This is a genomic window from Devosia sp. Leaf420 (genome assembly GCF_001425445.1).
GTDB lineage: Bacteria > Pseudomonadota > Alphaproteobacteria > Rhizobiales > Devosiaceae > Devosia.
The window spans coordinates 118,650-176,320 of sequence record NZ_LMQU01000010.1 but is presented as its reverse complement, the minus strand read 5'-3'; the positions used below and the strand labels follow the sequence as shown (position 1 = coordinate 176,320).

The 57,671-nt window shown below is 61.2% G+C and carries 49 protein-coding genes and 1 pseudogene (2 of these 50 cut by a window edge); 32 read left to right on the top strand and 18 right to left on the bottom strand.

What is annotated here, in order from left to right; genetic code table 11:
• Together ASG47_RS08225 and ASG47_RS08220 are read left to right on the top strand one after the other, a co-directional pair.
• Positions 1-1,392, top strand: a pseudogene (locus ASG47_RS08225) (cation:proton antiporter) (its annotated part extends 474 nt beyond the left edge of the window); the annotation flags it as partial.
• Positions 1,393-2,054: 662 nt separating this feature from the next.
• A complete protein-coding gene (locus ASG47_RS08220; protein ID WP_061908261.1) occupies positions 2,055-2,495 on the top strand; it encodes an RrF2 family transcriptional regulator in 441 nt (146 codons plus the stop codon).
• Between the two features lie 153 nt (positions 2,496-2,648).
• Here the strand turns inward: ASG47_RS08220 and purU are convergent, their stop codons facing one another.
• The 5 genes from purU to ASG47_RS08195 form a co-directional block, all read right to left on the bottom strand.
• The gene (gene purU, locus ASG47_RS08215) at positions 2,649-3,503 is read right to left on the bottom strand and encodes a formyltetrahydrofolate deformylase (protein ID WP_061908260.1); all 855 of its coding nucleotides are present in this window, start codon (positions 3,501-3,503) and stop codon (positions 2,649-2,651) included.
• A gap of 389 nt (positions 3,504-3,892) precedes the next feature.
• Entirely contained in the window at positions 3,893-4,705 is an 813-nt protein-coding gene (locus ASG47_RS08210; RefSeq protein WP_061908259.1) for an ABC transporter permease subunit, read from the bottom strand.
• A 1-nt stretch (position 4,706) separates the two neighbouring features.
• A complete protein-coding gene (locus ASG47_RS08205; RefSeq protein WP_061908258.1) occupies positions 4,707-5,660 on the bottom strand; it encodes an ABC transporter permease subunit in 954 nt (317 codons plus the stop codon).
• Positions 5,661-5,835: 175 nt separating this feature from the next.
• On the bottom strand, positions 5,836-6,990 hold the full coding sequence (locus ASG47_RS08200; protein ID WP_061908257.1) for an ABC transporter ATP-binding protein: 1,155 nt from the start codon (positions 6,988-6,990) through the stop codon (positions 5,836-5,838).
• A gap of 58 nt (positions 6,991-7,048) precedes the next feature.
• The gene (locus tag ASG47_RS08195; RefSeq protein ID WP_200940902.1) at positions 7,049-8,155 is read right to left on the bottom strand and encodes a polyamine ABC transporter substrate-binding protein; all 1,107 of its coding nucleotides are present in this window, start codon (positions 8,153-8,155) and stop codon (positions 7,049-7,051) included.
• 412 nt (positions 8,156-8,567) lie between these two features.
• Between ASG47_RS08195 and ASG47_RS08190 the strand changes: the two genes are divergently transcribed.
• The 4 genes from ASG47_RS08190 to ASG47_RS08175 all read left to right on the top strand — a co-directional run bounded on the left by ASG47_RS08190 (position 8,568) and on the right by ASG47_RS08175 (position 12,057).
• Entirely contained in the window at positions 8,568-9,515 is a 948-nt protein-coding gene (locus ASG47_RS08190; RefSeq protein WP_061908255.1) for a pseudouridine-5'-phosphate glycosidase, read from the top strand.
• A complete protein-coding gene (locus ASG47_RS08185) occupies positions 9,512-10,396 on the top strand; it encodes a carbohydrate kinase family protein (RefSeq protein WP_061908254.1) in 885 nt (294 codons plus the stop codon). Before ASG47_RS08190 ends, ASG47_RS08185 begins: the two co-directional genes overlap by 4 nt.
• 66 nt (positions 10,397-10,462) lie before the next feature.
• Positions 10,463-10,954, top strand: a complete 492-nt coding sequence (locus tag ASG47_RS08180; RefSeq protein ID WP_061908253.1) for a hypothetical protein — start codon at positions 10,463-10,465, stop codon at positions 10,952-10,954.
• Positions 10,955-11,088: 134 nt separating this feature from the next.
• Positions 11,089-12,057 (top strand): zinc-binding dehydrogenase, encoded by a 969-nt coding sequence (locus ASG47_RS08175; RefSeq protein WP_061908252.1) that lies wholly within the window; start codon positions 11,089-11,091, stop codon positions 12,055-12,057.
• Positions 12,058-12,100: 43 nt separating this feature from the next.
• Here the strand turns inward: ASG47_RS08175 and ASG47_RS08170 are convergent, their stop codons facing one another.
• The 3 genes from ASG47_RS08170 to ASG47_RS08160 all read right to left on the bottom strand — a co-directional run bounded on the left by ASG47_RS08170 (position 12,101) and on the right by ASG47_RS08160 (position 15,258).
• A complete protein-coding gene (locus ASG47_RS08170; RefSeq protein ID WP_061908251.1) occupies positions 12,101-13,012 on the bottom strand; it encodes a hypothetical protein in 912 nt (303 codons plus the stop codon).
• A 21-nt stretch (positions 13,013-13,033) separates the two neighbouring features.
• Positions 13,034-13,867, bottom strand: a complete 834-nt coding sequence (locus tag ASG47_RS08165) for a hypothetical protein (protein ID WP_061908250.1) — start codon at positions 13,865-13,867, stop codon at positions 13,034-13,036.
• Positions 13,868-13,941: 74 nt separating this feature from the next.
• Positions 13,942-15,258 carry an NAD(P)H-dependent oxidoreductase gene (locus ASG47_RS08160; protein WP_061908837.1) on the bottom strand — a complete coding sequence of 439 codons (1,317 nt, stop codon included), beginning with the start codon at positions 15,256-15,258 and terminating at the stop codon, positions 13,942-13,944.
• Between the two features lie 151 nt (positions 15,259-15,409).
• Here ASG47_RS08160 and ASG47_RS08155 point away from each other — a divergent pair, with 151 nt between their 5' ends.
• The 4 genes from ASG47_RS08155 to ASG47_RS08140 all read left to right on the top strand — a co-directional run bounded on the left by ASG47_RS08155 (position 15,410) and on the right by ASG47_RS08140 (position 18,995).
• Entirely contained in the window at positions 15,410-15,700 is a 291-nt protein-coding gene (locus ASG47_RS08155) for an STAS domain-containing protein (protein WP_061908249.1), read from the top strand.
• A complete protein-coding gene (locus ASG47_RS08150; protein ID WP_061908248.1) occupies positions 15,697-16,062 on the top strand; it encodes a response regulator in 366 nt (121 codons plus the stop codon). The genes ASG47_RS08155 and ASG47_RS08150 overlap by 4 nt, the downstream gene beginning before the upstream one ends.
• Before the next feature lie 31 nt (positions 16,063-16,093).
• On the top strand, positions 16,094-18,397 hold the full coding sequence (locus ASG47_RS08145) for a chemotaxis protein CheA (RefSeq protein ID WP_061908247.1): 2,304 nt from the start codon (positions 16,094-16,096) through the stop codon (positions 18,395-18,397).
• 109 nt (positions 18,398-18,506) lie between these two features.
• A complete protein-coding gene (locus ASG47_RS08140) occupies positions 18,507-18,995 on the top strand; it encodes a chemotaxis protein CheW (RefSeq protein ID WP_061908246.1) in 489 nt (162 codons plus the stop codon).
• A 342-nt stretch (positions 18,996-19,337) separates the two neighbouring features.
• On the opposite strand, the gene ASG47_RS08135 is transcribed toward ASG47_RS08140, so the two are convergent.
• The 3 genes from ASG47_RS08135 to ASG47_RS08125 all read right to left on the bottom strand — a co-directional run bounded on the left by ASG47_RS08135 (position 19,338) and on the right by ASG47_RS08125 (position 21,049).
• The gene (locus ASG47_RS08135) at positions 19,338-19,733 is read right to left on the bottom strand and encodes a hypothetical protein (RefSeq protein ID WP_061908245.1); all 396 of its coding nucleotides are present in this window, start codon (positions 19,731-19,733) and stop codon (positions 19,338-19,340) included.
• A complete protein-coding gene (locus ASG47_RS08130; protein WP_061908244.1) occupies positions 19,730-20,440 on the bottom strand; it encodes a DUF433 domain-containing protein in 711 nt (236 codons plus the stop codon). The genes ASG47_RS08135 and ASG47_RS08130 overlap by 4 nt, the downstream gene beginning before the upstream one ends.
• Positions 20,441-20,695: 255 nt before the next feature.
• Positions 20,696-21,049: a hypothetical protein gene (locus ASG47_RS08125; protein ID WP_061908243.1), complete on the bottom strand. Its 354-nt coding sequence runs from the start codon at positions 21,047-21,049 to the stop codon at positions 20,696-20,698.
• 163 nt (positions 21,050-21,212) lie between these two features.
• Between ASG47_RS08125 and ASG47_RS08120 the strand changes: the two genes are divergently transcribed.
• From ASG47_RS08120 to ASG47_RS08050, 15 genes are all read left to right on the top strand, one after another.
• Positions 21,213-21,803, top strand: a complete 591-nt coding sequence (locus ASG47_RS08120) for a chemotaxis protein CheD (RefSeq protein ID WP_061908242.1) — start codon at positions 21,213-21,215, stop codon at positions 21,801-21,803.
• Positions 21,804-22,032: 229 nt separating this feature from the next.
• Positions 22,033-22,875: a CheR family methyltransferase gene (locus tag ASG47_RS08115; protein WP_061908241.1), complete on the top strand. Its 843-nt coding sequence runs from the start codon at positions 22,033-22,035 to the stop codon at positions 22,873-22,875.
• A complete protein-coding gene (locus ASG47_RS08110; RefSeq protein ID WP_061908240.1) occupies positions 22,872-23,918 on the top strand; it encodes a protein-glutamate methylesterase/protein-glutamine glutaminase in 1,047 nt (348 codons plus the stop codon). The genes ASG47_RS08115 and ASG47_RS08110 overlap by 4 nt, the downstream gene beginning before the upstream one ends.
• A 106-nt stretch (positions 23,919-24,024) precedes the next feature.
• Complete coding sequence (locus ASG47_RS08105) at positions 24,025-24,414, top strand: response regulator (protein WP_061908239.1); 390 nt, start codon at positions 24,025-24,027, stop codon at positions 24,412-24,414.
• A 224-nt stretch (positions 24,415-24,638) separates the two neighbouring features.
• Positions 24,639-27,146: a methyl-accepting chemotaxis protein gene (locus ASG47_RS21065; protein WP_244487061.1), complete on the top strand. Its 2,508-nt coding sequence runs from the start codon at positions 24,639-24,641 to the stop codon at positions 27,144-27,146.
• 146 nt (positions 27,147-27,292) lie between these two features.
• Positions 27,293-29,338, top strand: coding sequence for a methyl-accepting chemotaxis protein (locus tag ASG47_RS08095; protein WP_061908237.1), 2,046 nt, complete (start codon positions 27,293-27,295; stop codon positions 29,336-29,338).
• A 502-nt stretch (positions 29,339-29,840) separates the two neighbouring features.
• A complete protein-coding gene (locus ASG47_RS08090; protein ID WP_082511639.1) occupies positions 29,841-31,541 on the top strand; it encodes a methyl-accepting chemotaxis protein in 1,701 nt (566 codons plus the stop codon).
• A gap of 127 nt (positions 31,542-31,668) precedes the next feature.
• The gene (locus ASG47_RS08085) at positions 31,669-33,264 is read left to right on the top strand and encodes a globin-coupled sensor protein (RefSeq protein WP_061908235.1); all 1,596 of its coding nucleotides are present in this window, start codon (positions 31,669-31,671) and stop codon (positions 33,262-33,264) included.
• 57 nt (positions 33,265-33,321) lie between these two features.
• Positions 33,322-33,705: a methylglyoxal synthase gene (locus tag ASG47_RS08080; protein WP_061908234.1), complete on the top strand. Its 384-nt coding sequence runs from the start codon at positions 33,322-33,324 to the stop codon at positions 33,703-33,705.
• A gap of 156 nt (positions 33,706-33,861) precedes the next feature.
• A complete protein-coding gene (locus ASG47_RS08075) occupies positions 33,862-34,644 on the top strand; it encodes an ABC transporter ATP-binding protein (protein WP_061908835.1) in 783 nt (260 codons plus the stop codon).
• On the top strand, positions 34,644-35,348 hold the full coding sequence (locus ASG47_RS08070; protein WP_061908233.1) for an ABC transporter ATP-binding protein: 705 nt from the start codon (positions 34,644-34,646) through the stop codon (positions 35,346-35,348). Before ASG47_RS08075 ends, ASG47_RS08070 begins: the two co-directional genes overlap by 1 nt.
• 3 nt (positions 35,349-35,351) lie before the next feature.
• On the top strand, positions 35,352-36,356 hold the full coding sequence (locus tag ASG47_RS08065; protein ID WP_061908232.1) for a branched-chain amino acid ABC transporter permease: 1,005 nt from the start codon (positions 35,352-35,354) through the stop codon (positions 36,354-36,356).
• Entirely contained in the window at positions 36,353-37,642 is a 1,290-nt protein-coding gene (locus ASG47_RS08060) for a branched-chain amino acid ABC transporter permease (RefSeq protein ID WP_061908231.1), read from the top strand. The genes ASG47_RS08065 and ASG47_RS08060 overlap by 4 nt, the downstream gene beginning before the upstream one ends.
• A 68-nt stretch (positions 37,643-37,710) precedes the next feature.
• The gene (locus ASG47_RS08055) at positions 37,711-38,241 is read left to right on the top strand and encodes an MbcA/ParS/Xre antitoxin family protein (RefSeq protein ID WP_061908230.1); all 531 of its coding nucleotides are present in this window, start codon (positions 37,711-37,713) and stop codon (positions 38,239-38,241) included.
• A 2-nt stretch (positions 38,242-38,243) separates the two neighbouring features.
• Positions 38,244-38,900: an RES family NAD+ phosphorylase gene (locus tag ASG47_RS08050; protein WP_061908229.1), complete on the top strand. Its 657-nt coding sequence runs from the start codon at positions 38,244-38,246 to the stop codon at positions 38,898-38,900.
• Positions 38,901-39,138: 238 nt separating this feature from the next.
• On the opposite strand, the gene ASG47_RS08045 is transcribed toward ASG47_RS08050, so the two are convergent.
• Positions 39,139-40,335 carry an ABC transporter substrate-binding protein gene (locus ASG47_RS08045; RefSeq protein ID WP_061908228.1) on the bottom strand — a complete coding sequence of 399 codons (1,197 nt, stop codon included), beginning with the start codon at positions 40,333-40,335 and terminating at the stop codon, positions 39,139-39,141.
• Between the two features lie 222 nt (positions 40,336-40,557).
• Here ASG47_RS08045 and ASG47_RS08040 point away from each other — a divergent pair, with 222 nt between their 5' ends.
• Positions 40,558-41,604 (top strand): glycine betaine ABC transporter substrate-binding protein, encoded by a 1,047-nt coding sequence (locus ASG47_RS08040; protein WP_061908227.1) that lies wholly within the window; start codon positions 40,558-40,560, stop codon positions 41,602-41,604.
• A gap of 177 nt (positions 41,605-41,781) precedes the next feature.
• Positions 41,782-43,317, top strand: a complete 1,536-nt coding sequence (locus tag ASG47_RS08035; RefSeq protein ID WP_061908226.1) for a putative bifunctional diguanylate cyclase/phosphodiesterase — start codon at positions 41,782-41,784, stop codon at positions 43,315-43,317.
• Between the two features lie 30 nt (positions 43,318-43,347).
• Here ASG47_RS08035 and proX read toward each other — a convergent pair whose 3' ends face one another.
• The 3 genes from proX to ASG47_RS08020 all read right to left on the bottom strand — a co-directional run bounded on the left by proX (position 43,348) and on the right by ASG47_RS08020 (position 46,706).
• Positions 43,348-44,364 carry a glycine betaine/L-proline ABC transporter substrate-binding protein ProX gene (gene proX / locus ASG47_RS08030; protein ID WP_061908225.1) on the bottom strand — a complete coding sequence of 339 codons (1,017 nt, stop codon included), beginning with the start codon at positions 44,362-44,364 and terminating at the stop codon, positions 43,348-43,350.
• A gap of 87 nt (positions 44,365-44,451) precedes the next feature.
• Positions 44,452-45,378, bottom strand: coding sequence for an ABC transporter permease (locus ASG47_RS08025; protein WP_061908224.1), 927 nt, complete (start codon positions 45,376-45,378; stop codon positions 44,452-44,454).
• A gap of 74 nt (positions 45,379-45,452) precedes the next feature.
• Positions 45,453-46,706, bottom strand: a complete 1,254-nt coding sequence (locus ASG47_RS08020; RefSeq protein WP_061908223.1) for a quaternary amine ABC transporter ATP-binding protein — start codon at positions 46,704-46,706, stop codon at positions 45,453-45,455.
• 376 nt (positions 46,707-47,082) lie between these two features.
• Here ASG47_RS08020 and ASG47_RS20925 point away from each other — a divergent pair, with 376 nt between their 5' ends.
• The 4 genes from ASG47_RS20925 to ASG47_RS08000 all read left to right on the top strand — a co-directional run bounded on the left by ASG47_RS20925 (position 47,083) and on the right by ASG47_RS08000 (position 55,158).
• Positions 47,083-47,499: a TIGR01244 family sulfur transferase gene (locus ASG47_RS20925; RefSeq protein WP_061908222.1), complete on the top strand. Its 417-nt coding sequence runs from the start codon at positions 47,083-47,085 to the stop codon at positions 47,497-47,499.
• A 109-nt stretch (positions 47,500-47,608) separates the two neighbouring features.
• A complete protein-coding gene (gene pyc, locus ASG47_RS08010) occupies positions 47,609-51,049 on the top strand; it encodes a pyruvate carboxylase (RefSeq protein WP_061908221.1) in 3,441 nt (1,146 codons plus the stop codon).
• A 360-nt stretch (positions 51,050-51,409) separates the two neighbouring features.
• Positions 51,410-53,263, top strand: a complete 1,854-nt coding sequence (locus tag ASG47_RS08005) for an ABC transporter ATP-binding protein (protein ID WP_061908220.1) — start codon at positions 51,410-51,412, stop codon at positions 53,261-53,263.
• Complete coding sequence (locus tag ASG47_RS08000; protein WP_061908219.1) at positions 53,260-55,158, top strand: ABC transporter ATP-binding protein; 1,899 nt, start codon at positions 53,260-53,262, stop codon at positions 55,156-55,158. Before ASG47_RS08005 ends, ASG47_RS08000 begins: the two co-directional genes overlap by 4 nt.
• A 40-nt stretch (positions 55,159-55,198) precedes the next feature.
• Here ASG47_RS08000 and ASG47_RS07995 read toward each other — a convergent pair whose 3' ends face one another.
• A complete protein-coding gene (locus ASG47_RS07995) occupies positions 55,199-55,489 on the bottom strand; it encodes a YkvA family protein (protein ID WP_200940879.1) in 291 nt (96 codons plus the stop codon).
• Between the two features lie 179 nt (positions 55,490-55,668).
• Here ASG47_RS07995 and ispG point away from each other — a divergent pair, with 179 nt between their 5' ends.
• Positions 55,669-56,910 (top strand): flavodoxin-dependent (E)-4-hydroxy-3-methylbut-2-enyl-diphosphate synthase, encoded by a 1,242-nt coding sequence (ispG, locus tag ASG47_RS07990; RefSeq protein ID WP_061908217.1) that lies wholly within the window; start codon positions 55,669-55,671, stop codon positions 56,908-56,910.
• A gap of 86 nt (positions 56,911-56,996) precedes the next feature.
• Here the strand turns inward: ispG and ASG47_RS07985 are convergent, their stop codons facing one another.
• Positions 56,997-57,425, bottom strand: a complete 429-nt coding sequence (locus ASG47_RS07985) for a PACE efflux transporter (RefSeq protein ID WP_061908216.1) — start codon at positions 57,423-57,425, stop codon at positions 56,997-56,999.
• A 105-nt stretch (positions 57,426-57,530) separates the two neighbouring features.
• Positions 57,531-57,671, bottom strand: partial view of a class I SAM-dependent methyltransferase gene (locus ASG47_RS07980; RefSeq protein WP_162243233.1) — the 3' portion only. The gene runs 510 nt beyond the window's last position; 141 of the gene's 651 nt are visible here — the last part of the coding sequence; its start codon lies off the right edge, out of view — the gene reads right to left on this strand; it ends in the stop codon at positions 57,531-57,533.

The window sequence follows — 57,671 nt, the reverse complement described above, 5'->3', positions numbered from 1 at the left end:
CTTGCCATGGTGCTGGCGCTCGTTCTGGTGCCGGCGATTGCGAGCCTCAATGGGGTCGATACCGGGGTGCATGACCCCTTCGTGTCCTTCGTCGAGCGTATCGTCAACGCGCCGGTGGGCATCTGGGGCGTGCTGATTATCACGCTCGTCAAGGTTGCGGCCTTTGTCGGCTTCATGCTGATCGTCGGGCGGCGGCTTATTCCCTGGGCGCTGCACCTGACGGCGCATACCGGGAGCCGCGAACTGTTCCGACTCGCGGTCCTCGCGATCGCGCTCGGCGTGGCCTTGGGGTCGGCGGTGCTGTTTGGCGTGTCGCTGGCGCTCGGCGCGTTCTTTGCAGGCATGATCCTTTCGGAGAGCGAACTCAGCCATCGGGCGGCCAACGAAACGCTGCCGCTGCGCGATGCCTTTGCGGTGCTGTTTTTTGTCTCGGTAGGCATGCTTTTTGATCCCACCATCATCATCACCAATCCGATGCCGGTGCTGGCGACGGTGTTCATCATCGTCATCGGCAAGTCGATCGCCGCGTTCGGGATCGTGCTGCTGTTCCGCCGGCCGGTGGGCACGGCGCTGACGATTTCGGCCAGCCTGGCGCAGATCGGCGAATTTTCCTTCATTCTCGCCAGCATGGGCGTGAGCCTTGCCATCCTGCCGCAAGAGGGGCAGGACCTGATCCTGGCCGGGGCGCTGATTTCCATCGTGCTCAACCCGATCGTTTTCTTCCTTCTGGAGCGGATGCGGCCAAAACTTGAGACGCGCTATGGGCGGCCAGTGGCCGCGGCTGCAGCGGCGGGCGATGGGCGGGTGGAGCCGGGTGAATTTGCGACGGTGTCGCAGGGGCCGGCGACGAGCGATATTCCGCGTGAGGCGGGGATCGAGCGCGGGGCGCTGGGCGCGGACGATGATCTGACCGAGCCGCTGACGCTGAGCGGGCACGCCGTGCTCGTCGGCTATGGGCAGGTGGGGCGGATCGTTGCGGATGGCCTCAAGGCTTCGGGTCGCGATGTCGTGGTCATCGAGGATTCCGATCATGACGTGGCGGCGGCACGGGCAGCGGGGCTCGAGGTGATTTATGGCAATGCTGCGAGCCAGAGTGTCTTGAAACTCGCCAATCTTGGCGGGGCCAAAAACCTTCTTGTCGCGATCTCAAATGCATTCGAGGCGGGGTCGGTGGTCGAGAGCGGGCGAAAGCTCAATCCCGAAATTTCGATCGTGGCGCGGGCCTATTCGGAGGAAGAAGAGACGTTCCTTCGGGGGCTGGGGGCGAGTGTCGTCATTCGCGGCGAGCGCGAAATCGGCAAGGGGATTTTGGTGCTGTTGCAGGCCGGGGACGATAAGCCGGCGCCAGTGGCGCCCGAACCGGAAGAGCCGAAATTGCCGCCGACGGAGAATATTGTGGCGCAGGCGGCGGGCATGGCGCTGGCTGTGTCGCCGATTGCCGAAGTGGTCGAGATCGTGCGGCCGGAGGCGACGGAAGTTGAAGTGCTCTATGCGCCGACGGTGATCGAATTGCCGCCGCCGGCTGTGAAGGAGCCGGAAGCCCCGGTGGTGCCACCGGCGGAGGTCGTCGAGATCGAGGCGGAGACGGACGAGCCGGCCGAGGTTGCCGGTAGGGACGAAACGCCATCGATTGGCGAGCCGCCGGCGGCCATCGATGAAGTGGTGGTTGTGGCGCCGGAGAGTGCTGAACCTGTTGAGCCTGCGGCGCCTGCGGTTGAAGAGGCGGTGGTTTCGGAGCCAGTGGTGGAGGTAGAGACGCCGACTTTGGTGGCGTCGGACCTGCCGGTGGTGGGGCCGGTCGAGCCTGTGATCGCCGTTACGCCGGCAGCGCCTGTTGAACCGGTCTTGGCCGAGGAGCCGGCAGCGGACGTGGTTGCCGAGCCGGCCTTCGAAGAGGCGCCTAAACCGTCGCAAACTGTTGCAGAGAATGGCGAAAACGGTGACAGTGGGGATGAAAAGCCCGCTGCGACGGATGACGAGCCCGATGCGGACGCGGCCAATACCGAGACGCCGGGCATTCCGGTGGTCAAGCCGGAGCCGAGGGATTAGGCGCGATGATATCGCAAAAGGCCAAATATGCGTTGCGGGCTTTGGTGGCCCTGGCCCGCGCCGGTCGGGGAGAGAGCCGGATGATCGGCGAAATTTCCCGCGACCAAGCGATCCCGAAGAAATTTCTCGAGCAGATCCTGCTCGAGCTCAAGCGGGCGGGTTTCGTGACTAGCCGGCGGGGGCGCATGGGCGGCTATGAACTGGTGCGGGCGCCCGAAGAGATCATGTATGGCGAAGTGCTGCGCCTGATCGACGGGCCGATTGCGCCGCTGCCGTGCCTGTCCAAAATCGCCTATCGGAAGTGTGAGGACTGCAAGGACGAGGCGGCTTGCGAGATCCGCCATGTGTTCGAGCGCGTGACGCTGGCGACGCGGGCGGTACTGGACCGGACGAGCTTGGCGGATTCGCTGAATCTGGAGGATTTGCCGGTGGATGAGGTAGCATAGGGCTGGCCTCAAGGTTTGTGATTGCCATCACCCCCTCCCATCCTCCCCCATCAAGGGGGAGGTGCCGATCGAGTGTATGGCACGATCTCACCTAAACCACTGACCCTTTACCTTCCCCTTGATGGGGGAGGCTGGGAGGGGGTGTCTGCGGGATTACCCGAACACCACCGTCTTCTTGCCATTGAGCATCACCCGGCTTTCGAGGTGCAGTTTGACCGCGCGGGCGAGGACGCGGCTTTCGATGTCGCGGCCGGCGGCGACGAGGTCGTCGGGGCTCATGGCGTGGGTGACGCGGGCGGTTTCCTGTTCGATGATCGGACCCTCGTCGAGATCGGGCGTGACGTAGTGCGCGGTGGCGCCGATGATCTTGACGCCGCGCTCATGGGCCTGGTGATAGGGCTTTGCGCCTTTAAAACTCGGCAGGAACGAGTGGTGGATATTGATCACCTGGCCATAAAGGCGGGTGGAGAGATTATCCGAGAGCACCTGCATGTAGCGGGCTAGAACGACGAGATCGGCGCCGGTCGATTTGACGATCTCGAGCACCTGGGCCTCCTGTTCGGCCTTGGTGTCCTTGGTAACGGGCAGGTAGTAATAGGGAATGCCGGCGTCTTCGGCGATCTTTTGGGCGTCGACGTGATTGGAAATGATCGCGGCGACATCGGCATCGAGCCAATTAACGCGGATCTGGTAGAGCAGGTGGAGGAGCGTGTGGTCGAATTTGCTGACCAGCACGACGATCTGCTTGCGGCGGCTTTCGTCGCTGAGCGCGGTCTTCATGTCGAAGCGCTCGATGGGTGAGCGGAGCGCCTTTTCGATGCGGTCGCGGCCCATGCCATCGGGCGCGGTGAAGGCGAGGCGCATGAAGAAGCGGCCGGTTTCCTTGTCCCAGAACTGATTGGATTCGGCGATATTGGCGTTGAGCGCCGCAAGTTCGGTGGTGACCGCGGCGACGATGCCGGGGCGGTCATTGCACGAAAGGGTCAGGACGAAATTGGCCGAGGACAAGGCGGGCCTCCGGAGAAAGAGTGAGGCCAGCGGTATCAATGGCCCGCGGCTTTCCGTCAAGCCCTTGCGGGCGCGGGCCGTCTCTGGGGCCAGAAAAAGGAAAAGGGCCGCTCCGCGGAGCGACCCTTCCCTGAGTGACAGGCGCTGAGCCTGAGGAGGGGGATGCTAGTCGAGATCACTCCCAAACTGCACCGACATTCCCAGGACCTCGAGCACCGAATTCTCAAAAGACACTGGATCACCTCCTTAAAGTTGGTTGAACATATGAGGAGCTTGCGCCTCATTTTTCGGCTTGTCTAGTCACAAGATTTTCACGGGGCGGTGACCCACACCTAGCCTCACCCCCCACCTAGCATCCCCCTGGGAGGGGGAGGGATATGGGCGGTGGACTAGGCGCGCGCTTTTTTCGGCTTGGTGCGGAGCTGGATGATTGTCGCGATGAGGACGCCGGTGGCCACGATGCCGATGATGATGGTGGCGAGGGCGTTGACGTCGGGGGAGACGCCGAGTTTGACCTTGGAGAAGATCACCATGGGCAAGGTCGAGGAGCCGGGGCCGGAGACGAAGCTTGCGATCACCAAATCGTCGAGCGAGAGCGTGAAGCCGAGGAGCCAGCCCGAGACCAGGGCCGGGGCGATGATGGGAAGGGTGATGTCGAAGAAAGTGCGAACGGGCGAGGCGCCGAGGTCCATGGCGGCTTCTTCAAGGCTCCGGTCGAAATCCGATAGGCGCGACTGCACGACGACGCAGACATAGGCCATGCAGAAGGTCGAGTGGGCGATGACGATGGTCAGCATGCCGCGGCCACGGGGCCAGCCGATAAAGCTCTCCATGGCGACGAAGAGCAGCAGCAGCGCGAGGCCAGTGATGACATCAGGCATGACGAGCGGAGCCGAGACCATGCCGGAAAAGAGCGTGCGGCCGCGGAAGCGACGGAAGCGAACGAGCGCGACGGCGGCCAGCGTGCCGAGGACGAGGGCGATGCTGGCGCTCAGCGCGGCGATCTGGAGGCTCAGCCAAGCGGCATTGAGCATCTGCGGATCGCGGAACAGCTCGCCATACCACTTGAACGAAAAGCCGGACCAGACGGTGACGAGCCGGTTTTCGTTGAAGGAGAAAATGACGAGCGAAACGATGGGCGCGTAAAGGAAGGTGAACCCTAGGGCCGCTGCGATGGGGAGGAACCAGCCACGACGGAACATGCTACTTCTCCACCACGGCGCTTTGGGCGCGCTGCATCAGCATGATCGGTACGACGACGACGACCAGCATGGCGACCGCCACGGCGGCGGCGCGCGGCCAATTGGCGGCGGTAAAGAACTCGTCCCAAAGTACGCGGCCGATCATCAGGGTTTCCGGCCCGCCCAGAAGCGAGGGGATGACGAATTCGCCGATGGCCGGGATGAAGACTAGCATGGAGCCGGCAATGATCCCGGGCAGCGACAGCGGCAGGGTGATCGAGAGGAAGGTGCGCATGGGGCGGCCGCCGAGATCGGCGGAGGCTTCAAAGAGCGACACGTCGAGTTTTACCAGCGTCGTATAGAGCGGCAGGATCATGAAGGGCAGGTAGGTGTAGACGATGCCGACATAGACGGCGAAATCGGTCTGCATCATCACGAGCGGTTCGATGCCGAAAAGGCCGAGGAGCTGGTTGATGACGCCATTGCCCCGCATGAAGCCGGTAAGCGCATAAACGCGAAGGAGGAATGAGGTGAAGAAGGGGAGAATCACCAGCATCAGCAGAATGTTGCGCCAGCGATCGTCGGCACGGGCGATGGCATAGGCCATCGGATAGCCGACGAGCAGCGTGATGACAGTCGAAATCGCCGCGATGCGGATCGAGGAGAGATAGGCCGCAACATAGAGATTGTCGGTGAAGATGCGGATGTAGTTGGAGAGGTGCAGGGTGAGTTGCACCGTGCCGTCCTCGGTCGAGAGGAGGGCAGAATAGGGCGGGCGGCCGAACTGCTTGGTCGCGAGCGAAATGCCGAAGACCACGGCAAGCGGCACGAGGAAGAAGATCAGCAGCCATAGGGCCGGCGCGAAGAGCACCAGCATGCGGCCGGAAATGCCGACCTTGGCCAGGCCGCGTTCGACGGCGTTCCAGGGTTTCAGGCGCCGCGGTGGCGGGATGGTGGGGTCGTGGGTGGCGGTCATGGGGCGGCCCCATTGGTGCAAATTGGCTCGGTCCGCTCCCTCTCCCTTGGGGGAGAGGGTTGGGGTGAGGGGGCCTTGATGGCAGCGTGAAAAGGAAAGGCCCCCTCACCCGGCGCTATGCGCCGACCTCTCCCCCGAAGGGAGAGGTGGCCTTCGGCCATGTGGCACAAAATGGTCATACCGTGAGCACCGAGCCGGAGCTGTCGCCCCAGGTGATGTAGACTTTTTCTTCCCAGGTGATGGCGTCGGGGTTGCCGCGGACGGAGTTGGTTTGGCTGACGCGGATGCGTTTGCCGCTTTCGAGGGCGACCTGGTAGAGCGAGATATCGCCGAGATAGGCGATTTCTTCGACGACACCCGAGGTGACGTTGGCGTCGTGGAGCGCTTCGGGCTTTTCGCGGCTCAGGGACATTTTTTCGGGGCGGATGGCCCACCAGAGGAGCTGGTCGGGGGCGCAATCGACGCCGTGGCCGACATAGATGTCGCAGCCGAGTTCGGCGGAGCGGATGCGGACATGGCCCGGTTCATCCTCGGTGACGACGCCTTCGACCATATTGGCCGAGCCGATGAAATTGGCGACGAAGCGGGAATTGGGGAATTCGTAGATGTCGGTGGGCTCGCCGATCATGGCAATTTCGCCCTGGTTCATGACGCCGATGCGCGTCGCGAGCGTCATGGCTTCTTCCTGGTCGTGGGTGACGACGATGAAGGTGACCCCGAGCGATTCCTGGATTTTCACCAGTTCGAACTGGGTTTCTTCGCGCAGCTTCTTGTCGAGCGCGCCAAGGGGTTCGTCGAGGAGGAGGAGTTTGGGGCGCTTGGCAAGCGCGCGGGCGAGGGCGACGCGCTGGCGCTGACCGCCGGAGAGCTGATGGGGGCGGCGGCGGCCATAATCCTGAAGTTTGACGAGGCTCAGGAGTTCGGCGACGCGGTCGGCGATTTCGCCTTTGGGCAGGTGATCGCGCTTGAGGCCATAGGCAATGTTCTGCTCGACAGACATATGCGGGAAGAGCGCATAGGACTGGAACATCATGTTGACCGGGCGGTTATAGGGCGCGACGTTGGTCATGTCCTGGCCATCGATCTCGATGGTGCCCGAGGTCGGGGTTTCAAAACCGGCCAGCATGCGCAGCAAGGTCGACTTGCCCGAGCCCGAACCGCCAAGGAGGCAGAAGAGTTCGGAGCGGTAGATATCGAGCGAGACGTCGTTGACCGCAGAGACATCGCCGAATTTCTTCGTGACGTTCTTGATGCGCACGAAAGGCTTATGGTTTGCGGTATCGCGCCATGGACGCGTATCGACTGCAAGCTGCTGCGGCTTTTTGGCCATGGCTGACTCTACGAAAAAGAGTGAAGGGGCGACCCGGATGGATCGCCCCAACTTAAAATTACTGGCCCGTTTTGATGCGGGTCCAGGTTCGGGTCAAGACCTCTTCGAATTCAGGCGAATGGGCCTTCATGGTGAAGCCCTTGGCGAGGGTTTCGGCCGAGGGGTAGATCGAGGGATTGGACTTGACGTCTTCGTTCACGAATTCCAGCGAGGCCGGGTTTGGGTTGGCGTAAAACACCGTGTTGGTGATGTCGGCAACGACCTTGGGCTCGAGGATATAATTGATGAACTTCATGGCATTGCCCGGATGGGGCGCATCAGCCGGGATGGCGAGGAAGTCATAGAGGGTCGGCGCGCCTTCCTCGGGGATGAGGTAGGCGATCTCGGTGCCTTCGGCGGCAGCGTCCGCGGCGATGAACATGTCGCCGGAATAGCCCATGGCGAGGCAGATTTCGCCATTGCCCAAATCGTCGATGTACTGCGACGAATGGAAATAGCGGATCGAGGGCTTGATGGAATTGAGGAGTTCCTCGGCCTTGGCGAGGTCTTCTTCGCTTTCCGAATTGGGATCGAGGCCGAGATAATGAAGCGCGGCGCCGATGACTTCGGAGGGGCTATCCATCACGGCAACGCCGCAGGAGGCGAGCTTGCTGACGGTGGCTGGATCAAAAAGAATGTCCCAGCTCGTCGGAGCGGCGTCGGTTCCGAGGGCTTCGGCGACCTTGGCCTTGTTGTAGCCGAGGCCGATGGTGTTCTGCATATAGGGAATGCCGTGGGCATTGTCGGGATCGAGCGCTGCGGCGGCTTCCATGGCGGCGGGATCGAGATTGCCGATATTGGTGAGCTGGGCCTTGTCGAGCGGCAGGATCAGGCCGGCCTTGATCTGGCGTTCAAGGAAATTGCCCGAGGGGACGACGATATCATAGCCGGAATTGCCGGCGAGAAGCTTGGCATCGACGATCTCGTTATTGTCGTAGACGTCGTAATTGACCTTGATGCCGGTCTCTGCCTCGAAATTGGCGATGGTATCTTCGGCGATATAATCGGACCAATTATAGACGTTGAGGACCGGCTCTTCCTGCGCAAGGGCAGGGCTTGCGGCCAGAAGGGCGCCAAAGGCGAGGGCGAGCGTCTTGTTCATAACCTCAAAGCTCCTGATGGAAATTCGATTAAAGGCATTGGCCCAGGGCAGGGCGGTGTTGCGCCGCAAGCGGCAGGCGTCGCGGAAAAACCGCGTTCAAGCCCGAGGGCTCATCTTGGAGTGCTCGCGGCGGAAACGGACGGCAAATCGGGATGCGTTAGGAGGGGGCGCCCAAGGGCACCCGGGAGTGTCGCTGCGATCGGCCCATTGAGGGGCGAATATCGAGGCGCAAGGCGCGCGCCATCAACAAATGACCTGGTCAGCGAAGTGCCCTTTCCCGCTCGGATAAGGGGCAAACTAAAGCCATTTTCCTAGGGCGACAAGACGCACCAACAGAAGTTTTTATCCGGCTTGACCGCAAAAAGCGGCAAGCGCAAAAGCTCACTTCAAACCGGCAGGGACAGCACCTGCCTCAACCTTTTTTCAGGGGGCACCGATGACCGGCAAGGCCTATCTCTCGATTTCGGCAGACGTGAAGGCCGCGCTTGCCGCCGGCAAAGCGGTCGTGGCGCTTGAATCCACCATCATCACCCATGGCATGCCCTATCCGCAGAACCTCGCCATGGCCAAGGACGTGGAAGATGTGGTGCGCTCGACCGGCGCGACGCCGGCCACCATCACCATCATGGATGGGCGGCTTTGCGTCGGCGTTTCGGGCGAAGATCTCGAGCGCCTGGCGCAGGAAGGCCACAAGGCGGCGAAAGCCAGCCGGCGCGATGTGGCGGCACTGCTCGCCAATGGCGTGATGGCGGGCACGACCGTTGCGACGACGATGCAGATCGCGGCGCTGGCCGGGATCAAGGTTTTTGCGACCGGCGGTATCGGTGGCGTCCATCGCGGGGCCGAGGGCAGCTTCGATATTTCGGCTGACCTCGAAGAGCTGGGGCGGACGCCGGTGGCGGTGGTTTGCGCGGGCGCCAAGTCGATCCTCGATATCGCCAAGACGCTCGAAGTGCTCGAAACCAATGGCGTGCCGGTGTTGGGTTTTGGCACCGATCATTTCCCGGCCTTCTGGGCGCGGGAGAGCGGCTTTGGCGTCGATCATCGCTTCGACGATGCCGAGGGTGTCGCGAAAATGCTGGCGATCCAGGCCGATCTCGACATGGGTGGCGTGCTTATCGCCAATCCGATCCCAGAGGAAAATGCCTGGGAGGCGAGCGCCATCGAAGGCTTTATTGCGCAGGCGCTGGCGGATGCCGATACCAAGGGGATCAAGGGCAAGGCGACGACGCCTTTCCTCCTGCAGCGGATTTTCGAATTGACCGAAGGCAAGTCGCTCGTTTCCAACATCGCGCTCGTCAAGAACAATGCGCGGGTGGCCGGTGAGATCGCCGTGGCGCTCGCCAAGGTGCAGGCCGGCAAAGCGCCCGTTCGCCGCGCATGAGCAAACGCGTTCTCGTCGTCGGCGATGTGATGACCGACGTCATCGTGCGGCCCGAGGGGCCGGTGGTGATCGGCTCGGACCGGCGCGCGGCGATCGAGACGCGGCCGGGCGGGTCGGGCGCCAATCAGGCGGTGTGGCTCGGGGCTGCGGGGGTCGAGGTGGCCTTTGCGGCGCGGGTCGGCATGGTCGACAAGGCGAGCCACGAGGGGCGGTTCCGGCTGCGGGGGGTGACGCCATGCCTGTCGGGCGACGAGAAACTGCATTCGGGCATGCTGGTGACGCTGGTCGATCCGAGCGGGGAGCGCAGTTTTCTCACCGATCGCGGGGCCAATCTCAATCTTTCGGCCGAGGATCTGCCGGATAGTTTGCTCGACAATACCGGGCTGGTGCTGGTTTCGGGCTATAGCTTTTTTGCGCCGGGGCCGCGGGCGGCGGTGCAGTCGCTGCTTTCCCGGGCGCGGCGGCGGGGGACGGCAGTCGCTATCGATCCGGCTTCGATCGGGTTTCTGGGTGAGGTTGGGCCGGCGGTTTTTCTCGACTGGGTCGGCAAGGCGGACTGGATCTTTGCCAATGGCGACGAGGCGGCCATGCTGACCGGGACGGAAGATCTGGTGCTGCAGATGGAGCGGCTCGGGGCGCAGTTCGAGCGGGTCGTCATCAAGCGCGGGCGGGATGGCGCGGCGCAGGGTGGGGCCGGGGGCATGGTTATGAGCCTGCCGGCGCCGACGGTCGATGTGGTGGATTCGACCGGCGCAGGCGATGCCTTTGCGGCTGGGTTTATCGCGGAACTGATGGCTGGGCGCGACCTCTCGGTCTGTCTCGCGCATGGGATCGAGAACGGCGCGCGCGCCGTACAGTTTGTCGGTGGACAGCCAAGATAAGTTTTTGCCGTCTTTTCTCCACTTTGGGTCGCGACACCTGTGGCCCAAGCATGGAGGACTTTTGTAATGCTGAAAAAAATGATCATCGCCAGTCTGTTGGTGGCGGCCGGGGTGCAGCAGGCGGCAGCGGATGGCAAGGTCTATGTGAAGTTGCCCGATCTCTCGTCCTATACCGACCATCGGGCGGAAGAATTTCTCACCGAAGTGGTGCTCGCCAATGTGGTGTCGAGCAATTGCGCGGGCTTTGAGATCACCGATGCCGAGTGGTCACTCCTAACGGACTCGGCCGATATCCTGGCTTATGGGCAGCTCAAGCTCAGCACCGACGACTATGACAGTTATTTCTATAAGCCGGCTTTCGATGCGCTCGATAAGCCTGGGACCTGCGAAGAGAAGGGGCCCGGAGTCGAGCAGGTGTTGAGCGAACTCGCGGCCCAGGGTGGATCGCGCGATCCGCTGCCGGACCAGGAAAAGGCCTATGAAGAATGGCGTGCCTATATGGATGCGCTTGAATCAGGCGCCAGTACGCCGGCGCCGACAAAGACTAAGACCAAGTAGTTGTAACGGCCCGCGAGAAATTTGCGGGCCTTGCCCTTTCGGCACAGACGAGCCATGCGCGCGACGAATAGGCGCGCTGGTTGACGTTAACGGCAATTAGCCTATGTGAACCACTTAACTGAAAGGAACTCGCGATGAAGCGTGCGGTCTATTCCCAATTTGGCACCCCCGAAACCGTTCTCAAGTTTGAAGAGGCAGAGCGACCGCAGCCGGGCGAGGGTCAGGTTCTGGTCAAGATGGTCCTTTCGCCTATCCATAACCACGACCTCATGACCATTGCGGGCCAATATGGCTTCAAACCGCCGCTGCCGGCCGTGCCGGGCACCGAGGCCGTTGGGATCGTCGAGGCGCTAGGCGCGGGCGTGACCAATTTGAAGGTGGGCCAGCGCGTGGCGGGCGGGGCTGAGCAGACCTGGGCCGAATTCTACACCGCCAATGCCGCGCGGCTCGTGCCGGTGCCCGATAGCGTTAGCGACGAGACTGCCTGCCAGCTTGTGGCCATGCCGCTTTCGACCAAGATGCTGCTCGATACGCTCGACGTGAAGGACGGCGACTGGATCGCCATCAACGCCGCCAATGGCGCTGTGGGCAAGCTGCTCGCCCAGTATGGCGCGGAAAAGGGCGTCAAGGTTTTGGGTCTCGTGCGTCGCGCTGCGGCGGTCGATGAACTGGCCAAGACCGGCTTTACGACCGTCGTCGCGACCGAAGGCGCCGATTGGCGCGGCAAGGTCCGGGCGATTACCGGTGGTGCACCGATCGTGCGCGGCATTGAATCGCTTGGTGGCGACGGCGCCAATGAACTTTCGAGCATTCTGGCCGATGGTGCGCAGCTTGTCAGTTTTGGCGCGATGACCAATACGCCGCTCAAGATCTCGGCCGGCGAATTGCTGTTCCGCAATATCACGGTCAAGGGTTTTTGGGGTGCCAAGCCCCCGGTCAAGCCCGAGCGGGTTGGCGTGCTGCTCGCCGAACTGATCAAGGACGCGGCCGAGGGCAAATTGGTCCTCGACATCGAGGCGGCCTATACGATCGACCAGGTGGCCGAGGCCGCCAAGGCCAGCGGCGAACCGGGCCGCAAGGGCAAGATCGCCATCAAGGCTTAAAAGAAAAGACCCCGCCGATGAGGCGGGGTTTTTGTTTGGGGTTTTAGTCGGCCGGCTGGTGGGTGACGTCGAGCTTGAAGCTTGAGAGGAGTTTCAGGCCGTCGCTGAGGTCATCAAGGAGCAGCTTATGGAATGGGACAGCCGGGTTGGCTTCAAGGTGAAACCGATAGTCGCCGCGCAAGCGAGGAAAGCTGTTGATCAGTGTCGTCAGGGCCGCTTTGGAATCATCAGAGATGGTGCCGTCGGGCAGGCCTGTCACAACTTCGACGGCGGCCTGTTGATAACTGGCCACGATGGCACGCGGATCGCCGTCCGACGGCAGCGAGGCAATGACGCCCGGACTGGCCATGACGCTGAAGAAGCGGGCGTCCTGAAGGGTGAAGGTGAGCTCTTCAATAGCTCCCGGTAGATCATCGACCCGATCGAAATCGGTGGGCGTTTTATCAAAGCCCGAGGCTTTCGCGGCTAGGGCGATCAGGCTGTCGTTGAAGCCGCGGACGCTGAGATCATTCAGGTTGAACGTGCCAGTGGGCTTGTCCCAACTATAGTCGAAATGAATGTCCATCGGCTCGGACTGGATTTCGATGATGTAGTCGTTGAGCGCGCTGCCGGTTTCGGGAGCGAAGGTAAAGCCGGTCAAGGTGATTTCCACTGCCGCGGGCAGTTCGAAATCTTCGGGTTCGACGTCGAAATCGAATTTGCCCGAAAAGAGGTCGGGCGATCGGATCACGATGTCGGCGACGCTGTAGCGGGTATAGGGGCCAAAATTGACGAAGAAATTGGTGGCGTGACAGCCGTCGGGCACATCCTCGAACTTTGAATCCTTGGTCGCGTCAACGAAGCCAAGGGACTTAGCGAGGTCGACGCAGATGCCCTGAGGCTCGGGAGGTGTCTCCTGGGCAAGGACCGGGGAGGCGGCGAGGACCACGAGGGCAGGCAGGAGGAGAATTCGCATATCGGCTCCAGCAGTGTCAGGTTAGCGCTTGGCAGCGGTGGCTTCTATTTTGGCATCGTCAGGAATGGCATCGGCGAAGGCATCGAAGCTGCCTGCCACAAGCGTATTGATGGCAAGGCCCTCCTCGCTTTCGAACTGCAGCGTCCAGTTTCCCGATAGATTGGGCAGGGCCGTGAGTAAGCGGACGAGGGATTTCGCGCTCTTCTTGGAAATGCGGCTTTCGGGCCAGGAACGGATCGTGGTGGCGATGGCGGTTGTGTCTTCTGCCGTGGGCGAGCCGATGATGAGCATCAAGCTGGGCAAAAGGACCGCTGAAAGCCCGGTATCGACGAGCGACAGTTCGAATTTGTGCAGCAGCCCTTTTTCGCTCTCCAGGGGCGAGGCCTCGAGATCGGCATTGTCGAACTCAGAAAAATTTGCAGCGAGCGTGAATTCGCCGAGAGCGCCAGCATCGAGATGGAGGCGCTCAAGATTGGCCGTCATCGCATCGGGATCGGTGTCATAGACAAGCTGCAGATTGAAGTTCTGGCCGGGCAACAGTGCAAAACCGTTGAGGGTCAAGTCTGCCGATTCAAAGACGTCGCCGGTGGGCCAGACGGCGAGAAGGTCCGGGGTCCGGATGATCAACTCGTCCATGTCTGCCGTGATAGAGCTGTCGATAGCCAAGCCGACATGGGTGAAGCGGCAGCCGTCCTCGAGGTATTCGATTTCGGTTTGTGTTGTGCGCTCGATTTCGCCGCGTGCGGCTTTGAGGAGGGCGCGGCAATCTTTGAGAGGTGCAGGCGCTTCCTGGGCGTGGATCGGGGCGGACGCGATAAGGGTGGTCGCGATCACGCTAGCCAGAAATCGCTGCATATTGTTGTCCCGCTTCAAAAATCCCCCCGGCACATGCCGGGAGAAGCAGGGCGAGATTGGGGCAGTTTTTGTTTTCAGATGAGGCCGAGGAGTTTGTCCTGTGCTTGACGCAGGGCGAAGAGGCGCGTGGATGTGTCGGGCTGGCTATTGGCGGTGGTGAGGAGGTCGCCCTTCAGGATAGGCGCCGTGACCTTGCCGCCTTCCAAAAGACCGACGGGGAGGGCGCCCTTGGCGCGGGCGTCGGCCGCGGTCATGGCATAAGAGCGGTAGCAGGTCTCGCCGATCGCATCGAGCGGTTCGCCCGGGAGAAGATCGCGCTTGGCGACGGCGCAGACTTCGGCGACGGGGCGCGGCAGCGGCACCATGTCGGGCTTGCCGGTGAGCATGATCCGCGCGCAGGTCAGCGGCACTTCAAGGCTCGTCAGGTGATAGGGGCGGAAGAACGCATAATAGGGCCCGTGGCCGATATGGAGATCGTCCATGCGCTCGATGATGCGCGGATGCTCGGCCTTGACGATGACGAAGACGCCGGGGGCGACGCCCTTGCCGATGGTGAAATCGACGACGCCCGAGGAATTGAGAATGCCGCCATCGGCCTTGGGGATCAGCACCTTGGCCATGTCGTCGCGATCGGCCTTGGGGCCGTGCATGCCCGGAATATCGGGCATCAGACCCGTGGCATTGGCGATAGCGGTCATTTCGACGGCAGTTTTCGAGCCATCGACGAATTCGACCAGCATGCGCGGGTTCATGTTCCGGCGGATGGCTTCCTCGCGGTAATCGTCGGGGACGGCGTCATGCTTGAGCGGATTGTTCTTGCCTTTGCCGGCGGCGACGATGTCGAGTCCGAGAGCGGAAACGAATTCGATCAGCTCCATGCAGGACGAGGGTTCGTCGCCCGCGCCGACGGAATAGACAACGCCGAGGCGATCGGCCTGTGCCTTGAGATAAGGCCCGATGGTGACGTCGGCTTCGACATTCATCATCACGAGATGCTTGCCATGCTCCATGGCCGTGAGATCGAAATCGGCGGCGACGCCGGGCTTACCGGTCGCGTCGATGACGACGTCGATATTTGGCGTGGTGACAAGGGTTTCCGCCGAGGTGATGGCGATCTTGCCCTGCTCGATTGCGGCGGTTGCGGCGCTTGGCGTATCGACGACCTTGCCATGGCTTTCGTCGCCATAAGCGATGGTCATGGCGGCAAGGGCGGTGTGCGGACGGCGCGTGGCGATCGCCGCCATTTCGACGCCCTTCATCAGGCTCATCTGGGTGACGAGATCGGTGCCCATTTCGCCAGAGCCGATGACGCCGACGCGGATCGGCTTGCCGGCTTCGGCGCGGGCGGCGAGATCACGGGCGAGCCCGGTCAGGGCGATTTTGCTGGTCATGGCGTGGAGCGTCCGGTTGGTCGGGGTCTGGTTACAGGCAGTCGCCTGCCGCATCAAGCGCAGCGTCGCGTCAGGTGTTTCCCTGATTAGCACTTCTTAAACCGTTCCAGTCGATTATGGCGCTGGAGAGAAATCCGGGGGCAAGCCAAGAATGGCACAACAGGAAGCAAGCGCGGTCACCTTGCCAGAGGTCATCGACCTCGATGCATTGGACGCTATTCGCGACAAGCTGATCGATGCCGTTGAAGATGGCCCGGTAACCGTCGTCGCCAGCTCTGTGCAGCGCGTCGCCACCAATGGTCTGCTGATGCTGATCAGCGCAGCCGAGACCGCCCGCCGGAACCACAATGAATTCGCTGTTGAAGCGCCAAGTGCTGCCATGTTGGCCGCCATCGAACGGCTTGGCCTCGGCACACAGTTTTCCGGGATGATGAAGCCATGACCTTGCGCGTACTGACCGTGGATGATTCGAGAACCATCCTCGCCATGCTGCACCACACGCTGAGCAATGCCGGCTTCGAGGTGCTGCAGGCCGAAGACGGCAAGCAGGGGCTCGACGTCTTGATGAGCCACAATGTCGATGTGGTGATCACCGACATCAACATGCCCGTCATGGACGGCATCGAGTTCATCAAGAATGTGCGCGCTTCTGGCCAGTACCAGAGCCTGCCGATCCTGATCCTCACCACCGAAACCAGCCAGGACAAGCGCGATCAGGGCAAGGCCGCGGGCGGCACCGGCTGGATCGTCAAGCCTTTCGACCCCGACAAGCTGATCAGCGTCATCAACCGCGTGGTCCACTAACACACTACCTCCCGAAGGCTGGTACGCCGCCATGAGCGACCTCGACGACTTTAAGGCCACCTATTTCGACGAATGTTCCGAGCTCATGAACGAGCTTGAAGAGCAGTTTGCCGCCATCGAGAGCGGGGAGCGGGATGCGGATCGGCTCAATGCCGTGTTCCGCGCTATTCACTCCATCAAGGGTGGCGCCGGCGCTTTCGGGTTCTCCGGCCTTGTGGGCTTTGCCCATGCCTATGAAACCCTGCTCGATTATGTGCGCGACGGTCGCGTCGAGATGACCGACGATGTGGTTACGCTCTGCATCCGCGCCAATGACATCGTTGCCGATTTCATCAACGCCGCCCAGACCGGCGAAGAACTCGCAGCCGATTATGGCGCCGAGGAAAAGCAGCGCTTCGACGCCATCGCCCGCGGCCAGCGCGGTGACGAGGACGAGTGGAGCGGCGAGATCATCGAGGAATTCGATATCGAATTCACTCCGGTGCGCGTCGAACTCGCCGTCGAATCCGAGCCTGAAGTAGTCGTCGAGGCTGTGGCTGAATCCGAGGCCGATACGTTTGACGCCCCCCCTATGCCGGCCGAGCCGGGTCATTGGGAAGTGCGCTTCACGCCGTTCCGCCAGCTCTATTCACGCGCCAATGATCCGCTGCTGCTGTTCCGCGAGCTCGGTGCGCTCGGCGAGATCAACGTCAAGGCGATCCTTTCTGAAGTGCCGCCGCTGAGCGATTTCGAGCCGTTCGGGGTCTATTGCTCCTGGGAGATCTCGCTGTTTGCGCCGGATCTGACGGAAGCTGCGATCCGCGAAGTCTTTGAATTCGTCGATGGCGATTGCCGCATCGAGGTCGTGCCGCTTGGCCAGGCTGCGGCACCAGCCGCAAAGCCCGCTGCTGCGCCCAAGCCGGTTGCAGCCGCGCCTGTCGCTCCGGCAAAGGCAGAAAACTTGCTGGCGCTGACGGAAGACGAAGTCGTCGACGCGCCGGCGAAGCCCGCTACTGCCCCGGTTGTCGAAGAAGAAGCCGGTCTCAGCTTTGCCGATCTCGCGAGCGAAATCGTTGCTGCTGCACCGCCGAAGATTGTTGCGGCGCCGACACCAAAGCCTGCAGCGCCAAAACCTGCTTCCGCCGAAGGCGGCGAAGAAGGTGGCAATCGCAGCGTTGGCGTGCAGTCGATCCGCGTCGATCTCGATAAGGTCGACCGCGTGGTGAACATGGTCTCCGAACTCGTGATCACCCAGTCCATGCTCACCCAGCAGATGGATGAGAACCTGCGCGCCCGCTATACCGAACTGGTGCGCGGCCTCGAGGTTCTGGCCCAGACCACCCGCGGGCTGCAGGACTCGGTCATGGCGATCCGCGCGCAGCCGGTTAAATCGGTCTTCAGCCGCATGCCGCGTCTGGTGCGTGAACTCGCGACCAAGACCGGCAAGAAGATCAAGCTCGAAACGATCGGTGAAAACACCGAAATCGACAAGACCGTCATCGAGCAATTGTCCGATCCGCTGACCCACATGATCCGCAACTCGGCCGACCACGGAATCGAGGATCCGGAAAAGCGCAAGTCGCGCGGCAAGTCCGAAATCGGCACGATCCGTCTTTCGGCTGAGCAGGCTGGCGGCAATATCCTCATTATCGTCGAGGACGACGGCAACGGCATCAACCGCGAACGCGTCTTGCAGCTTGCCCGCGACAAGGGTCTCGTTGCGCCAGACATCACTCCGACAGACGAGCAGATCGACCAGCTGATCTTTGCCCCGGGTTTCTCGACGGCAGAAGCAGTCAGCGACATCTCCGGCCGCGGCGTGGGCATGGACGTGGTGCTCTCCAACATCAAGAAGATCGGCGGCTCCGTCCACGTTCGCTCCTGGACCGGCAAGGGCTCGCGCGTCACGCTCCGCCTGCCGCTGACGCTGGCCGTGCTCGACGTCATGCTCGTCAAGGTCGGCGAGTCGCCCTACGTTGTGCCGCTTTCCTCGATCGTCGAGACCATGCAGTGTTCGGGCGCAACCTTTGAACGCGTGCCGTCCGGTGGCCAGGTGCTGCAGGTGCGGGGGGAATATGTGCAGGTCATCGATGTGGCCCAGCGCTTCAACATGCACTCGACCAAGGCGGCCGACGAACGCTTCGTCGTCCTCTGCGAAAGCGAAGGCAGCCAGAAGGTGGCGCTCGTCGTCGACGATATCATCGGTCAGCAGCAGGTCGTCATCAAGTCGCTCGAAGAAAACTTCGAGCAGGTCGAAGGCATTGCCGGCGGCACGATCCTTGGCGACGGCAATGTCGCGCTGATCGTCGACGTGCAGGGTCTGCGCACCACCATGATCCATCAGAACGCGGCCTAGTTGGGCCAAGTGACCCGGCCCTGTTGGGCCGAGCCAAACGAGTAAAAAGCGGCCGCGAGCCGCCTTGAGTGAGTAGCCGACCTTTCGAGGCGGCAGAAAGGCCAAGAGAATGGAAGCGCTTAGCCTCCGCGAAGAGAATGGCGACAAGTCGGGCGTCGTCGGCGCCAACACGCTGCAGCTCATCGCCTTTTCAATAGGCGAGCAGACCTATGGGGTGGAAATCACCACGGTGCGCGAAATCCGCGCCTGGAACGGTGCGACCCCGCTGCCGAACACCCGCGAATTCGTGCGCGGCGTGATCAACCTGCGCGGCACCATCGTGCCGATTTTCGACCTGCGCGCCCGCTTCGGCGATGGCCAGACATCGCCCACCAAGAACCACGTCGTCGTGGTGATGAGCGTCGGTGACAAGTGGGTCGGGATCCTCGTCGACGCAGTGAGCGACATTCTCACGGTCAATCGCGAAGAGATCCACAATGTGCCGGAAGGCAATGCGATCGACACCGAACTTTTGAACGGCATCGTCACCCACGAAAGCCGCATGGTCGGCCTGATCGACCTCCACGCCGTGGTCACGGGCGCCAAGCTCGACGGCTAGTTTTTTGGGATTTTGGATTTTCGGATTTTGAAGGGGCGCCGAGAGGTGCCCTTTTTGTTTTTGGGGTTATGTCGGAACGGGGTGGTTTCTTGCCTGACGCCCTTTGTTCGCGGACGTTGGGGAGTGGTCCTGTTGTAGCGATAGCAGCACTTCAACAGGCAACTCGCCATTCCGGCAGTTCGAACTGTCTTTTGAGCGTCCAAAAAACAACCAAGGTTTCGGTAGGTGGCGGTAGAGTCAAGCGCGAAACCCCAACGCGCATACCTCGGCGAACATCGCCGCTTCGGCAAGATTGGCTGCATAGCATCGGCGAATTCCACGCCACCGAAGCGAGCTGCTAGGTTACCGCAACATAGAGAGCTTCGTGCTCGTCATCGGGAGCTCAAACATCGCGCCGCCTTGGACCAACGTGACCTGCTGTTCGATGTACGGCCAGAGCGCGAGTATGCGTTCCATCTTCTTCACCAATGGAGCTTTGTTCAATCCTTTGGATAGGAAGAAGCCGGTTAGACGGCTGCTTCTGAAAGCCTCGTACTCCGCCCTGACCTTTGTGATCTGCCTGTCACCAGAGATTACAACCCATCGACCCTCTGCACTGAGTTCTGGGATCCATTCGATATCTTTGACGCTCGGCCCGTAGCGGTCACGCAGATGGATGATTTCGTGCTTGCCAATAAAGAGAGCGGCCAAAGATTTGGCGAGTGCAGGCGGAAGGTTCTCATCCACCACTACCTTCACGCGGCGCGCAGCTCCTGCTCAAACTTTACTGCGTCTCGAACCGCCTCAATTGACACCTCATACAATGCAGCGACACGTTCGGCAGACCCTTCTGCCTCAACCGCCTCAGCCAGCGCAATCGTCGGGACTCCGAAGTCGGCTGCTATAGGCTGCCCAAATGCGCGCTGCGGGTCGATCACCACAGTGTCGCGCCCCCTATAGGGCCGCCAACGAGTGACCTCATTGCCCTCGAGATCGAGGTCCTTGAAGCTTCGTTCCAGCACCTTAGAGAACGCGTACTGATGGCGCTTGAGGTCTAGTAGCTTTGCCTCACTATCTGCCTCGCGTTCTATGCTTTCGAGGAAAATCGTCCTTCCGTCGGTCCGAAATCTGCTCGTGGAGAAAGGGCGATCATTGTCCACAACGTCCCGCGCAAAGTCCAAACAATGCCTGATGGTCTTCAATCCCAGGCCGGCTTTGACGAAAGCATTCACAAATCTCAGTTCGATCAAGTCCCGAAATGAAAGCTCTATGTTGTCATCAAAATTCGGGAGCTCTGGCAACCAAAGGGGAGGGACATCGTGACGCTCACCGCGTCGCGAATACCAATATCCACCTAGCCAGCGACGAACATTTATCGCGGGCATTTGGAGCAAACGCGCGGCGTCTGGCACGGCATAAAGGCCAATGCCAAGCAGTTCTTGCGCATTTGTGGTGCTCTTCGACATGTCGCGAACCTATTGTGAGTTTTCGGCGGTGAAAAGCCCTATCTGAGCGAACAACGGAGACGTCTCATGTGCTTACGATGAACGTTTCTTGCGATACGCATTTGCGACAAGGGTATGGAAAATTCCACAGCCAATAACACGGACCCGTTACGGCCAACTCAAACCGGATGACAGGCGTTGAACAACGGCAGGCTCAGGCCGTTTCGCTGGCCAACTGAATGACGGAGTTGGGGTCATATACCTGCCCCATCCAGCCTAAAACAGCTCGATGTCGCCGTGGTTTTGGTTGGCGGCGATACCCGAAAGGGAAGGGACGCGGAGTTCGTCCAATGTAAGACTCTGCCAGATTTCGTCGTAGACGCTTTCGGGGGCGGTTGGGGGGAGGAGCGAGAACTGGCGGGTGGCGAGCGCCATGTTGCGGCAGCGCTGTTCGATGCGGTCTTGGCCCTGGAGCGCCGTGATGATCATCTGCATGGCCTGGCGCACGGACGAGTCACGGCTCAAGGGCGTATCGGAGAGCACTTCGAGGGCCGCGGTGATGCCTTCGAGCAGCGAGGTCGACTGACGCGCCGTTTCGTCCAGCTCCCGTGCCAATTTCTGCAGCGACATACACTTACCCCGCGATAGATACGTTCAACCTAACTCGGTATTTCTAAACCGGTTCTTGCCGACGCAAGTCATAGGAGGGTTGCGCGCTCAGCGTGGTTAGCAATTGGCTAACGAGTTATCGCTATTGTCCGACCAATTAGACGACACGGGTAGACCTTCGACTATGGGCCAGAACAGTTCCCTGCCTCCCGAATTCGACAGAGGCGTTGTAACGACGGTCCACCAGGGTGACTGCCACGTCTCCTCCGCCCAGGACGTCACTTTTTCGACCGTGCTCGGCTCGTGCATTTCCGCCTGCGTGCGGGATCGCGTCGCCAATGTGGGGGGCATGAACCACTTTCTCCTCGCCGAACAGTCCGGCTCGGCCAAGGATCGCTATGGCGCTTCTGCGCGCTATGGCGCCTTTGCCATGGAGCAGTTGATCAACAAGGTGCTCTCGGTCGGCTCGGGCAAGAAGGGCAATCTCGAGATCAAGGTTTTTGGTGGCGGGAAGATCAATTCCGCGCTCGACGATGTTGGGGCCAAGAACATCGAGTTCGTCCGGCAGTTTCTTTCGGACGAAGGCTATATGGCTTCGAGCGAGGATCTGGGCGGTAATTTTGCCCGTCGCGTGCTGTTCAAGCCCCATTCGGGGCGCGCCTTCGTCAAGCGGCTCGACAGCGATGTCGGCGCCAATGTGGCGCGCGAAGAAATCGCGCTCGCGAAACGCCGTGTCGTCGTGGCGCCGCCGGTCGACGATATCGAATTGTTCTAAGTCCGTTTTGCTTGGCTGGCTTTTGGGCCAGCCGGCATTTGACGCGCTTTCTTTGTCCTTGTTCACAATCGACAAATATTGGCGTCTGGCACGAGGCGAATTTACCCAATCTAAGGAATGACACCCCCAATATCGGTTCTGCTCGCCAAGCGCGGGACCAGCAGGATGATCCGCGTCGGCAGCCTGGGCACCTTGGTTGTTTCGAGCGCGTCGAGTCGGGGAATGTTTCATGGATCAGGGAGAGATTTCCCTCAGCGAGCGCGAGTTTTCGCGGATCAAGGATCGCGTCTATAAGGTCGCCGGCATTTCGCTGAGCGATGCCAAGCGGACCCTCGTCGTTTCCCGCCTGTCAAAGATCGTGCGCGCTCTCGGGCTCAATAGTTTCGACGCTTATGTCGACCACCTCGAAAAGGGTGCGTCAGGCGTCGAGGGGCAGGATTTCGTCAATGCTCTCACAACCAATCTGACGCGCTTTTACCGCGAAGATCATCATTTCGAGCACCTGCGGACCCATGTCCAGGCGCTGATGAGCCGTAAGCCACGCGGCCAAAAACTGCGCATCTGGTCAGCCGGCTGCTCGACGGGGCAGGAGCCCTATACGATCGGCATGGACCTGCTTGGCGCTTTCCCCGAATTGAAGCGCTGGGATTTCAAGATTCTCGCGACCGATATCGACACTGCAGTGATCGCAAAGGCGGCACGCGGGATCTATCCCGACAATGAATTGTCCGGGCTCAGCGCCGAGCGCTCGCGGCCGTTCCAGCGCCGCAATGACGGCACGGTGGAAGTGCCGCAGGCGGTGCGTGAACTGGTCTCGTTCAAGCAACTGAACCTCATTACCGAATGGCCGATGAAGGGCCCGTTCGACGCGATCTTCTGCCGCAATGTGGCAATCTATTTCGACAAGCCGACCCAGGGCATGGTGTTCGGCCGGTTCGGCAAACTCCTGGCGCCCGAGGCCTTCCTTTACATCGGGCACTCGGAAAATCTCGGGTCTGGCGGCGAAGGGTTCCGTCTCGTCGGCAAGACCATCTACCAGTCCCGCGCGCAGGCGAAGCGAGAAGCAGCATGACAATCAAGGTTCTGGTCGTCGACGACTCGGCCCTCATCCGCGAAGTCCTGACACGCATGCTGATGCGTGAGGGCGACATCCAGGTGGTCGGGACGGCGACGGACCCCATCGAAGCGCGCGAGAAGATCAAGCAGCTCAACCCCGATGTGCTGACGCTCGATATCGAAATGCCCAATATGAACGGGCTGGCTTTCCTCGAAAAGATCATGCGGCTGCGGCCCATGCCGGTCGTCATGGTCTCGACGCTGACCAAGAAGGGCGCGAGCGAAACGCTGCTGGCGCTTGAACTTGGCGCGGTCGATTTCGTCGCCAAGCCCAATACCGATCTGTCTGGAGGCCTCGAAGCTTTTGGCGCCGGCCTTCGCGATAAGATCCGCGACGCGGCCAAGACCAATGTGCGCGGCGTCGCTGCGCGCGGCGAAATGCCCAATATCGGGGTCAAGACCGCAGCAGCGCCCGATGGCGCGCTGATCGCGATCGGCGCATCGACTGGTGGCGTCGAAGCCATCCGCGCCGTTCTGACCAATATTCCCAAGGATTGCCCGCCGATCGTTATCGCCCAGCACATGCCGCCGGGCTTTACCGGCCGGTTTGCGGCGCGCCTCGACGAGCTATGCGCCATCAAGGTTGTCGAAGCCGAGGACCGCATGGTGCTCGAGCGCGGCCATGCTTATGTGGCCAAGGGCGACTATCATCTGCGCGTCGAGCGCAGTTCGGGCCAGCTCAAGTGCCGCCTCAGCCAGGATGAGCTGACGAGCGGGCACCGGCCAAGTGTCGATGTGCTGTTCGAATCGGTCGCCAAATCCGTCGGCTCGATGGCGGTCGGCGCGATCCTGACCGGCATGGGCCGGGACGGTGCGCGCGGGCTCAAGCTGATGCGCGATGCCGGCGCCTATACGGTGGGTCAGAGCCAGTCTTCGGCCCTGGTTTACGGCATGCCGCGCGTTGCTTTCGAGGAAGGCGCGGTAGTGGAGCAGGCTGCGGTCGAACAAATTGCCGCAAAGCTGGCCAATGCGTTGGTTCGCCTGCGTTCGGCAGCGTAAGCGCGACAAGCTTAACCCTCGGGTTGAGAGAATTGTAACGCTTGTTGCCTAGGATGCTGAGAAATACCGGGACACCATGCCCGGCGCATAAGAGGTTAGAAGGTCCATGCCCAAAGCAAGTGCTGTCAGCGTTTTGATCGTTGATGACCAGCAGTCCATGCGTGGTATCTGCAAATACATTCTCAATCAGCTCGGCTTCAAGGAAATCACCGAGGCCAAATCCGGCCGTGATGCCCTTGGCAAGCTCGAAACCACCAATATCGATCTGATCATTTCCGACTGGAACATGGACGATATCGATGGGCTTACCCTGCTCAAGGTGATCCGCAAGCATCCAAAGACCCAGGCCATGCCGTTCATCATGGCAACGGGCCGTTCGGACGCCGAGCAGGTCAAGGAAGCCATTTCGGCGGGGGTGAACAACTACATCATCAAGCCGTTCGACGTTTCGACCATGAAGAAACGTATCGAAGCGGTGATCGGCGCGCTGACCTAAGTCAGTTCTGCCAATAGATTTGATCGAGACGCCCGCAGAGCCCTCTGCGGGCGTCTTGCATTTTGGCGGCATAAACCTGCGATAAGCCCAAGCGTAATAAGTGGTTAAACCTAGATATGTAACGATTGCAGCCATCTAATTTGGTCCGGCCCGGGCGGCGCAGCAGCGCTGTCCGGAGAACGGCTGGCCGAATGGTTGGGACCATTCGGGATCGGGGGGAAATCGTGAAATTCTTGCCACACCTGCGAATCGCGCAGAAGTTGCCATTGGCTCTGGTGGGTTCGGCCCTTTTGGTAAGCGCAGGCGTCGGGCTTGCCAGCTACAATATCGGGCTCGGTACCGTACGCGAGCAGCGCGACCAGTCGATGGAGGCTGCGCTCTCGACGGCCGCGAGCCAAGTCAGCGAATATTTCTCGAGCGCGCAGGTCGATCTGCAGCTTTTCGTGCAGCGCTCGGACACGGTGACCGCGACCAAGAACCTGACGCGCGCGCTCGATGAATTGCGCATGGGGCTCAAGGAACGGGCCGCGCTGCAGCTTCAGGCCGCCTATATCACGGACAATCCCAACCAGGAGGACCGCGCCGCGCTCGATAGCGCCAATGGCAAGGGCGCGACCTATGACGCGCCGCACAAGCGCTTCCACCCCGGTTTTCGCACGCTCAAGGTCGAGCGTGCTTATTCCGACGTCCTGCTGATCAGCCCAGTGGGTGACGTCGTTTATTCGGTCGCCAAGAACACTGATTTTGCCGGTAACGTCGTGAACGATCCGGCGCTGGCATCGTCGGGCCTTGGCCAGGTCTTTGCGGCGGCAAAGGATTTGCCGGAGGGGTCGGCGGCCTTTGTCGACTACACCCAATATGGTCCGACCGGCACGCCGCAGAGCTTTATGGCCATGCCCGTCTATGAAAAGGACGAGGCAACCGGCGTGATGGTGCTGTCCATTTCGCCGGCGACGCTGAGTGCGCGGATTTCGAGCCTTTCGGGGCTTGGGCAGACCGGCGAAGTGGTGCTTGTGGGGCAGGACGGTTTGTTGCGCAGCGAATCGCCGCGCACCAATGAGCCGGACGTGCTGACGACGACACTGACCTCCGATGTGGTGGCGGGCGCGTTCTCTGGCGCAACCGGAGAAGGCACGAGCACGGATTATCGCGGCGCGACCATGGTGGTACGCGCGGCGCCGGTGACGGTTTCCGGGGTGACCTGGGCGGTGACTGCGGTGCAGCCGGAGGCTGAAGCCTATGCGGCCGTGGTCGATATGCGCAACATGACGCTTCTTGTCGGCGGGTTGCTGCTTGCGATCGCGGCGGTTGGGGGCTTCTTTTTTGCCCGCTCGATCAGCCGGCCGATTTCGCGCCTGACCGATACGATGGAAAGTCTCGCCGAGGGGGATCTTTCGGTCAGCGTCGAAGGCGGCAAGCGTCACGACGAAATCGGCGCCATGGCGCGGGCGGTCGAAGTGTTCCGCCAGAATGGCGTCCGGATCGCAGAAATGACGGAAGCCGAGGCCGCTTCGATCATTCGCGGACAGGCGGAACGCGCGACGATGATGCAGGATCTGCAGCGCTCGTTTGGCGCGGTGGTGGATGCGGCCATCGCCGGCGATTTTTCGCGCCGGGTGGATGCGGAATTCCCCGATGAGGAACTCAATGCCTTGGCGCGCTCAGTCAATGGTCTCGTCGGGACTGTCGATCGCGGTGTCGGCGAAACCGGCGTCGTCCTTTCGGCGCTCGCCAATACCGATCTTAGCCGCCGGATGGAGGGCGACTATCAGGGCGCCTTTGCGCGCCTCAAGTCGGACGTCAATGCGGTTGCCGATCGCCTGACCGATGTGGTCGGCGAATTGCGCGAGACCTCGACCACGCTCAAGACCGCGACGGGCGAAATCCTTTCCGGTGCCAACGACCTTTCGGAACGTACCACCAAGCAGGCGGCGACGATCGAGGAAACCTCGGCGACGATGGAGCAATTGGCTGCAACGGTGCTGCAGAATGCGCAGCGCGCGCAGGAAGCCAGCGCTGTCGCGGCCGATGTGACGCGCTCGGCGGAAGTGGGCGGCCAGGTGATGGCCGAAGCCACCGAGGCCATGGCGCGGATCACGCAGTCGTCCTCGAAGATCTCCAATATCATTGGCATGATCGATGACATCGCCTTCCAGACCAACCTTCTTGCGCTCAACGCTTCGGTGGAAGCGGCGCGGGCGGGCGAGGCGGGCAAGGGCTTTGCGGTGGTTGCCGTCGAAGTGCGGCGCCTCGCGCAAAGTGCGGCAAGCGCTTCGGCCGATGTGAAGCAGTTGATCGAGCAGAGCGCCAGCGAAGTCAAAGGCGGGACGCGGCTCGTGGACGATGCGGCGGCAAAGCTCCATGCCATGCTCGAGGCGGCGCGCTCGTCCAATACGCTGATGACCGGCATTGCGCGGGAAAGCCGCGAGCAGGCTTCGTCCATCGAGGAGGTCAATACGGCCGTCCGGCAGATGGACGAGATGACCCAGCACAATGCGGCTCTCGTCGAGGAGATGAACGCAGCGATCGAGCAGACGGAGGCCCAGGCCACCAAGCTCGATGGTATTGTCGATATTTTCAATACGAGCGGTGGACGGTCTGCGGCTCCCGCGCGGGTCGAAGCGCCGGCAGACGGCGTGCGCGGCCTGCAGCAAAAGCTCAAGTCGGTGGCCAAGAGCTATCTCAGCCACGGCAATGCCGCGGTGAAGGCGGATGACTGGAGCGAGTTCTAAAGGCCTGATGTGAAATAAAAAGGGGCGGTATCGCCCCTTTTGCCTCTCCGCTACCATACAAGAAACCCCGCATTAACCCGTAATTTCCTAGGATTGCGCCCGAGGAAATTTGAGGTGGCGCCCTGTTGGGTGCCTTGGGGGGATTCATGAAGGCATTTTCAATATTCGGCAGCATCAAGCTCACGACCGCGATCGCGGGCCTGGTGCTGACCAGTATCTTGATCACGATCACGGCTTTTTCCGTGAGCAATTATCTGGGGCTGGAGAGTCAGGCAGTGACCCAGGCGCAGATGCAGCAGCGCACTGACCTCAAGACTGCCGCGACGATTCTCGAAAAGCGGCTGGCAAGCTCGATCATCACCTGGAGCGACGACAACACCATCGGCGCGTTCCAGACCTATTCGATCCCGCGCTTTTACGACAACAGCACCATAGACTCGGTGACCCGCGTCACTGGCGGTCAGGCCGCAATCTTTGCGCTCGACCCGGCCAATGGGCAGTTCATGGCCAAGACCACGAGCTTTCCGGGCGAGGGTGACGAGCGGGCAGTTGAATTTGCGCTTGATCCAAATAGTGCTGCGGCGGCAGCGCTGGCGCATTCCCTGCCCTATGAAGGTTCGGTCGAGATACTCGGGACGACTTATTGGGGTGGGTTCTATCCTGTGCTCAAGCTCGACAACACCCTTCTGGGCGCATTCTGGGTCGGCGCGGATCTGACGGCGGCGGGTGCGGCAGCGCAGGACGCCGTGCCGGGTATGCTGATGATGGGCGGCATTTTGCTTGTGGTCATGGGGTCGCTGACCATTCTCGTTGCGCGGCAATTGACCAAGCCCGTGCCGCGCCTTGCAGAAACCATGGAGGCCATCGCCGACGGGCAGTTCGAGACTGTTGTGCCCTATCTGGCGCGGCGCAACGAAATCGGCGCCATGGCGCGGGCGGTGGAAGTGTTCCGGGAAAATGGGCTGCGCGTGAGCCAGATGACCGAGGCGGAAGCCGCGCGCATCATTGCCGATCAGGCCGAGCGCCAACAGATGATGACGGAGCTGCAGCGCGCCTTTGGCGATGTGGTCGATGCCGCCATCTCAGGCGACTTTTCGCGGCGCGTGCATGCCGAATTCCCGGATGACGAACTCAATTCGCTGGCGCGGTCGGTCAATGGCCTTGTCGATACGGTCGATCGGGGCGTGGGCGAGACCGGGACGGTGCTGGCGGCACTCGCCAATACCGACCTGACGCAGCGCATGGAGGGCGATTTCGAAGGCGCTTTCGCGCGGCTCAAGACCGACGTCAATGCCGTGGCCGACCGCTTGAGCGATGTCGTGGGGCAATTGCGCAGCACATCGGGGACGCTCAAGACAGCGACTGGCGAAATTCTCTCCGGCGCCAATGATCTCTCCGAGCGCACGACGCGCCAAGCGGCGACGATCGAAGAGACATCGGCCGCCATGGAGCAATTGGCGACGACGGTGTTGGAAAACGCAGCGCGGGCCAAGGACGCTAGCGCCAATGCAGCGCAGGTGACGCGAACGGCGGAAGATGGCGGCGCGGCGATGCAGGACGCGACGCAGGCGATGGAGCGGATTACCCAATCCTCGTCGAAGATCTCCAATATCATCGGCATGATCGACGATATCGCCTTCCAGACCAATCTCCTCGCGCTCAATGCCTCGGTGGAAGCGGCGCGGGCAGGCGATGCCGGCAAGGGTTTTGCGGTGGTGGCCGTCGAAGTTCGGCGCCTCGCGCAAAGCGCGGCGCAGGCATCGTCGGAAGTGAAAGTCTTGATCGAACAGAGCGGCAGCGAGGTTGCGACGGGATCGAAACTGGTCGAAGAGGCCGCGAGCAAGCTGACATCGGTGCTGGGCGCCATCCGTGAGAATACGAGCTCTCTCGAAGCCATTGCGCGCGAAAGCCGCGATCAGGCGGGCGCGATCGAAGAGATCACTGCCGCAGTCCGGCAAATGGATGAAATGACCCAGCACAATGCGGCGCTGGTCGAGGAAACCAATGCCGCGATCGAACAAACGGAAGCGCAGGCAACGGAGCTCGACCGGATCGTTGATATCTTCAAGATCGACGGCAGGCCGGCGGCTCGGAGCCTGGCCGCTGCGCGTCCGGCGCCGGCGCGCGCCTCTGCGACAGCGTTCCGCACACAGGGCAATGCAGCGATCTCGACGGATTGGGACGAGTTCTGATCCCGGTTAATAGTTCCATGAAAGCGGCGTGCTCCGGGGCGCCGTTTTTCTATTGATGACAGTGTCATAGCTGTTTACGCCGGATTAACCGTGATGCGGCATCCTGTGCTTGGACGCAGATTTGGACGGCTGGCAGCGATTTCCCTGATCGAACAGGGTATCCCTCCAACGGCCGCTATGACCTCCGGTGGAGCATGCGTCTCAGCATCACCTCCGCACCATTTTCAGAACGGCCGCTTGTTCGGATGCGTTGTCGCGCCGCTGTGCGCGCAAAAAGCGAATATTGTTCTGTACTGACAAATCAATCTCCGTAATTCTACAGAGGTTTTGTTGTCGTTATCGGATTTTTCTACGTGTTTCTGCGGGGAATGTTTTCATTGCTCGGCGGAGCACTGCATCCGGAAAACCATTCCATTGGTATGAAAGGATTTTTTAACCAGGCGGGCGCAATTTTGCCTCAGGGGGACAAAGCGGCTGTCACCCCGGACAATTGGGGCTAATCATGAGAACTCTGGGTTTTGGTCAGAGTGCTTCTATCCGAGACCTGGAAGCGAAAAGTGCGGCTTTGTCCCGCAGCCAGGCAATCATCGAATTCACGCTTAATGGTACGATCATCACGGCCAACGACAATTTCCTCAGCGCGATGGGCTACCAGCTCGAGGAAATCGCGGGCAAGCACCACTCGATGTTCTGCGATCCCGCTTTTGCGGCGAGCGCTGACTACAAGGCCTTTTGGGCGGCGCTGCGCAGCGGCACCTATCAGTCGGCGGCCTATCGCCGGCTCGCCAAGGGTGGGCGCGAGATCTGGATCCAGGCGAGCTACAACCCGGTGTTCGACCGGTCGGGGAAGCCCGTCAAGGTGATCAAGTTCGCGACCGACGTGACCGAGCAAATGCGGCTGGCGGCTGATCACGAGGCACAGATCGCGGCGATTTCGCGCGTCCAGGCCGTGATCGCCTTCAATCTCGATGGCACCATCATCGATGCCAATGAGAATTTCCTGTCGACGGTCGGCTATCGGCTCGAGGACATCAAGGGCCGGCATCATTCGATGTTCTGCGACCCCAAATTCGTCTCGACTTCGGACTATCGCAATTTCTGGCAGCGGCTGGGTGCCGGGGAATATGTCTCCGCCGAGTTTCAGCGCTTCGGCAAGGGCGGCAAGGAAATCTGGATCCAGGCCAGCTACAATCCGATCTTCGACGCTGCGGGCAAGGTGGTGAAGGTCATCAAGTTTGCGACCGACATCACCGAGCGCAAGCGCGCCGAGGGGATCATCAAGCTTCTTACTGAAAGCCTTGCACGCATGGCGAACGGGGATCTCGGCGGGCGCATCGAGACCAGTTTTACCGGGCAATATGAAGAGCTGCGGCAGGCCTTCAATCAATCGCTGACCCAGCTCGAGGGCATTGTCGGTAATCTGCGCAGCACCTCGCGGTCGTTGAAGACCGCGACCGCGGAGATTCTGACCGGCGCCAACGATCTTTCCCAGCGCACGACACGGCAGGCGGCGACCATCGAAGAAACTTCGGCAGCGGTCGAGCAGTTGGCGACGACGGTGGCCGAGAATGCGCGGCGCGCGGCAACGGCGAGCGAGAAGGCCCGCGTTTTGGCGCAGGACGCGACCAATGGCGGCACCGTGATGGGTGAAGCGACCGGCGCGATGACGGCGATCGAGGCCTCGTCGGGCAAGATCTCCAATATTATCGGGCTGATCGACGACATCGCGTTCCAGACCAATCTGCTTGCGCTCAATGCTTCGGTGGAAGCAGCACGGGCCGGGGATGCGGGCAAGGGCTTTGCGGTGGTCGCCGTCGAAGTGCGGCGCCTGGCGCAGAGCGCGGCGCAGGCGTCGTCGGACGTCAAGGCGCTGATCGAAGCAAGTGCCGGGGAAGTGCGGACTGGGGCGCAACTCGTCGCCCAGGCGGCGCGCAAATTGGAAGACATTTTGCGCGGGGCCGAGGACAGCTTTGGGCTGATCGAGGCCATGGCCAAGGCCAGCAGCGAACAATCGGGCGCGCTCGACGAGGTCGCCATGGCGATCCGGCAGATGGACGAAATCACCCAGCACAATGCAGCGCTCGTGGAAGAGACCAATGCCGCCATCGAACAAACCGAGGAACAGGCGGCCAAGCTCGACGGCATCGTCGATGTGTTCCGGCAGGAAAGCCGGGCCCCGCGCAAGGAAGCCTATGCGGCCTGAGGAGGGCCGCATCAACTCCAAATTTACCATAACTGACATAAGGTTCGGGTGAATGATCGTGATCAAGCTTGGGAACTTGTGCGCGGTTCAAATCGAACTTTCTGATGCACGAGTCGCAGGCTGATCCATGTCCACCAATCCGAACGATTCCCTCCAATCCCGTCTTGATTTCGTCAAGCTCGATAAAGAAGCCCTTGCCGGCATCGCCCGCATCCGGCCGTTGATCGATACCCATCTCGGCGAGGCGCTCGACCGGTTTTACGCCCATCTCTCCACTGTGCCGGCCGTTACGAAATTCTTCGACGGTAAGGGGCAGATGAACCGGGCACAGGGCAAGCAGACCGGACATTGGAATTCGATCGCCGACGGCAAGCTGGATCAGGCCTATTTCGAATCAAGCACCAAGGTCGGCCTGCGCCATGCTCAGATCGGGCTCGAGCCGCGCTGGCATATCGGGGGCTATAGTCTCATCGTCGAGACGCTGGTGAGTGGGATCGTGCGCGATACGATGGCGGCGGCGCTGGAGCCGACCAGGGGCGCCTTCGGGCGCAAGGTGACGCGCGACCCAAAGGACGTGATGCAGGATGTCGAGGCGATGACCGCTTCGCTCGTTGCTGTCCTTAAGGCGGTGATGCTCGACATCGATATCGGCGTTTCTGCCTATTTCGAAAAGCTCAACAGCGATGCGCGGGCGGCAGACGATGCGGCCAAGGCCAGCATTCAGGCAGCGGTCGCCGCGACCGGATCGGTATTGCAAGACGTGGCGCGCGGGGATCTCCGCAGCCGCGTGACGGAGAACCTCGATCCGGAATTTGACCAGATCAAGCTCGACACCAATGCGGTGGCCGAGCGGTTGACCTCGATCGTCACGCAATTGCAGGGCACCTCGCGCCAGCTCAAGACGGCGACCAGCGAAATCCTGACCGGTGCCAATGATCTCGCCGAGCGCACGACGCGGCAGGCGGCGACGATCGAAGAGACGACGGCGGCGATCGAGCAGCTCTCTTCGGCCGTGGTCGAAAACGCCAAACGCGCTGCAACCGCCAGCGAAAAGGCGCGCAGCGTTTCGGAAAGCGCGACGACCGGCGGCCAGGTGATGAACGAAGCCAATACGGCAATGGGCGCCATCGAAGCCTCGTCGTCCAAGATTTCCAATATCATCGGCATGATCGACGATATCGCCTTCCAGACCAATCTCCTGGCCCTGAACGCTTCGGTGGAAGCGGCGCGGGCAGGGGAGGCGGGCAAGGGCTTTGCGGTGGTCGCCGTCGAAGTGCGGCGCCTGGCGCAAAGTGCGGCCAATGCCTCGTCCGAGGTCAAACAGCTGATCGAAACCTCGGCCGCAGAAGTGCGCGGTGGCACCCAACTGGTGGCGCGGGCAACGGAAATGCTGCTTGATATACTTGCCGGAGCGCAGGAAAGCGCGACGCTGATCGACACTATCGCGCAGGCCAATCGCTCGCAGTCCTCTTCGCTTGAAGAGGTGACGATTGCCGTGCGGCAGATGGACGAGATGACCCAGCACAATGCCGCGCTCGTCGAAGAAACCAACGCTGCCATCGAGCAGACCGAGGGCCAGGCGGCCGAACTCGACAGAATCGTCGAGGTGTTTCGCATCGACGACAGTTCGAGTGGTTCGCAGTATCGGTCTGCGCCGCAGCGCCGGCCGGCGCCGCGTGTCGCGGGCAATACGGCCATCGCCAATGACTGGGAGGCGTTCTGACCGGCATTGCGCCGTCTCGTCCGCCGTGCTTGAAGACGGCGAACGGGGAGACGGACCATGGCGCATATCGGCCTTGTGGCGCATGACGACAAAAAGGACGATCTTTGCGCCTGGGCCGAACGGCACAAGGCCAAGCTCAGCCAGCATCAGCTCTGGGGCACTGGCACGACCGGCAGCCGCGTCATGGCGGCAACGGGGATGACCGTTACCCTTCTCAAAAGCGGGCCGCTCGGCGGGGATCAGCAGCTTGGCGCGATGATCTGCGAAGGCAAGCTCGATATGCTGATCTTCTTCATCGATCCCATGTCGGCCCAGCCCCATGATGTCGACGTCAAGGCGCTGACGCGATTGGCGACGCTTTACGATGTGCCGCTCGCTAATAATCGCTCGACGGCAGACGCGGTTCTGGCCTTCCTGCCGGACCGAACGGATTTGGAATAAAGCGTTCCCACGGAAAAATCGCGCTGCTGGCGGTTTTTTGTCCCGCGCGCCGGCTGCAATGCGTTGACCGCCCGGCCCTCTTGTGAACAGATGCCGCAAATTTGCCCGGATTGAACTGGGCAGGCATGGCATTTCAGGAACATTCGGGGCCGCTTGGTGACCACCGACTTGGTGATTGACGTTCGCAACGTCACAAAACGATTTGGCGGCCTTTTGGCCGTCAACGATTGCTCGCTTTCGGTCCGGCGCGGATCGATCACCGGGCTGATCGGCCCCAATGGCGCGGGCAAATCGACCCTTTTCAACATGGTCGCCGGCAATATCACGCCCGATAGCGGCCAGGTCATGTTCGATGGTGCAGATGTCACTGGTATGAAGCCATACCAGCTTTTCCGCATCGGCATGTTGCGCACCTTCCAAATCGCGCATGAATTCAGCCAGATGACCGCGCTCGAGAACCTGATGATGGTGCCGGGCGACCAGCCGGGCGAGCATTTGCTCGATACTTGGTTTCGGCCGGGACTCGTTAGAAGCCGCGAGACTGGGGTGCGCAAGAAGGCGCTCGATGTCATCGATTTCTTGAAGCTCGGTCATGTGCGCAATGAGCTGGCAGGTAATCTCTCCGGCGGACAGAAAAAGCTCCTTGAGCTTGGGCGCACCATGATGGTCGATGCCAAGGTCGTGCTGCTCGACGAAGTCGCGGCGGGCGTCAACAAGAGCCTCCTCAACGATTTGGCTTCGAACATCGAGCGGATGAATCGCGAGCTTGGCTATACGTTCTTTGTCATCGAGCATGACATGGACCTGATCGGCCGGCTCTGCGATCCCGTCATCGTCATGGCACAGGGCGAGAAGATCGCCGAAGGCCCGATGGCCGAAATCCGCGCCAATCCGCAAATCGTCGAAGCCTATTTCGGCACTCCAGTGGAGGCCGTTTGATGCCTTTGATTGAACTGAAGCACGTCGTCGGCGGCTATGGCGGCGCGCCGATCCTCAATGGCGTCAATATGGCCATCGAGAAGACCGATATCGGCGTCATCGTCGGCCCCAATGGGGCCGGTAAGTCGACGACGCTCAAGGCCATCTTCGGGCTGCTGAAAGTCACCGGCGGCACGATCGAGTTTGGCGGCGAAAACATCGCCAATTCGCTCCCTGACAAGCTCGTGCCCAAGGGCCTGAGCTTTGTGCCGCAGGAAAAGAACGTCTTTACCTCGATGACCGTCGAGGAAAATCTCGAAATGGGCGCCTTTACGCGTCCCGACGATTTTTCCGGCACGATGGAATGGGTTTACGAGATGTTCCCCGTGCTGCGCGAAAAGCGGCGGCAGCCGGCGGGCGAGCTTTCAGGCGGGCAGCGGCAGATGGTGGCCATGGGCCGCGCGCTGATGAGCAAGCCGAGCCTTCTGATGCTCGACGAGCCTTCGGCCGGGCTTTCGCCGCGCTATGTGATCGAGATTTTCGAGACCATCCAGCGCGTCAACAAGGAAGGCGTCGGCATTCTCATGGTCGAGCAAAATGCCCGTCAGGCGCTGGCTTTCGCGTCCAAGGGCTTTGTCCTCGCCAGCGGCCAGAACCGCTTCACCGGCACCGGGGCGGAGTTGATCGCCGACCCGGAAGTCGCCAAGTCTTTCCTCGGGGGCTGAGCCGTGACCGAACTCGTTTTCTTCACCAATCAGGTGATCATCTCCGGTCTCGTGCTGGGCTGCATCTATGCGCTCGGGGCCATCGGCATCACGCTGATTTTCGGCATTTTGCGCTTTGCCCATTTTGCGCATTCCGAACTGATGACCGGCGGGGCCTTCATCGCTTTCCTGCTCGCATCGGCTTTTGCGGCCTGGGGCATTGTGACGCCGATCCCGACCGGCTTCGTCGTGCTGCCCATCGCCATGGTGCTCGCGGCCATTTTGGCGCTCGGTATCGACAAGGGGTTTTATGCTCCGCTGAGGAAGCGTGGCGCCAAGCCCGTGACGCTACTGATCGCCTCGATCGGCGTGACGCTGATGATCCAGGGCCTTATTCGCCTGTTTTTCGGCGCGGGCTCCTATTCGTTCTTCGAGACCGAGCCCAAGGAAGTCTTCCGGTTTGACCTTGCGAGCATCGGTTCGACCCGGCCGCTGGTGATCACCGAGCCGCAGGTGTTGATGATCCTCGTTACCTTCGTGTCGGTGCTGGCGCTGCATTTCTTCCTCACGCGTTCGCGTCTCGGCAAGGCCATGCGCGCAATGGCGGACAATGCCGATCTCGCGCAGGTTTCGGGCATCAATACCGCGCTTGTCGTGCGCGTCACCTGGATCATCGCCGGGGCGCTGGGCTGCATGGCCGGCACGATGCTGGCACTCGACGTGACGCTGAAGCCTGACCTCGCCTTCAACATCATCCTGCCGATCTTTGCCGCCGCCATCGTCGGCGGGCTCGGTCAGGCCTATGGCGCCATCGCCGGCGGTTTGTTGATCGGCTTTGCCGAGACGCTGGCCGTCTTCAACTGGACGATGGTTTTGCGGCCGCTCAATGCGATCCTGCCGGACTGGATGCAATTGCCGCCGACCCTGGCCCTGGTGCCCACCGAATATAAGCTTACCGTCGCCTTCGTGATCCTCGTCGTCACCCTTCTTGTGCGGCCGACAGGTATCTTCAAGGGAGCCTCATCATGATCCAGCGTTCCCTGACGCTTTTTGGCGGACTTTTCGTCCTCATCCTTCTTATGGGATGGGTGATGGGGCTGCCCTTCACCTCCTCACGGCTCGTCGAGGCGGCGGCCTATGCGCTGATTGCCCTGGGGCTCAACATTCAGTGGGGCTATGGCGGGCTCTTCAACTTCGGCATCATGGGCTTTCTCATGGTGGGCGGGGCGGCCGTGACCTTCATCTCCTTTCCGGTCAATCCGGTCTTTTGGGCCGGTGAAGGTCCGGCCATGCTCGGCAAGGCGCTGCTTGCCTTTGCGGTGGGCGCACTGATCGTGCTGGCAGCCCGGAAATCCGATCGCATCGGCATTACCGGAAAGTGGAAGACGGCGCTGACGGTGCTGGCATGGTTCATCGGCTATTGCCTTTATCGCAGCCAGATCGATCCGGCCGCGGCCTATATCGAGTCGGCCGCCGGTGGCGGCTGGATCGGTGGGCTTGGCGGTCATCCGGTTCTCGGTTGGCTCTTTGGCGGCGTCCTCGCTGCGGGCATTGCCTATATCGTCGGAAAAATCTGTCTTGGCCTGCGGACCGATTATCTCGCGATCGCGACCATCGGTATTTCCGAAATCATCCGCGCGCTGATCAAGAACATGGACTGGCTGACGCGCGGCACGCTGACCGTGTCGCCGATCCCGTGGCCGACGCCCCTGCCGCAGGCGTTTCAAGCCAGTGGCATGGATGGATCGACAGCGCTCCTTGCCGCGCGCTCGGGCTATCTGCTTCTGGCCGTGATCGTCTTGGCGATCGTCATGTGGTTGATCTCGCGCGCCTATGCCGGGCCGTGGGGCCGCATGATGCGCGCCATCCGCGACAACCACATCGCTGCAACCTCCATGGGCAAGAACGTCACTGCGCGGCAGCTCGAAATCTTCGTCTTCGGTTCGGTTTTGATGGGCATTGGCGGCGCCATGCTGGTCAGCTTTGTCCAGATTTTCGATCCTTCGAGCTATCAGCCGATCAACCATACCTTCCTCATTTGGGTGATGGTGATCGTTGGCGGCGCGGGCAACAACTGGGGCGCGCTGTTTGGAGCGATCCTCCTCTGGCTAATCTGGGTGATTTCTGAGCCGCTGTCGAAGGCTGTTTTCGACTTCGTCAGCACGTGGTCGACCCAATTCGGCTGGGGCGCCATTCCGGAGATCGAAGCCCGATCGGCACAGATGCGCGTCTTCGTTCTGGGTCTCGTCATTACCATCGCCTTGCGCTTTGCGCCCCGCGGTCTCATTCCAGAAGTGGTCAAACGCGAGCGGTGATGTCCAAATTTGGACAGAGTGCTTGAAGCTTTGGGGCTTCTGGGGTATTTCTGCTTCAGGAGACGGAAATGCGCGCTGCGGGATTAGAAGAAAACCAGACCTCGTTCATCGGCAAGACGCCTGTCTTGGCGTCGGATCGGTTTTCCTCGGTCAATCGCAAGCGGCTGAGTGGGCCGGCTTTGCGCACGTTTCTCAATATCGCCGAAGACTGGGGCTTGAGCGAAGAGCAGCGGCGGCTGGTGCTTGGTTATCCGTCGCGATCGACCTACCACAACTGGATGCGGCTGGCGCGTGACGGCGGGGCGGTGACGCTCGATGTCGATGCGCTGATGCGGCTTTCGGCGCTTCTGGGTGTCCATCAGGCGCTCGGCGTGTTGTTTGCGACCAAGGAGGCCGGGGTCGAGTGGCTCAAGGGGCCGCACCTTGCGCCGGTCTTTGGCGGGCAGGCGCCACTAGCGCTCCTGACCAATGGCAGCATGGACGGGATCATGCTGGTGCGGCGGTTTCTCGATGCGGCGCGGGGAGGGCTTTATATGCCGCCCAATGGCATTGACGCCGTCTTCAGCCCCACGACGGATGCCGATATCGTTTGGCGCTGACGATGGATGTGGCAGCCCCTGACGTCACCTATCGGCTGATCCCTTCGCAGTTTCCGCCAATCGGGCTGTTCGAGACGGTCGCGTCGGCGGATGATCTTGAAGCGGTGATGGAACTGTCCGGCTGGACCAATGACCGGCTGGTGACCGAGCGCATTGCGCGCCTGCCGAAGGCGGATTGGGTTTTTGGGCGGCCCAACGCCTCGATCGTCATGGCGGCTTTTCTCCATGCTCCGCCAATGGGTGCGCGCTTTTCCGGGCCGGATCTCGGCGCCTGGTATGCGGCCGCGCGGATCGAAACGGGTATTGCCGAAGTCGGACACCATCTGCGGCGCGAGGCTTTTGCGCGCGGCAAGGCCGAGGGGCAGCGGACTTTTCGGGTGTACCAAGCGCGGATCGAGGGTTCGTATCGTGATGTCCTGCCTGAGGACCGGCCGGACTGTTTTACCGACGATTATGGGCCGAGCCAGGCTTTTGGTGAGGGACTGCGGGCGGCTGGGAAGGACGGCCTCGTCTATCCCAGCCTGCGGCACCGCAGCGGTCTTTGCATCTGCGCCTTCCGGCCACGCAAAATCCTGGATGTGGTGCAGGCTGAGCATTTTTCGATCACGGTCCGCACCGATATGCGGCAGGTGGTCGTGGAGCGGCTTCCTGCGGGTTAGGATAAGTGACCATCGATTGTCGGATGTGACCTCTTGGTCATCGTCACTACCCGGCTTGTCCGGGTAGTCCACCTAGCAGCGAAATGGATTGCCCGGACAAGCCGGGCAATGACGGCAGAACAGGCTCTGTGTCTCGACGAGATAGCATAGACGCTGCAATCGGCGTTTTCGGGCTTTTTGCTACCAAACAAAAAGCCCGGGATCACTCCCGGGCTTCGGTTCTTTAGCAAGACCCAGCTTACTGGATCAGGCCCTTTTCGACGAACTTGCCGCCTTCGACGGCGAGTTCGACGATGATGCCGTCGACGTCGCCGGCTGCGTCGAAGTCGAGCGAGCCGCCAGCGCCTTCATAGTTGATGTCGGTGCCGGCCTTGATCAGGTCGACGGCTTTCTTCCATTCGCCGGGGCGGATGGTTTCGCCAGGCGCGGAGGCGACGTCGCGGAGGGCTGCGGAGAGACCTTCGCGGTCGGTCGAGCCGTTCTTCTCGATGGCGAGGGCCATCAGGAAGGCAGCGTCATAGGCCTGGGGTGCGTAGGTGGCGTTGGCTTCAAAACCGTCGGAGGTGAAGGCGTTGTAGAGATCAACGGATTCACCGGTCGGAGCGCCAGCGCGGGTTGCGATCAGGCCTTCGACAGCCGAAGCATCGATGCCGCTGAGGAGGTCGTCGCCAACCATGCCGTCACCGCCGACATAGGTGGTGAAGTTGCCGGATTCGACGGCCTGGCGCAGGATGGTGTTGCCCGAGGCGTTGGCGTAGGCGAGGACGACGAGGTTCTGCGAGGCAACGAGGTTGCCAAGTTCGGCGCGATAGTCGGCCTTGCCTTCTTCGTGCGCGAGGTTGGCAGCAACAGTGCCACCGCCAGCGGTGTAGGCAGCCGACAGTGCGTCGGCAAAGCCCTTGCCGTAGTCATTGTTGACGTAGGTGATGGCGATGTCCTTGATGCCCTTGGCGAGCAGCAGGTCGGCCATCTTGACGCCCTGGAGCGCGTCGGACGGGGTGGTGCGGTAGACGAGGTCGTTGTCTTCGAGCGTCGTCAGAGCCGGAGCGGACGAGGCTGGCGAGATGAAGACGACATTGCCCGAAAGACCCGAGCCGTTGAAGGCGCCGATGGTTTCGCCGGTGCAGAGCGCGCCGACGACGCCGGTGACGTTGTCGGTGTTGATCAGGCGGTCGGCAGCGGCTGCGGCTGCGGTCGCGTCGCACGCGCCGTCGGCCGAGACGATCTTGAATTCACCGCCCAGGATCCCGCCCTGTTCGTTGACCTGCTTCACGACGAGTTCGGCGCCGGCAAAGATCGGCGGCGTGAGCGATTCAATCGGACCGGTGAAGCCACCGATGAAACCGATGGTGGCGCCGGTGTCCTGGGCGATTGCCGGAGCGGCAACGCTAAGGGCAGTGGCGGCGACCGCCAGGGTCAGGGTTTTCTTGAACATGGACGTCCCTCTGTTGGCGTTGCACGCAGGATGGCCTTGCTGGCCTCATTCTTGCGACGTGCAACGGATGCCGGGGGCGCCACACGCGCCCCGCTGGCACGGACTGTTGCACAATTTCAAAACAGTTGTCACCGGGGGTCTTGCGCCAAATTGCCAAGGCCTGTCGGTTGCTTAAGGCATGATGTTTGCGCATAGACTGGAGGGGAGGGAATGAGGACGCCAATGGCCTTTCGCACCACCATCATTCTTGCCCTGCTGCTGACCTCACCAGTCGTTCCGGCGCAGGCGCAGTTCACCATGCTCGATAGTGCGCAGGATGCCCAAGTCGCGCCTGTCGACGGTGCTGAATCGGGTGCATCGCCGCCTCCCGCGATCGCAACGCCTTGCGGCACGCAGCCGATGACGATCGCGCGGATGACCTGGCCATCGGCCGCACTTTTGTCGGAAATTCACGCGCGCGTGCTCAAGCAAGCGTATGGCTGCGATGCGCGGGTCATTCCCGGCGATCTTGCGGCGACGACTTCATCCATGGGTTCGACCGGGCAGCCGGCGATGGCGCCGGAAATGTGGGTGACGCGCATTGCCGATGTCTGGAATGGCGCGGTCGATGCACAGATGCTGCGGAGTGCGGCGCCCACATACGATACGACGACCTTCGAAGGCTGGTTCGTCCCCTCCTATATGAATGCCAGCGATGGCAGCGCCTTGACGGCAGCGGGACTGACGACGCTCCTCGCCGGGGCAGGCACGACCCCGGTGCGCTTTATTTCCTGCCCGGCGGATTGGGCCTGTTCAGTCATCAATCGCAACCTGATCAAGGCGCAGGGTTTGGCGGATCGTCTCGAGATCGTCGAGCCGGCCAATCGGTTCGAAATGGATGCGCTGATTGCAGAGGCGGTGAGCCGGCGCGAGAATTTCGTCTTTTATTATTGGCAGCCCAATGCGGTTTTGGCGCAGCTCGATTTCAAGGCGCTCGATATGGGCGCATTTGACGAGGCGGCGATGAAATGCCTTGCGGCGGCGACGTGTGCGGATCCAAAACCGTCGGCCTTTCCAAGCGAATTGGTGGTGAGCGCCGTGGCCGAATGGGTCTTTACCGAGGCCCCCAATGTCGCGGGATATTTTCAGCGCGCCACCTTGCCAATCGCGGAAATGAATCGGCTCCTGGCGCAAGCCAATGAGCCGGGCGCGACCATCGAAGGTGTGGCCGAGCGGTTTGTCGCCGAGCATAGCGATATCTGGCAGGCCTGGACGGGCGGCACGCCCTGACCGGGGTTTTACCAGCTGTTCACCACGACCCGATGTGCCGTGCAACTTGTCTTGGTTTTGTCACCTGAGAAAACTAGGGTCGCGGCTAATTGTGGCGTCACCTATACCCCTGAACTCAATATGAATTTTCCGCCGAGAGAGCGAACCCGGCTGCCTGGAGCGCGTCTCGCGCGGCGGGTGCAGCCTGTTGGAGAAAAAGCGCCGCGCCGCGCCAATCATCTCGCGCCGATCCTCTCCAGCTACCGTAAGGTTGCACTGGGGCTGGCGCTGGTTCTTCTGGCGATCAGCGCGATTGCGTTAATGGCCCTCGATCGGCCGGCCTATGTGGTTGCGCCTAATCCGACACTTTTATTGGCTGGGGTCGCGTCGCTCCTGTCCGGAGTGGGTCTTCTCATTGCGGGCCATCGCAGCATTCGCCGCCAGCTTGCCAAGGCCGCGCAGGACACCCAGGAAATCGTCGCATCCGTCCATCGTGACGCGCTGACGGGAGTCTTCACGCGCTCCTATTTCATGCAGGCGCTGCGCGACGAAATCTTTCATGGCTCGTCGCGGTCCCTTGGCTATCTGCAGCTCGACATGGATAATCTCAAGGTGCTGAACGACGGCGCAGGACATGGCGCGGGCGATGCGGCGCTGGTGCATTTGGCCAAGGCGATTGCCGAGGTGATGCCAGGCGCGGTGATCGGCCGGCTTGGCGGCGACGAATTCGGCATTGCCGTGCTCGATTGCGATAATCGCGGCGCGCTCAAGCGGCTCGGCGAGGAATTGCTCCGCCGCCTCGATCAACCGATTACGATTGCCGGGCGGCCGACGCGGCTTTCAGCGACGATCGGTTTCTCGCTGGCGCCGACGGATGCCAGCGATGTCGACGATCTCATCGCCAAGGCCGACCTTGCGCTTTACAAGGGCAAGCGCGCCGGGCGGCGGCAGGTGATTGCCTTTGATCCCGATATGCTGGGAGATGAGCGGCATCGCCGGTTCATCGAGCGGGAACTGCGCGCAGCGCTGCTGATGGACGAGTTGGAACTCCATTACCAGCCGGTCGTTGGCGCCGACATGAAAGTGCGTTCGCACGAAGCGCTGTTGCGCTGGCGGCACAAGGTGCGCGGCATGATCCCGCCTGCGCAGTTCATCGGTATTGCCGAAGAAAGTGACCTGATCGACAAGCTCGGTGAATGGGTTTTGCGGCGCGCGCTCAACGATATCCCGACACTTGGCACGCCTGTGGCGATCAACGTTTCCGCAGCGCAGCTCCGTCGCGGTGATTTTGCGGCAAAATTCGCGACCATGGTCATGGACAGTGCGATCGAGCCGGGGCGGCTGATTATCGAAATCACTGAAACCGTGCCGCTTGGAGCGGGGCTGGTCGAGCAGGGCAATCTTGAAACCCTACGCAGCCTTGGCTTCAAGGTGGCGATCGACGATTTCGGCGCCGGTCACGCCAGCTTGCAGTATCTGCGTGGCTTTGCCTTCGACGTCATCAAGATCGATCGGACTTATGTCGCCAATATCGGGGAAAGCCGGATCGACGCGATGATCGTCGAAGCCATCTGCGACATTGCGCGCTCGCTCGAGGTTGAGGTTATTGCCGAAGGCGTCGAGACGGAGGTTCAGCTCGACCTGTTGCGCCGGGCCGGCTGCACCGCGTTCCAGGGCTATCTGCTGGGACGACCGGGGCCATTGAAGCCGGCCAAGCTTGCCGATGCGGCATAGGACCGGGCCTGAGCCCGGTCCCGAGTTTATTTAGGACGCTGCGGCGCGGGCAGCGTCGAGCCAGCCATCGACAGCGGCGCGATTTTCTTCGATCCAGGCGGCAGCCTGGGCTTCGATATCGGTGTCGCCGTCGTTCATCGCCGAATTCTGCGCAAAGATATCTTCGAGCGGAATGGCGACTTCGTTAAGCAGAGCGCCCACGGCCGGGTTGTCGGCGAGGAACTCGGAATTGACGACCGGCACGATGTCATTGGCCGGGAAGCCGAGCTTGCACGGATCATTGACGCAGCCCTCAACGCCTTCGAGCGTCGCGGCATCGGCAAGACTCATATCGGGCAGGTCAACCTCCGGCACTTCGATCCAGACGACATCCTTGCCGGGCACCAGCTGGTTGGCGGTCCAGTTCGGTGTCCAGGTGTAATAAAGGATGTGCTCGCCGCCCTTATAGGCCGCAAGTGCATCGGCCATGGAGGCGGAATAGCCCGCCTTGATCGTATTGATATGGTCGCGCAGCTCATAGGCATCCATGTGATGCTCGATATTGATCTCGCAGCCCCAGCCCGGTGGGCAGGCGACCATATCGGCCTTGCCATCGCCATTGCGATCGAACGCGGCCTTGACCTCGTCGCGCTTGAAGTCTTCGAGCGAGGTTATGCCAAACTCGTCGGCAGCAGCCTTATCGATCAGATAGCCTTCGAGCGCGCCGCCCTTGGCAACGGCGCCGACGATTTCAGCGCCGCTCGAAAAGATCGGCTCATAGGTCGAGTGGAGCGGGAACCAGCCATCGACCCACATGGTCACATCGCCCATGGCGACGGACTGATAGAACGGTGGGTTGTCGAGCGTGATCGCCGGAGCGACGTCATAGCCAAGCTCCTGGAGAAGCTGGCGGTAGATTTCGGTGTGGAACCAGCCGGTGTCCCAGGTTGGCTGGGCCATGGTGATCGCGGTGCCGGCGCCTGGGCCGTCCTGTGCGATTGCCGGCAGGGCTGAGGTGGCGAGAAGGGCGGCGGCGAGGAAGGGAAGGCTCTTATCGAGACGGAACATTGCTGTTTTTGTCTCCTTGTTTTTGCTTTTCGGTGTTCCGCGAAAGCGGAGGCGAATGGGGGCAGAGCGCCCCCAGCGTGGCGGCGATCAGGCCGCCTTTCCCGCTTGGGCCGGCGCCGGGGCGCCTGGCTTGAACAGGGAAACGAGGGTTTGGCGGAGCGAGGTGGTTTCGAGCCTCTTCTGCTCGCCGAGGCCTTGGGTGATGCGATCGAGCACGATGGCAAGAATGACGATGCCAACGCCGCCGGCGGTGGCGCCGCCGACATCGAGGCGGCCGAGGCCGGTATTGACAGTGAGCCCGAGGCCACCGGCACCGATCAGGGCGGTGATCACCACCATCGAGAGCGCCAGCATCAGGGTCTGGTTGAGACCTGCCAAAATGGTGCGCATGGCGAGCGGCAATTGCAGCTCGAACAGCATCTGCATCGGCGTCGAGCCGAAGGCGGTCGAGGCTTCTATGAGGTCGGTCCGCACATTGCGGATGCCGAGATTGGTGAGCCGGATGATCGGGGGCAGGGCAAAGATGATGGTCGCGATGATCCCGGGGGCCATGCCGACGCCGAAGAGCATGACGATGGGTACGAGGTAAACGAAACTGGGGATCGTCTGCATGATGTCGAGCACCGGGCGCGCGATCTTCCAGGTGAGATCGTTGCGGGCCGCCAAGATGCCGACGGGCACGCCGATAATGGTGCAAAAGAGCACCGAGGTCAGGATCATCGACAACGTCGTCATGGTCTCGGGCCAGAGGCCGATCATGTCGATGAAGGCAAAGCCGACAAGAGTGAAAATGGCCATGCCGCGCCCGGCATATTTGAAGGCGAGGAGCGCAAAGACCAGAGTCGTGACCACCATGGGCACGAAGGCGAGGAAATCGTCGAGGCCGTTGAGCACCACGCTGATGGGCACCTGCATGGCGCGGAAGAAGGGCCGGAAATTGGGAACAAGCCAATCGCGGACGAGGAAATTGACCCAATCGTCAAAGGGAATGATGAGGAAATCGGACGGGCTCAAGGCACGTCTCCTTGTCTTGGCGGCAAGCCCAGAAGGGCTCGCGCAAAATGGGATTTTTAGCGGGAGGACGCGGTTTAGGGGGTGGGCGCGAGTTCGCGCTCTTCAGCTACAGCTTCAGCCTGTGGCTCGGCGTCGGGCGTTGCCGGATCGGCCGAAAGCTGGGCAAAAACCGCTTCGGGCTCGATGACGCCGATCAGGCGATTGTCCGCATCGGTCATGGCGATGGGAAGGCCTGAAGATGCCGGCGCATAGAGATCGGCGAGCTGAGTATCGCGATCGGCTGTCGGGAAATCGGTGATGAGCACATCGGCCAGCGGCACATCGGCCGTGCCGCTTTCGCGGTCGGCAGCGGCGGCTTGCTGATAGGTCACGACACCAGCGATATCCTCGCCATCGAGCACATAGACCGCGCTGCGGTTCTGCTCTTCCATGGCTTTGACGGCATCGCCCGCCGTATCGCCCGTCAACTGCATGGGTAGGGCATCAGTGGCGACGGTTGCGGCGGTGAAGACGCGGCCCCGATCAATATCGGCCACGAAGGCGGCCACATAATCATTGGCCGGCTGCGAAACGATATCCTGGGCGCTGCCCACCTGAACGATCTCGCCATCCTTCATGATGGCGATGCGATCACCGAGCATCAGTGCTTCATTGAGATCGTGGGTGATGAAGACGATGGTCTTTTTCAGCGTGCGCTGGAGCACCAGCAGCTCTTCCTGCATTTCCTTGCGGATCAGCGGATCGAGCGCGCCGAACGGCTCATCCATGAGGAGAACCTGCGGATCGGTCGCGAGCGCCCGGGCAAGCCCGACGCGCTGCTGCATGCCGCCCGAAAGATCGGCGGGTAGAGAATCGGCCCAGGAGGAGAGGCCCACCTGTTCGAGGGCGATCAGCGCCTGTTCGCGGCGCTCGTCGCTCGATACGCCTTTGACCTTGAGGCCATAGGCCGCGTTCTCGGCAATGGTGCGATGGGGGAAAAGAGCGAAATGCTGGAAGACCATGGCGATCTTCTGACGGCGGATTTCGCGCAGTTTAGCGGGAGAACAGGAGGCGACATCATCGCCATCGATCAGTATTTCGCCGCTGGTGGGGCGGATGAGGCCGTTGAGCATGCGGACGAGGGTGGATTTGCCCGATCCCGAGAGGCCCATGACCACAAAGATCTGGCCTTCTTTCACATCAAATGCGGCATTCTGGACGCCGATGGTCTGGCCGGTCGCTTCGAAAATGTCATTCTTGCTTTGGCCGGACTTGAGCATCTCAAGGGCGCGGCCGGGCTTTTCGCCAAATATCTTGAAGACGTTCTTTACGCTGATCTTGCTGGTCATAAAACCTCGTCGGTTTATGCCGGGCAATCCAATTTGTCGGCGTGCCAGTCATTCAATAGAGCTGACGAAAGACAAAATAATATCGGCGCTGATACATGGAATGTGTCAACGCTCAACCCAGGCATGTTGCTGTTCTGGAGCCAACTTAACCGCGGATAATCTGCATTTCAACCTTGCGGTGGCGAAATTTGGCATTTTTCGAGGCAAGAAAATTTTAGAATCATCCTTGGAACCAATTTGCAATACGGCTGTAAGCGCCGGATTTACTGGTGACTCAGTGGCAAGATTTGTCGCGAGCGGCGCGCATACGTCATGGTTGCATGGCTCCCAAGCCGGTGGATATAAGGGGAGGCACAGGCGAACGGGGAGTAGCGACTTGGACTTGAAGCGGATCAACGATCACGTCAGCGTTTCGGGGCAAATCAACCCGGAAGATGTCGCCACGCTCAAATCCCTCGGCTTCGTCGCCATCGTCAACAACCGTCCTGACGGTGAATCGCCCGACCAGCCGGCGGGTGCCGAGATCGAGGCTGCCGCCAAGGCTGCCGGTCTGAACTATTATGCCATCCCGCTGGGACGAGAAGGGGTCAATCCCGAACTCGTCGAGAAGACCAAGGCCGCGCTCGAGGGGAACGACGGCCCGGTATTCTGCTTCTGCCGCTCCGGCACACGCTCGACGACCCTTTGGGCGCTGAGCCAGGCCGGTGAAACGGATGCATCCGAGATCATCTCGCAGGCGGCCGAGGCCGGCTACGACATGAGCCATCTCGCCGGCATTCTGTCGAGAAGCTGACACGAACGACTATGGCGGCATGGATGGCCCGCCATCCGAGCCGCAGAACAAGCTGAGCCGGACCCTCTAGTCTAGGGTCCCAACCCTCTCCTGCTCGGAATTTAAATCGATGCCAATCAAGAAAATCCTCGTCGCCAATCGCAGCGAAATCGCCATCCGCGTGTTTCGCGCTGCCAATGAACTCGGGCTCAAGACCGTCGCGGTCTATGCAGAGGAAGACAAACTGGCGCTGCACCGGTTCAAGGCCGACGAGGCCTATCTGATCGGCAAGGGCAAGGGCCCGGTCGAAGCCTATCTGCAAATCGAAGAATATATCCGTATCGCGCGAATTTCCGGCGCCGATGCGATCCACCCCGGCTATGGGCTTTTGTCTGAATCACCTGAGTTCGTCGATGCCTGCGACGATGCCGGGATCATCTTCATCGGCCCGCGCGCCCAGACCATGCGTGATCTCGGCAATAAGGTTGCCGCGCGCAATATGGCGATCGCGTCCAAGGTACCGGTGGTGCCCGCGACCGAAGCGCTGCCGGACGATCCCGAGACGATCAAGAAGCTCGCGGCCGAAATTGGGTATCCGCTGATGCTCAAGGCATCATGGGGCGGCGGCGGTCGCGGCATGCGCCGGATCATGGATGAAAAGACGCTGCTTTCCGAAGTTTCGGAAGGCAAGCGCGAAGCCAAGGCCGCCTTCGGCAAGGACGAGATGTATCTCGAAAAGTTGATCGAGCGCGCCCGCCATGTCGAAGTGCAGCTCATTGGCGACGATCACGGCAATCTCGTCCATCTCTATGAGCGCGATTGTTCCGTGCAGCGCCGCAACCAGAAGGTCGTCGAGCGCGCGCCTGCGCCTTACCTCTCGGATGCCGTCCGCACCGAACTGACCGATGCCGCCGTGCGCCTTGGCAATGCTGCCAACTATCGTGGTGCCGGTACGGTCGAATTCCTGATGGATGCGGATACCGACAAGTTCTACTTCATCGAAGTGAACCCGCGCATTCAGGTCGAGCACACGGTCACCGAAGAGGTGACGGGGATCGACATCGTCAAGGCGCAGATTCACCTGCTCGATGGCGCCGTGATCGGGACGCCGGAATCCGGTGTGCCGGTTCAGGAGAACATCAAGCTCAACGGCAATGCCATTCAGTGCCGCGTGACGACTGAAGATCCGGAACAGAATTTCATTCCGGACTATGGCCGCATCACCGCCTATCGTGGCGCGACGGGTTTTGGCGTGCGTCTCGACGGCGGCACGGCTTATGCTGGTGCGGTCATCACCCGCTACTACGATCCGCTCCTTGAAAAAGTCACCTGCTGGGCGCCCTCGGCCGAAGAGGCAATTGCGCGCATGCATCGCGCCTTGCGCGAATTCCGTATCCGCGGTGTCTCGACCAATCTGGCATTCCTCGAAAACATCATCACGCATCCCGATTTCGTCGAGAACCGCTATACGACGCGCTTCATTGACACGACGCCGGAACTCTTCAACTTCAAACCGCGCCGCGACCGCGCGACGAAGCTCCTGAGCTATATCGCCGACGTGACCGTGAACGGGCATCCCGAGGTGCGCGATCGTCCGCGGCCGCCAGCCGATGCCGCTGCGCCCTTCGTGCCCGATTTCCCGCCGCTTGCGACGATCGATGGCAGCCGGCAAGTACTCGATCGCGATGGTCCTGTCGGTCTTGCCAGGTGGATGAAGAGCCAAGAGCGCGTGCTTTTCACCGACACCACCATGCGCGACGCGCACCAGTCGCTGCTCGCGACACGCATGCGCTCCTTCGATATCACGCGCATTGCCCAGGCCTATTCGCGCGGGTTGCCGAACCTACTCTCGCTCGAATGCTGGGGCGGGGCGACGTTTGACGTGTCCATGCGCTTCCTCAACGAAGACCCATGGGAGCGTCTGGCCAAGGTGCGCGAAGGCGCGCCGAATATCCTCACCCAGATGCTGCTGCGTGGCTCCAATGGCGTCGGCTACACGAACTATCCCGACAATGTCGTCAAATTCTTCGTCAAGCAGGCGGCCAAGGGCGGCGTCGACATTTTCCGCATTTTCGACTGCCTCAACTGGGTCGAGAACATGCGCGTCTCGATCGATGCGGTGGCGGCCGAAGGCAAGGTGGCCGAAGGCGCGATCTGCTATACCGGCGATCTCTTCGATCCTGATCGCTCCAAATACGATCTGAAATACTATGTCGGTCTCGCCAAGGAGCTGGAAGCCGCAGGCGTCCATGTGCTTGGGATCAAGGACATGGCGGGGCTCCTGAAGCCGGCTGCGGCCAAGAAGCTGATCGAGACGCTGCGCAACGAAACGGATCTGCCGATCCATCTCCACACCCATGACACCTCGGGCGCTTCGGCGGCGACGGTGTTGGCAGCAGTGGCGGCAGGTGTCGATGCGGTCGATGCGGCCATGGATGCCCTCTCGTCGACGACCTCGCAGCCGACACTCGGCTCGCTCGTGGCCGCGCTCGAAGGCGACGCGCGCGATCCGCACCTGGACGCCAAGGCGATCCGCCAGATTTCCTTCTATTGGGAAGCCGTGCGCACGCAGTACCGCGCGTTCGAGAGCGATCTCAAGGGTGGCGCTTCGGAAGTCTATCTCCACGAAATGCCAGGCGGCCAGTTTACCAATCTCAAGGAACAGGCGCGTTCGCTCGGGCTTGAAACCCGCTGGCACGAGGTTGCCCAGACCTATGCAGACGTGAACAAGATGTTCGGCGATATCGTCAAGGTGACGCCATCGTCCAAGGTCGTGGGCGATATGGCGCTCGCCATGGTTTCGGCGGGCATCGCTCGGGCTGATGTCGAAAACCCCGACAAGGACATTGCCTTCCCCGATTCGGTGGTGGGCTTCTTTGCCGGCGATCTCGGCCAGCCACCCGGTGGCTTCCCGAAAAAGCTGCAGAAAAAGGTCCTCAAGGGACGTACGCCGCTGACCGAGCGACCAGGCTCCTATTTGAAGGATGTCGATCTCGAAGTTGAGCGCAAGAAAATCTCGGAAGAGGTCGGCGTGCCGGTCGATGATTTCCGCCTCGCCTCGTACCTCATGTATCCAAAGGTCTATTCAGACTTTGAAAAGACCCAGGATCGTTACGGCCCGACCGAAGTGCTGCCGACCCCGGTCTATTTCTACGGGCTCGAGGAAGGCGACGAATTGCTCGTCGATATCGAGAAGGGCAAGACCCTCGTCGTCAACTATCTCGGCCGCGCTCCGACCAATGAAAAGGGCGAAGTCCGCGTGTTCTTCGACCTCAACGGTCAGCCGCGCACTATTGCCGTGCCCGATCGCTTGAAGGCGGGTGAGGTCAAGGTCCGCGCCAAGGCCGCGGTGGGTGATCCCAAGCAGGTTGGTGCGCCCATGCCTGGCGTCATCTCGACCCTTGCCGTCAAGGAAGGCCAGAGCGTACAGGCGGGCGATGTGCTCTGCTCGATCGAAGCCATGAAGATGGAAACGGCGATCCATGCCGAGGTCGATGGCGTGGTGGCGGAACTGCTGATCCGCCCAGGCGATCAGATTGATGCGAAGGATTTGTTGGTGAGGCTGGAGTAGGGGCACCCCCACCTAACCTCCCCCTAGCAGGGGGAGGGATGGGGCGCTGGCTCTCGGGCATCGCGGCAAACTCGATTGGTCCCTCCCCTTTCAAGGGGAGGCTAGGTGGGGATGACGTTGCCTGGCCATCGAGCAAGCCATTCGAGCATAGCTCTCATGGCCTTTTCGCCCTAGAAAGTCTCCACTGGAGACTTTCTTCGCCGGAGGCGAATGGGCGAAAAGTTGCAAAAATTGCGCAATTTGCACCTTGAATGGTAGGCGCAATGCGCATTTTATAGGCGGGCTTTGATTTGCCCGATCGCTGGCCGACGGTTTTTCCCGCCTCCCCTTCGGGCCCCATTTTTATGTCTGGATACTGTCTTGGCTACCCTCAAGGCCGGCCGCGCCCGTTCACGCGGCGATGCACGGGTTCACGTTGCTGCCGTCCATGACGGTGTAGGCCGGAGCCCCCTGATACGGATCACGCTGTTCTCGCTGCGGCATTATTGGCAAGCGAGTCTGGCTATCGGCGCGACCATTATCGCCGCTGTCTTGCAGCTTATGATTCCGCGGCTGCTCGGCCACGCCGTCGATCAGGCGCAAAATGTGATCAGCGTTGCAGCCGATGGCGCGCAACAGGCGCTGCTCTGGAGCGCGGCGACATTGCTGCTGGTCTCGGTGGCGCGCGGGTTCTTCACCCTGGTGCAGAACTATTATTCGGAATCGGTCGGCCACCATGTCGGCTACGAATTGCGGCTCGCCTTCTACGATAAGGTGCAGCGCCTCTCCTATTCCTATCACGACCGCGTCCATTCGGGCGATCTGATCACGCTCGGTCTCCTCGATCTCGATGGCGTCCGCATGTTCTTTTCGACCGGTTTCGTGCGCACGATCCTCTTAACCGTCTTGATCGGCGTTGGGGCGTATATGCTGCTGACGACCGATGTGGTGCTCGGCCTTCTGGCGCTGAGTTTCGTGCCATTCGTCGCCTGGCGCTCCTCGGTCGCGCAATTGCTGCTGCGCGGTACCTGGATCGTTTTGCAGGAAAAGCTCTCGGTGCTTACCCGCGTGATGGAGGAGAATCTCGGCGGCATTCGCGTCGTCAGGGCCTTTTCGAGCCAGACGCATGAGCTGGGTAAATTCGACACGGCCTCGGCGGCGGCGCTGGACCTTGCGCATGAGCGCGTGATGATCCGCGTCAAGAATACGTCGATGATGACCCTGTCGTTCTTCGTTGCCATGGGCCTCGTGCTCTGGGTCGGGGGGCATAAGGTCATCGCCGGTGAAATGACGGTCGGGACGCTCGCGAGCTTTCTGACCTTCATGACAATCCTCCAGATGCCGGTGCGCCAGCTTGGGCTGATGGTCAATTCCTTCGCCCGCGCCGATACCTGCGGCCAGCGGTTCTATTCCTTCATCGATCAGGCCGAAGAGATCATCGACAAGCCCGGTGCATTGCCGCTCAAGATCACCAAGGGCACGCTACGCTTCGAGGATGTGCATTTCACCTATCCCGGTGCCGCGCATCCCACACTGACCGGCGTCACCTTCGAGGGGCGCGCTGGCCAAACTATCGGCATTGTCGGCGCGCCGGGCAGCGGGAAATCGACTGTCGCTCACCTTATCCCCCGCTTTTACGACGTCACCTCCGGCCGTATCACGCTCGATGGTCAGGACATAAGCCAAGTCACGCTCGAAAGCCTTCGGCGCCAGGTCGCCGTCGTGCAGCAGGATTCGTTCCTCTTTACGACGACAATCGAAAACAACATCGCCTATGGCGATCCATGGGCCAAAGAAACCAAGATCGAGCGCGCCGCAGAAAGCGCGCAGCTCCACAATTACATCATGGGCCTGCCCTCCGACTATGACACGGTGGTGGGCGAGCGCGGCGTATCGCTGTCAGGTGGCCAGCGGCAACGCCTCGCGATTGCCCGAAGCCTGGTTTTGCGGCCTGCGGTGATGGTGTTCGACGATTCGACCGCCGCCATCGATGCCGGCACTGAGCATCGCATCCGCTCGGCCATCAAGGCCTATGCGAGCGATCGCGTGACGATCATCATCGCCCATCGCCTTTCGTCGCTCATGCATGCGGATCTGATCCTCTTTCTGGACGACGGGAAAATCGTCGAGCGCGGTAGCCATGCCGAGCTTCTGGCCGAGGGCGGGCGATATCGCGCACTCTATGATCTGCAGACCCGCCCAACGGATATCGATATCGGGGAGGCCGCCCAATGAGCGTCATCGAAGAAGACGAACGCGACAGCGCCACTTTCCCCGGCCAGCGGCCGCCACGCGCCAGCGTCGGCAGCCACAAGATCGAGGAAGAGGTTTTTGGGAAGGCTTACGACCCCAAGACCGTCCGTCGCATCTGGGCCTTTGTGAAACCCTTTCGCGGGAAGATCTATCTGTCGGTCGCTGCGGTGCTGGTTTTCACCGCGACGCAACTTGCCATTCCCCTCATCATCGGCTGGGCCATCGATGGGGCCATGGTTGCGGGCGGCAATGCCAATAATCTCATGATCGCCGTCGGCGCTTTTGCCGTGGCGGTCCTGCTCAATTTTGGCGCGTCCTATGTGCAGGAAACGCAGGTGGGGCAGGTTGCGGAGAACGTGCTCTTCGAGATGCGGCGGGCCATGTTTGCCCAGCTCCAGCGCGTGTCGCTCAGCTTCATGGACAAGACCGAGGTCGGCCGGCTGATGAGCCGCCTTCAGGGCGACGTCAATTCCATGCAGGAATTTTTGGAGACCTCGGTCATCTCGGTGGGTGACATTGTCCTCCTGATCGGCATCGTCGTCGTGCTGCTAACGCTCGATCCGTGGCTCGGGCTATTGACGCTCGTCACCATGCCGATCCTCTTCATCGTCCGCATCTTCTGGTTGCCGCCGGCAAAGCGTGCCTTTTGGGCGGCGCATGAGACGAATTCTCTGACCAATGGCGCCATGGCCGAGGGCATCAATGGCGTACGCACGGTGCAGAACCTGGAGCGCCAGCAGGTCAATTTCGATCTTTATGACGACAAGGCCTACCACAATCTCGAAACCCAGCTTACGGGCTCGAAATTCGCCCAGGTCATGGTGCCGATCGTCGACAGCCTCACCGGCATTTCGATGGCTACCGTGGTTCTGGTGGGTGGCTCGCTGGTGCTCAATGGCTCGCTGCAGGTCGGCGTCATCGTCGCGTTCCTCTTTTACATCCAGCGCTTCTTCGATCCGATCCGGTCGCTGACCATGCAGTATTCGATCATGCAGCGCGCCATGACCTCTGGCCGTCGCATCACCGAAGTCTTGGACCTGCCGGTGACCATCACCGACAAGCCCAATTCGGTGCAGCTGACCAGCGACATGGATGGTTCGGTCGCCTTCCACGATGTGGTCTTTGGCTATGATCCCGAGCGCCCGGTGCTCAAGCACGTGTCTTTCCGGGTCAATCCGGGTGAGACGGTTGCCCTCGTTGGCCCGACAGGCTCGGGCAAGACCAGCGCAATGGCGCTCGTTCATCGCTTTTATGAAGTGCAGGGCGGGGCAGTGCTGGTCGGCGGGCACGATGTGCGCAATGTCACCCAGGAGAGCCTTGGGGAACAGGTGGCCATGGTGCTGCAGGAGCCGTTCCTGTTCACCGGTACCGTATTCGACAATATCCGCTACAACAAAACGTCGGCGACGCGCGAGGATGTCATCGCGGCGGCAAAGGCCGTGGGTGCGCACGAATTTATCGAGCGCTTGCCGGATGGCTATGACAGCAAGCTCGAACAGCGCGGCTCGAATCTATCTTTGGGACAGCGGCAGCTTCTCAGCTTTGCCCGGGCGCTGGTGGCTGATGCGAAAATCCTCGTCCTCGACGAGGCAACGGCCAATATCGACTCTTACACCGAGCGGCAGATCCAAAAGGCGCTGGAAACGCTCCTCGAAGGGCGCACGGGTCTCGTCATCGCGCATCGACTCGCGACCATTCGCGGGGCCGATCGGATCATTGTGCTGCAAAGCGGGGAAAAGATCGAAGAGGGCAATCACGACGCGCTCATGGAGCTCGGCGGGCTTTATTCGCGGCTCTACAACATGAACTATGCCAGCTTCGACGACATCCCCGATGAACTCGTCGCCGAGGCCAATGCCAAGGCGGCAAGCACATAAGGAAAAGGCGCCCAGTGGGCGCCTTTTTTATTATCAGCGATCAGACGCGGCGGGCGCGACCATCAACGGTCTTGCCATACTTGCCGGCATAAACGCGGGCCGGAACGGGGAGGCGGGAGACGATCCAGCTCACCATCAACGGCACGAGTACGATATCATCGACCCAGCCCACGAACGGGATGACGTCGGGAATGATATCGAGCGGATTGATCAGATAGAAGGCAACGAACAGGGTCGCCGCCTTCAAATAGAGCGGGGTCTCAGCAGCCCAAAAAGCCTTCCAGAGCTGCACAACTTCCTTGCGGAACAGAACGAGGCGGGGGAGGAGCATCTTTATCATGATCCATAAATGGTCTCGCCCGGTTTCGGTTCAAGATCACGCCGATCACGAATTTGCGCCAGGTGCATTCACATGACTTTGCCGTTGCCGTGCTAGGCATTCGATACGGCAATATTGCGCGGCCATCCCGTCGGGCTTATGTGTCGTTGAGAAATTTCGAAGGTGATCCCATGGCCGGTCCGGCACCCCGCAGAAAATCGGTAGGCGTCAATGTCGGCGGGGTCATGGTCGGCGGGGGCGCGCCTGTCGTCGTCCAGTCGATGACCAATACCGACACAGCCGATATCGATGCGACCGTGAAGCAGGTGATGCAACTGGCGCGCGCCGGTTCAGAAATCGTCCGCATTACCGTCGATCGTGACGAGAGCGCGGCGGCTGTGCCTATTATCCGCGATCGTCTGGCCTTCATGGGCTACGATGTGCCGCTTGTTGGCGATTTTCACTATATCGGCCACAAGCTTCTTACCGACCATCCCGCTTGCGCCGAAGCGCTGGCCAAATATCGCATCAATCCGGGCAATGTCGGCTTCAAGGCCAAGCGCGACACGCAATTTGCGACGCTGATCGAGATTGCCAATCGCTACAACAAGCCGGTGCGGATCGGGGTCAATTGGGGCTCGCTCGACGAAGAGTTGCTCACCAAGCTGATGGACGAGAATGCCGTGTCGGCAACGCCGATTTCGGCAGCAGCCGTGCAGCGCGAGGCGATCATTCAGTCCGCGCTGCTGTCGGCGGCGCGCGCCGAAGAGCTGGGCATGCGGCGGGATCAGATCCTGCTCTCGACCAAGGTGTCCGATGTGCAGCACCTGATTGCGGTCTATCAGGACCTTGCGGCGCGGTGCGACTATGCGCTGCATCTGGGGCTGACCGAGGCAGGCATGGGCTCAAAGGGCATTGTCGCGTCGTCAGCCGCGCTCGGCATTCTCCTGCAGCAGGGGATCGGCGACACGATCCGCATTTCCCTGACGCCCGAGCCGGGTGGTGATCGCACGACCGAAGTAAAGGTCGCGCAGGAACTGCTGCAGACCATGGGTTTTCGCCAGTTTCTCCCTGTTGTGGCCGCATGCCCCGGATGCGGGCGCACCACGTCGAGCACGTTCCAGACGCTGGCCAAGGAAATCCAGGATCACCTGCATGTCTCGATGCCCGAATGGCGCGAGCGCTATCCTGGGGTCGAAACGCTGTCGGTCGCCGTCATGGGCTGCATCGTCAATGGGCCCGGGGAAAGCAAGCATGCCAATATCGGCATTTCGCTGCCCGGCACCGGGGAAACCCCGGCGGCGCCTGTGTTCGTCGATGGCGAAAAGGTCGCGACGCTGCGCGGGGCCGACGTCGCTGACCAGTTCAAGGTGATGGTGGCCGATTATATCGAGCGCAAGTTCGGCACTGGCAGGCAGAACGCGGCCGAATGAACGAACGCAATACCCGCCGGCTCTTCTGGCTCGCTATATTGATCCTGGTGCTCGGTACGCTAAAGCTGACCGGGCACCTGGGCTGACTAAGCCGCTTCCTGCCACTCGGGGAGCGGGAAGACACGGTCATAGGCCCAATTGAAGACGAACGCATAGGCCATGTAGAAAAGGGCCAGTGCGATATCCATGATCAGCGCCTGCCAGATTGAGATCTGCAGATACCAGGCGACGAGCGGTAGCATGATGGCGAGCAAGCCAAGCTCGAACAGCACCGCATGAAGGATGCGAATGCGTGTGGTCTTGGCGGTGCCGCCGGTCTGGCTCTGCATCGCGTGGTCAAAGCCAAGATTGTAGATGTAATTCCACCCCATCGCGACGGTGGCGCTGGCGATGACGATCACGGCCGAGTCGCCGCCCGGAAGATGGAAAGCAAAGGCCGCGAGTGGCGTTGCGAGGATGATGCCGATCGCTTCAAAGCTGATGGCGTGACGGATACGATCTGCGGTGGTCCGCATGGGACTTCCCCTAAAATGTCGGGTCGTCCCGAGCGATAGCCCAGTCAGGGGGAGGTCGTCCTCGCTTGTCCTCGATATAGAATTTGCCCGGTTTCCCGGCAAGGCCTATGGGGCATTTCCGATATTCTCGGGGCGCAGGGCGAAGACGCCCGCCCGCACCGGCTCGCCACCGCCCATGTCAGGCACCTGATATTCGGCCAAGAGGTCGAGGTGGTCGAGCGGCAGGTCGCGGCGGAAGGGATCGCC

What these genes read in the sequence shown, in the direction of transcription:
- ASG47_RS08220 (WP_061908261.1), top strand. Translation starts at nt 2,055, where the DNA reads ATGATATCGCAAAAGGCCAAATATGCGTTGCGGGCTTTGGTGGCCCTG.
- ASG47_RS08210 (WP_061908259.1), bottom strand. Translation starts at nt 4,705, where the DNA reads ATGTTCCGTCGTGGCTGGTTCCTCCCCATCGCAGCGGCCCTAGGGTTC.
- ASG47_RS08205 (WP_061908258.1), bottom strand. Translation starts at nt 5,660, where the DNA reads ATGACCGCCACCCACGACCCCACCATCCCGCCACCGCGGCGCCTGAAA.
- ASG47_RS08200 (WP_061908257.1), bottom strand. Translation starts at nt 6,990, where the DNA reads ATGGCCAAAAAGCCGCAGCAGCTTGCAGTCGATACGCGTCCATGGCGC.
- ASG47_RS08190 (WP_061908255.1), top strand. Translation starts at nt 8,568, where the DNA reads ATGACCGGCAAGGCCTATCTCTCGATTTCGGCAGACGTGAAGGCCGCG.
- ASG47_RS08185 (WP_061908254.1), top strand. Translation starts at nt 9,512, where the DNA reads ATGAGCAAACGCGTTCTCGTCGTCGGCGATGTGATGACCGACGTCATC.
- ASG47_RS08180 (WP_061908253.1), top strand. Translation starts at nt 10,463, where the DNA reads ATGCTGAAAAAAATGATCATCGCCAGTCTGTTGGTGGCGGCCGGGGTG.
- ASG47_RS08175 (WP_061908252.1), top strand. Translation starts at nt 11,089, where the DNA reads ATGAAGCGTGCGGTCTATTCCCAATTTGGCACCCCCGAAACCGTTCTC.
- ASG47_RS08170 (WP_061908251.1), bottom strand. Translation starts at nt 13,012, where the DNA reads ATGCGAATTCTCCTCCTGCCTGCCCTCGTGGTCCTCGCCGCCTCCCCG.
- ASG47_RS08165 (WP_061908250.1), bottom strand. Translation starts at nt 13,867, where the DNA reads ATGCAGCGATTTCTGGCTAGCGTGATCGCGACCACCCTTATCGCGTCC.
- ASG47_RS08160 (WP_061908837.1), bottom strand. Translation starts at nt 15,258, where the DNA reads ATGACCAGCAAAATCGCCCTGACCGGGCTCGCCCGTGATCTCGCCGCC.
- ASG47_RS08155 (WP_061908249.1), top strand. Translation starts at nt 15,410, where the DNA reads ATGGCACAACAGGAAGCAAGCGCGGTCACCTTGCCAGAGGTCATCGAC.
- ASG47_RS08150 (WP_061908248.1), top strand. Translation starts at nt 15,697, where the DNA reads ATGACCTTGCGCGTACTGACCGTGGATGATTCGAGAACCATCCTCGCC.
- ASG47_RS08145 (WP_061908247.1), top strand. Translation starts at nt 16,094, where the DNA reads ATGAGCGACCTCGACGACTTTAAGGCCACCTATTTCGACGAATGTTCC.
- ASG47_RS08140 (WP_061908246.1), top strand. Translation starts at nt 18,507, where the DNA reads ATGGAAGCGCTTAGCCTCCGCGAAGAGAATGGCGACAAGTCGGGCGTC.
- ASG47_RS08130 (WP_061908244.1), bottom strand. Translation starts at nt 20,440, where the DNA reads ATGTCGAAGAGCACCACAAATGCGCAAGAACTGCTTGGCATTGGCCTT.
- ASG47_RS08125 (WP_061908243.1), bottom strand. Translation starts at nt 21,049, where the DNA reads ATGTCGCTGCAGAAATTGGCACGGGAGCTGGACGAAACGGCGCGTCAG.
- ASG47_RS08120 (WP_061908242.1), top strand. Translation starts at nt 21,213, where the DNA reads ATGGGCCAGAACAGTTCCCTGCCTCCCGAATTCGACAGAGGCGTTGTA.
- ASG47_RS08115 (WP_061908241.1), top strand. Translation starts at nt 22,033, where the DNA reads ATGGATCAGGGAGAGATTTCCCTCAGCGAGCGCGAGTTTTCGCGGATC.
- ASG47_RS08110 (WP_061908240.1), top strand. Translation starts at nt 22,872, where the DNA reads ATGACAATCAAGGTTCTGGTCGTCGACGACTCGGCCCTCATCCGCGAA.
- ASG47_RS08105 (WP_061908239.1), top strand. Translation starts at nt 24,025, where the DNA reads ATGCCCAAAGCAAGTGCTGTCAGCGTTTTGATCGTTGATGACCAGCAG.
- ASG47_RS08095 (WP_061908237.1), top strand. Translation starts at nt 27,293, where the DNA reads ATGAAGGCATTTTCAATATTCGGCAGCATCAAGCTCACGACCGCGATC.
- ASG47_RS08090 (WP_082511639.1), top strand. Translation starts at nt 29,841, where the DNA reads ATGAGAACTCTGGGTTTTGGTCAGAGTGCTTCTATCCGAGACCTGGAA.
- ASG47_RS08085 (WP_061908235.1), top strand. Translation starts at nt 31,669, where the DNA reads ATGTCCACCAATCCGAACGATTCCCTCCAATCCCGTCTTGATTTCGTC.
- ASG47_RS08080 (WP_061908234.1), top strand. Translation starts at nt 33,322, where the DNA reads ATGGCGCATATCGGCCTTGTGGCGCATGACGACAAAAAGGACGATCTT.
- ASG47_RS08070 (WP_061908233.1), top strand. Translation starts at nt 34,644, where the DNA reads ATGCCTTTGATTGAACTGAAGCACGTCGTCGGCGGCTATGGCGGCGCG.
- ASG47_RS08060 (WP_061908231.1), top strand. Translation starts at nt 36,353, where the DNA reads ATGATCCAGCGTTCCCTGACGCTTTTTGGCGGACTTTTCGTCCTCATC.
- ASG47_RS08055 (WP_061908230.1), top strand. Translation starts at nt 37,711, where the DNA reads ATGCGCGCTGCGGGATTAGAAGAAAACCAGACCTCGTTCATCGGCAAG.
- ASG47_RS08050 (WP_061908229.1), top strand. Translation starts at nt 38,244, where the DNA reads ATGGATGTGGCAGCCCCTGACGTCACCTATCGGCTGATCCCTTCGCAG.
- ASG47_RS08045 (WP_061908228.1), bottom strand. Translation starts at nt 40,335, where the DNA reads ATGTTCAAGAAAACCCTGACCCTGGCGGTCGCCGCCACTGCCCTTAGC.
- ASG47_RS08040 (WP_061908227.1), top strand. Translation starts at nt 40,558, where the DNA reads ATGGCCTTTCGCACCACCATCATTCTTGCCCTGCTGCTGACCTCACCA.
- proX (WP_061908225.1), bottom strand. Translation starts at nt 44,364, where the DNA reads ATGTTCCGTCTCGATAAGAGCCTTCCCTTCCTCGCCGCCGCCCTTCTC.
- ASG47_RS08020 (WP_061908223.1), bottom strand. Translation starts at nt 46,706, where the DNA reads ATGACCAGCAAGATCAGCGTAAAGAACGTCTTCAAGATATTTGGCGAA.
- pyc (WP_061908221.1), top strand. Translation starts at nt 47,609, where the DNA reads ATGCCAATCAAGAAAATCCTCGTCGCCAATCGCAGCGAAATCGCCATC.
- ASG47_RS08000 (WP_061908219.1), top strand. Translation starts at nt 53,260, where the DNA reads ATGAGCGTCATCGAAGAAGACGAACGCGACAGCGCCACTTTCCCCGGC.
- ASG47_RS07995 (WP_200940879.1), bottom strand. Translation starts at nt 55,489, where the DNA reads ATGCTCCTCCCCCGCCTCGTTCTGTTCCGCAAGGAAGTTGTGCAGCTC.
- ispG (WP_061908217.1), top strand. Translation starts at nt 55,669, where the DNA reads ATGGCCGGTCCGGCACCCCGCAGAAAATCGGTAGGCGTCAATGTCGGC.
- ASG47_RS07985 (WP_061908216.1), bottom strand. Translation starts at nt 57,425, where the DNA reads ATGCGGACCACCGCAGATCGTATCCGTCACGCCATCAGCTTTGAAGCG.